This is a genomic window from Pseudomonas sp. UBA6323 (assembly GCF_002439135.1).
Lineage (GTDB): Bacteria > Pseudomonadota > Gammaproteobacteria > Pseudomonadales > Pseudomonadaceae > Aquipseudomonas.
In genome coordinates, this window is the sequence record NZ_DJSX01000066.1 from 111,783 (window position 1) to 167,833 (window position 56,051).

Annotated in this window: 49 protein-coding genes (2 of these 49 cut by a window edge); 22 read left to right on the plus strand and 27 right to left on the minus strand. The window is 63.5% G+C overall.

Annotated features, from left to right (window positions below):
* A protein-coding gene (locus B3P22_RS16265; protein WP_296271694.1) for an extensin family protein crosses the window boundary here: on the plus strand, positions 1-386 show its 3' portion. The gene continues 316 nt to the left of window position 1, outside the view; only the last 386 of its 702 coding nucleotides appear in the window; the start codon falls outside the window, past its left edge; its stop codon occupies positions 384-386.
* Positions 387-569: 183 nt separating this feature from the next.
* A complete protein-coding gene (locus tag B3P22_RS16270) occupies positions 570-1,355 on the plus strand; it encodes a class I SAM-dependent methyltransferase (RefSeq protein ID WP_296271695.1) in 786 nt (261 codons plus the stop codon).
* A gap of 9 nt (positions 1,356-1,364) precedes the next feature.
* Here the strand turns inward: B3P22_RS16270 and B3P22_RS16275 are convergent, their stop codons facing one another.
* A complete protein-coding gene (locus B3P22_RS16275) occupies positions 1,365-2,000 on the minus strand; it encodes a TetR/AcrR family transcriptional regulator (protein WP_296271696.1) in 636 nt (211 codons plus the stop codon).
* Positions 2,001-2,148: 148 nt separating this feature from the next.
* Between B3P22_RS16275 and B3P22_RS16280 the strand changes: the two genes are divergently transcribed.
* From B3P22_RS16280 to B3P22_RS16290, 3 genes are all read left to right on the plus strand, one after another.
* On the plus strand, positions 2,149-3,252 hold the full coding sequence (locus tag B3P22_RS16280; protein WP_296271697.1) for an efflux RND transporter periplasmic adaptor subunit: 1,104 nt from the start codon (positions 2,149-2,151) through the stop codon (positions 3,250-3,252).
* A gap of 6 nt (positions 3,253-3,258) precedes the next feature.
* A complete protein-coding gene (locus B3P22_RS16285) occupies positions 3,259-6,333 on the plus strand; it encodes an efflux RND transporter permease subunit (RefSeq protein ID WP_275545905.1) in 3,075 nt (1,024 codons plus the stop codon).
* A gap of 168 nt (positions 6,334-6,501) precedes the next feature.
* Positions 6,502-7,803: an MFS transporter gene (locus B3P22_RS16290; RefSeq protein WP_275545904.1), complete on the plus strand. Its 1,302-nt coding sequence runs from the start codon at positions 6,502-6,504 to the stop codon at positions 7,801-7,803.
* Positions 7,804-7,859: 56 nt separating this feature from the next.
* On the opposite strand, the gene bfr is transcribed toward B3P22_RS16290, so the two are convergent.
* From bfr to B3P22_RS16305, 3 genes are all read right to left on the minus strand, one after another.
* The gene (gene bfr, locus B3P22_RS16295) at positions 7,860-8,330 is read right to left on the minus strand and encodes a bacterioferritin (protein ID WP_197856265.1); all 471 of its coding nucleotides are present in this window, start codon (positions 8,328-8,330) and stop codon (positions 7,860-7,862) included.
* Between the two features lie 268 nt (positions 8,331-8,598).
* Entirely contained in the window at positions 8,599-10,128 is a 1,530-nt protein-coding gene (gene glpD / locus B3P22_RS16300; protein WP_275545903.1) for a glycerol-3-phosphate dehydrogenase, read from the minus strand.
* Positions 10,129-10,334: 206 nt separating this feature from the next.
* Positions 10,335-11,093 (minus strand): DeoR/GlpR family DNA-binding transcription regulator, encoded by a 759-nt coding sequence (locus B3P22_RS16305; RefSeq protein WP_275545902.1) that lies wholly within the window; start codon positions 11,091-11,093, stop codon positions 10,335-10,337.
* A gap of 98 nt (positions 11,094-11,191) precedes the next feature.
* On the opposite strand from B3P22_RS16305, the gene ybaK reads away from it, so the two are divergent.
* From ybaK to B3P22_RS16320, 3 genes are all read left to right on the plus strand, one after another.
* Positions 11,192-11,662, plus strand: a complete 471-nt coding sequence (gene ybaK, locus B3P22_RS16310; protein WP_275545901.1) for a Cys-tRNA(Pro) deacylase — start codon at positions 11,192-11,194, stop codon at positions 11,660-11,662.
* 82 nt (positions 11,663-11,744) lie between these two features.
* A complete protein-coding gene (gene glpK / locus B3P22_RS16315) occupies positions 11,745-13,232 on the plus strand; it encodes a glycerol kinase GlpK (protein WP_275545900.1) in 1,488 nt (495 codons plus the stop codon).
* A 122-nt stretch (positions 13,233-13,354) separates the two neighbouring features.
* Complete coding sequence (locus B3P22_RS16320; protein WP_275545899.1) at positions 13,355-14,161, plus strand: PhzF family phenazine biosynthesis protein; 807 nt, start codon at positions 13,355-13,357, stop codon at positions 14,159-14,161.
* Here B3P22_RS16320 and B3P22_RS16325 read toward each other — a convergent pair whose 3' ends face one another.
* Both B3P22_RS16325 and argF read right to left on the minus strand, forming a co-directional pair.
* On the minus strand, positions 14,162-15,268 hold the full coding sequence (locus B3P22_RS16325; protein ID WP_275545898.1) for an ABC transporter ATP-binding protein: 1,107 nt from the start codon (positions 15,266-15,268) through the stop codon (positions 14,162-14,164).
* Positions 15,265-16,185 carry an ornithine carbamoyltransferase gene (argF, locus tag B3P22_RS16330; RefSeq protein WP_275545897.1) on the minus strand — a complete coding sequence of 307 codons (921 nt, stop codon included), beginning with the start codon at positions 16,183-16,185 and terminating at the stop codon, positions 15,265-15,267. The genes B3P22_RS16325 and argF overlap by 4 nt, the downstream gene beginning before the upstream one ends.
* A 358-nt stretch (positions 16,186-16,543) precedes the next feature.
* On the opposite strand from argF, the gene B3P22_RS16335 reads away from it, so the two are divergent.
* Positions 16,544-18,652 (plus strand): molybdopterin oxidoreductase family protein, encoded by a 2,109-nt coding sequence (locus B3P22_RS16335; protein ID WP_275545896.1) that lies wholly within the window; start codon positions 16,544-16,546, stop codon positions 18,650-18,652.
* A gap of 129 nt (positions 18,653-18,781) precedes the next feature.
* Positions 18,782-19,108, plus strand: coding sequence for a Grx4 family monothiol glutaredoxin (grxD, locus tag B3P22_RS16340; RefSeq protein ID WP_179574230.1), 327 nt, complete (start codon positions 18,782-18,784; stop codon positions 19,106-19,108).
* Positions 19,109-19,169: 61 nt separating this feature from the next.
* Here the strand turns inward: grxD and B3P22_RS16345 are convergent, their stop codons facing one another.
* Genes B3P22_RS16345 through B3P22_RS16355 form a run of 3 tightly spaced genes read right to left on the minus strand, consistent with a single transcriptional unit; the run spans position 19,170 to position 22,271 of the window.
* Positions 19,170-19,508: a YdbL family protein gene (locus B3P22_RS16345; RefSeq protein WP_197856256.1), complete on the minus strand. Its 339-nt coding sequence runs from the start codon at positions 19,506-19,508 to the stop codon at positions 19,170-19,172.
* Between the two features lie 11 nt (positions 19,509-19,519).
* Positions 19,520-19,711: a YnbE family lipoprotein gene (locus B3P22_RS16350; RefSeq protein WP_024309303.1), complete on the minus strand. Its 192-nt coding sequence runs from the start codon at positions 19,709-19,711 to the stop codon at positions 19,520-19,522.
* A 4-nt stretch (positions 19,712-19,715) separates the two neighbouring features.
* Positions 19,716-22,271: a YdbH domain-containing protein gene (locus B3P22_RS16355; RefSeq protein ID WP_275545895.1), complete on the minus strand. Its 2,556-nt coding sequence runs from the start codon at positions 22,269-22,271 to the stop codon at positions 19,716-19,718.
* A gap of 743 nt (positions 22,272-23,014) precedes the next feature.
* On the opposite strand from B3P22_RS16355, the gene B3P22_RS16360 reads away from it, so the two are divergent.
* Entirely contained in the window at positions 23,015-23,266 is a 252-nt protein-coding gene (locus tag B3P22_RS16360) for a sel1 repeat family protein (protein WP_013716752.1), read from the plus strand.
* Between the two features lie 181 nt (positions 23,267-23,447).
* Complete coding sequence (gene rmuC, locus B3P22_RS16365; RefSeq protein ID WP_275546051.1) at positions 23,448-24,809, plus strand: DNA recombination protein RmuC; 1,362 nt, start codon at positions 23,448-23,450, stop codon at positions 24,807-24,809.
* Between the two features lie 116 nt (positions 24,810-24,925).
* Here the strand turns inward: rmuC and B3P22_RS16370 are convergent, their stop codons facing one another.
* Complete coding sequence (locus tag B3P22_RS16370; protein WP_296271698.1) at positions 24,926-28,414, minus strand: PAS domain-containing hybrid sensor histidine kinase/response regulator; 3,489 nt, start codon at positions 28,412-28,414, stop codon at positions 24,926-24,928.
* A gap of 202 nt (positions 28,415-28,616) precedes the next feature.
* Here B3P22_RS16370 and B3P22_RS16375 point away from each other — a divergent pair, with 202 nt between their 5' ends.
* Complete coding sequence (locus B3P22_RS16375) at positions 28,617-29,186, plus strand: GNAT family N-acetyltransferase (RefSeq protein ID WP_275545893.1); 570 nt, start codon at positions 28,617-28,619, stop codon at positions 29,184-29,186.
* Positions 29,187-29,191: 5 nt separating this feature from the next.
* Entirely contained in the window at positions 29,192-30,019 is an 828-nt protein-coding gene (locus B3P22_RS16380) for an AraC family transcriptional regulator (protein WP_275545892.1), read from the plus strand.
* 74 nt (positions 30,020-30,093) lie between these two features.
* On the opposite strand, the gene B3P22_RS16385 is transcribed toward B3P22_RS16380, so the two are convergent.
* Positions 30,094-31,431, minus strand: coding sequence for an imelysin family protein (locus tag B3P22_RS16385; protein WP_275545891.1), 1,338 nt, complete (start codon positions 31,429-31,431; stop codon positions 30,094-30,096).
* Between the two features lie 190 nt (positions 31,432-31,621).
* Between B3P22_RS16385 and B3P22_RS16390 the strand changes: the two genes are divergently transcribed.
* Entirely contained in the window at positions 31,622-32,194 is a 573-nt protein-coding gene (locus tag B3P22_RS16390) for a LemA family protein (RefSeq protein WP_197856250.1), read from the plus strand.
* A 10-nt stretch (positions 32,195-32,204) separates the two neighbouring features.
* Positions 32,205-33,110, plus strand: a complete 906-nt coding sequence (locus B3P22_RS16395) for a GIDE domain-containing protein (protein ID WP_275545890.1) — start codon at positions 32,205-32,207, stop codon at positions 33,108-33,110.
* A 305-nt stretch (positions 33,111-33,415) separates the two neighbouring features.
* On the opposite strand, the gene B3P22_RS16400 is transcribed toward B3P22_RS16395, so the two are convergent.
* The 9 genes from B3P22_RS16400 to B3P22_RS16440 all read right to left on the minus strand — a co-directional run bounded on the left by B3P22_RS16400 (position 33,416) and on the right by B3P22_RS16440 (position 44,390).
* Positions 33,416-35,479: a putative bifunctional diguanylate cyclase/phosphodiesterase gene (locus B3P22_RS16400; protein WP_197856248.1), complete on the minus strand. Its 2,064-nt coding sequence runs from the start codon at positions 35,477-35,479 to the stop codon at positions 33,416-33,418.
* A gap of 403 nt (positions 35,480-35,882) precedes the next feature.
* Complete coding sequence (locus B3P22_RS16405; protein WP_003462535.1) at positions 35,883-36,464, minus strand: superoxide dismutase; 582 nt, start codon at positions 36,462-36,464, stop codon at positions 35,883-35,885.
* 256 nt (positions 36,465-36,720) lie between these two features.
* Positions 36,721-38,052 (minus strand): DUF58 domain-containing protein, encoded by a 1,332-nt coding sequence (locus B3P22_RS16410; RefSeq protein WP_275545889.1) that lies wholly within the window; start codon positions 38,050-38,052, stop codon positions 36,721-36,723.
* Positions 38,049-39,056 (minus strand): AAA family ATPase, encoded by a 1,008-nt coding sequence (locus B3P22_RS16415; protein ID WP_419096442.1) that lies wholly within the window; start codon positions 39,054-39,056, stop codon positions 38,049-38,051. The genes B3P22_RS16410 and B3P22_RS16415 overlap by 4 nt, the downstream gene beginning before the upstream one ends.
* Before the next feature lie 23 nt (positions 39,057-39,079).
* Positions 39,080-40,270: a DUF4350 domain-containing protein gene (locus B3P22_RS16420; protein WP_296271699.1), complete on the minus strand. Its 1,191-nt coding sequence runs from the start codon at positions 40,268-40,270 to the stop codon at positions 39,080-39,082.
* Positions 40,267-41,853 carry a DUF4129 domain-containing protein gene (locus B3P22_RS16425; protein ID WP_296271700.1) on the minus strand — a complete coding sequence of 529 codons (1,587 nt, stop codon included), beginning with the start codon at positions 41,851-41,853 and terminating at the stop codon, positions 40,267-40,269. Before B3P22_RS16425 ends, B3P22_RS16420 begins: the two co-directional genes overlap by 4 nt.
* Positions 41,840-42,820: a stage II sporulation protein M gene (locus B3P22_RS16430; protein ID WP_296271701.1), complete on the minus strand. Its 981-nt coding sequence runs from the start codon at positions 42,818-42,820 to the stop codon at positions 41,840-41,842. The genes B3P22_RS16425 and B3P22_RS16430 overlap by 14 nt, the downstream gene beginning before the upstream one ends.
* Positions 42,817-43,542, minus strand: a complete 726-nt coding sequence (locus B3P22_RS16435; RefSeq protein ID WP_296271702.1) for an RDD family protein — start codon at positions 43,540-43,542, stop codon at positions 42,817-42,819. Before B3P22_RS16435 ends, B3P22_RS16430 begins: the two co-directional genes overlap by 4 nt.
* An 89-nt stretch (positions 43,543-43,631) precedes the next feature.
* Positions 43,632-44,390 (minus strand): hypothetical protein, encoded by a 759-nt coding sequence (locus B3P22_RS16440; protein WP_275545883.1) that lies wholly within the window; start codon positions 44,388-44,390, stop codon positions 43,632-43,634.
* Between the two features lie 181 nt (positions 44,391-44,571).
* Between B3P22_RS16440 and sbcB the strand changes: the two genes are divergently transcribed.
* Positions 44,572-46,017, plus strand: coding sequence for an exodeoxyribonuclease I (gene sbcB, locus B3P22_RS16445; RefSeq protein ID WP_296271703.1), 1,446 nt, complete (start codon positions 44,572-44,574; stop codon positions 46,015-46,017).
* A 258-nt stretch (positions 46,018-46,275) separates the two neighbouring features.
* Here sbcB and mvaT read toward each other — a convergent pair whose 3' ends face one another.
* A complete protein-coding gene (gene mvaT, locus B3P22_RS16450; protein WP_296271704.1) occupies positions 46,276-46,650 on the minus strand; it encodes a histone-like nucleoid-structuring protein MvaT in 375 nt (124 codons plus the stop codon).
* A gap of 295 nt (positions 46,651-46,945) precedes the next feature.
* Here mvaT and purU point away from each other — a divergent pair, with 295 nt between their 5' ends.
* The 4 genes from purU to B3P22_RS16470 all read left to right on the plus strand — a co-directional run bounded on the left by purU (position 46,946) and on the right by B3P22_RS16470 (position 50,150).
* Positions 46,946-47,797 (plus strand): formyltetrahydrofolate deformylase, encoded by an 852-nt coding sequence (gene purU, locus B3P22_RS16455; RefSeq protein ID WP_275545880.1) that lies wholly within the window; start codon positions 46,946-46,948, stop codon positions 47,795-47,797.
* Between the two features lie 45 nt (positions 47,798-47,842).
* Positions 47,843-48,268, plus strand: coding sequence for a CBS domain-containing protein (locus B3P22_RS16460; RefSeq protein ID WP_275545879.1), 426 nt, complete (start codon positions 47,843-47,845; stop codon positions 48,266-48,268).
* 11 nt (positions 48,269-48,279) lie between these two features.
* Positions 48,280-48,456, plus strand: coding sequence for a hypothetical protein (locus tag B3P22_RS16465; protein WP_197856236.1), 177 nt, complete (start codon positions 48,280-48,282; stop codon positions 48,454-48,456).
* A 209-nt stretch (positions 48,457-48,665) separates the two neighbouring features.
* Positions 48,666-50,150, plus strand: coding sequence for a helicase HerA-like domain-containing protein (locus B3P22_RS16470; protein ID WP_296271705.1), 1,485 nt, complete (start codon positions 48,666-48,668; stop codon positions 50,148-50,150).
* 89 nt (positions 50,151-50,239) lie between these two features.
* Here the strand turns inward: B3P22_RS16470 and B3P22_RS16475 are convergent, their stop codons facing one another.
* Positions 50,240-50,461 carry a hypothetical protein gene (locus B3P22_RS16475; RefSeq protein ID WP_197856234.1) on the minus strand — a complete coding sequence of 74 codons (222 nt, stop codon included), beginning with the start codon at positions 50,459-50,461 and terminating at the stop codon, positions 50,240-50,242.
* 245 nt (positions 50,462-50,706) lie between these two features.
* A complete protein-coding gene (locus B3P22_RS16480) occupies positions 50,707-51,582 on the minus strand; it encodes an aldose 1-epimerase (RefSeq protein WP_296271706.1) in 876 nt (291 codons plus the stop codon).
* A 100-nt stretch (positions 51,583-51,682) separates the two neighbouring features.
* On the opposite strand from B3P22_RS16480, the gene B3P22_RS16485 reads away from it, so the two are divergent.
* Entirely contained in the window at positions 51,683-52,438 is a 756-nt protein-coding gene (locus B3P22_RS16485; RefSeq protein ID WP_197856232.1) for a FadR/GntR family transcriptional regulator, read from the plus strand.
* A 117-nt stretch (positions 52,439-52,555) separates the two neighbouring features.
* On the opposite strand, the gene B3P22_RS16490 is transcribed toward B3P22_RS16485, so the two are convergent.
* The 4 genes from B3P22_RS16490 to B3P22_RS16505 form a co-directional block, all read right to left on the minus strand.
* Positions 52,556-53,461, minus strand: a complete 906-nt coding sequence (locus B3P22_RS16490; RefSeq protein ID WP_296271707.1) for an EamA family transporter — start codon at positions 53,459-53,461, stop codon at positions 52,556-52,558.
* A gap of 119 nt (positions 53,462-53,580) precedes the next feature.
* Positions 53,581-54,861: a TRAP transporter large permease gene (locus B3P22_RS16495; protein WP_197856230.1), complete on the minus strand. Its 1,281-nt coding sequence runs from the start codon at positions 54,859-54,861 to the stop codon at positions 53,581-53,583.
* The gene (locus B3P22_RS16500) at positions 54,861-55,388 is read right to left on the minus strand and encodes a TRAP transporter small permease (RefSeq protein ID WP_197856229.1); all 528 of its coding nucleotides are present in this window, start codon (positions 55,386-55,388) and stop codon (positions 54,861-54,863) included. Before B3P22_RS16500 ends, B3P22_RS16495 begins: the two co-directional genes overlap by 1 nt.
* 60 nt (positions 55,389-55,448) lie before the next feature.
* On the minus strand, positions 55,449-56,051 hold the 3' portion of the coding sequence (locus B3P22_RS16505; RefSeq protein ID WP_197856228.1) for a TRAP transporter substrate-binding protein. Its footprint extends 372 nt past the window's final position; the window shows 603 of its 975 coding nt (coding positions 373-975); its start codon lies beyond the right edge, outside the window — the gene reads right to left on this strand; it ends in the stop codon at positions 55,449-55,451.

Here is a 56,051-nt window from a genome sequence, read left to right on the forward strand (position 1 = left end):
GCTTTATGGCCACCTGCCCGTTGGCGGTGAGTTTCGCCCTGTTCGAGCGCCATGGCTTGCAGCCCGCTGCGCAGGAGGTGTTCGGCCAGCCGGTCAGCCGTATCGAACACGTTGGCAGCTTCGCCTGTCGCAGCATCGCCGGCAGCCAGCGACCCAGCCAGCATTCCTATGCCAACGCGCTGGATATGGTCGGTTTTCGCCTGCGCGACGGCCAGCGCATCAGCGTGCTGCACGACTGGCCGGGGGAAGGCGACAAGGCGCGCTTTCTGCGTCTGGTTCGGGACGCGGCGTGCGACAGCTTCAACGTCACCCTGGGGCCGGAATACAATGCCGCCCACCGTGATCACTTTCACGTAGACATGGGCATGTGGCGGATGTGCCGCTAATAGCCGGTTTGCGAGTTATGGCTTGGGTGTGATCCGCTTGCGGCTGCACTGGCTTGCTGCTTCGGCACAGAGCGGATGTTCACACTCGATGCGGCTGTCGGCGGCCGGGTCTGGCAGAATGCCGCTCCTTCGATATTGGCCGAGCGGTCGACGCTTTGAGTGATTTTTGAGCAGAACTAACCCATGACCGACGAGCGGCACAACGCCAGCATTCGCATCCAAGCCCTCCACCCTCAGTACGCCGAAGCGGCGGCCCAGTGGGCGTCGCGCCTGGGCCTGGCACTCGAGGGGGAAACCGAGTTCGCCCTGCAACTGGGGGATGACGGGCTGCAGCTGGTCGAGTTGGGCGACAAGGCACCCGGCCCGGTGCGGGTGGATTTCGTCGAGGGTGCGGCGGCGCATCGACGTCAATTCGGTGGTGGCAGCGGGCAGATGATCGCCAAGGCGGTGGGCGTGCAATCGGGGATTCGCCCGCGCATTCTCGATGCGACCGCCGGGCTGGGGCGCGATGCCTTCGTGCTGGCCAGCCTGGGCTGCGACATGACGCTGATCGAGCGCCAGCCGCTGGTCGCGGCGCTGCTGGAAGACGGTCTGCAACGTGCTGCGCTGGATCTCGACGTGGCGCCCATCGCTGCGCGCATGCGCTTGCTCACTGGCAATGCCATCGAACTGATGCGCGCCTGGCAAGGTGAGCCGCCGCAGGTGATCTACCTCGACCCTATGTTCCCGCATCGCGACAAGAGTGCGCTGGTGAAGAAGGAAATGCGTCTGTTCCGCCCCTTCGTCGGTGACGATCTTGACGCGCCGGCGTTGCTCGAGGCGGCGCTGGCGCTGACCACCCATCGTGTGGTGGTCAAACGCCCGCGCAAGGCGCCGGCCATCGAAGGTGGCAAGCCCGGCTATGTGCTGGAAGGCAAATCCAGTCGCTACGACATCTATCCGAAGAAGAAATTGGAAGCCGGTGCCTAGAGTGCGCTGTCAGGGCCGATAAGCGCGCAGAAACAACTGTACCGCGTCCTGCACATGATGTTCCGCGGCGTCGCCCTGCAGCGGCTCACCACAGCCGATTAGCAGGCGGAAATGTGCGCCGCCCTTGAGCAGGCTGAAGAAATGATCGGCGGCCTGGCGCGGATCGTCCAGGCTCAGCAGGCCACGCCTGGCGGCCTTGTGCAGTAGCACTTCCATTTCTTCCTGCACCCGTTTAGGGCCGGCCTCGTAGAACACCTGCGACAGCTTGGAACCCTGGCTGGCCAGACTCACCATCATCCGGTGCATCTCCACCGATTCTCGGCTGTTGACCAGCGCCAGGAAACCGCGCGCGATTCCCAGCAACTGGCTTTCCAGCGGCACGTTATCTGGCAGCTCGAACAGCAGTTCCGGCAGCTGTTCCTCACACTTGGCCTTGATCGCCGCGGAGAACAGCGTCTCCTTGTCGGTGAAGTGGCTGTACACGGTCAGCTTGGAAACCCCGGCCTCGGCGGCGATGGCGTCCATGCTGCTGCCGTCGTAACCGTTTCGCAGGAACAGGCCCTTGGCCGCTTCCAGAATGGCGCGGCGTTTGGCGGGATCCTTCGGGCGACCGGGACCGGGAGGTTGTAACAACTTGTCTGGCATCAGCAGATTTTAATACTGGACTGGCGAGTTTGCTATTTTTACTATACCCGCCAGTACAAATATTCCAAAGGGCAACTCCGATAGCCTTGGCGCTGGTAGCGCCGTGAGCTTAGGGCCAGCCCCAAACCTTCTTCGAAAGGTCTTACTCATGTCCCGCCACGTTCTCCCCTTGATCGCTTCTCTGGGTCTGGTCTTTGTGTTGTCTGCCTGCGGCAATGGTGAGCAGATGGAGCAGCCGGTGCGTCCGGCCATGGTGGTGCAGCCGCAGCCGGCCACCGCCCTGGTCGACAGCTATCCGGGCGAGGTGCGTGCGCGCTACGAACCTGAGCTGGCCTTCCGCATCGCCGGCAAGGTGAGCAAGCGCATGGTGGATGTCGGCGATCGGGTGAAGAAGGACCAAGCACTGGCCGAGCTGGACCCGCAGGACGTACGTCTGCAGTTGGAAGCCACGCGCGCGCAGATGACGGCGGCCGAGGCCAACCTGCAGACCGTGCGCGCCGAGCGCGAACGCTACAAGGCGCTGCTCGGGCGCAATCTGGTCAGTCGCTCGCAGTTCGACAACGTCGAGAACCAGTACCGCGCCGGTGAAGCGCGCCTGAAACAGATCAAGGCCGAGTACGACGTGGCGCGCAACCAGACCGGCTATGCCGTATTGCGCGCCTCGCAGGATGGCGTGATCGCTCGCCGTGCGGTCGAGGTCGGGCAGGTGGTGGCCGCGGGGCAAACCGTGTTTACCCTGGCCGCCGATGGCGAGCGTGAAGTGTCGATCAGTCTGCCGGAGCAGAGCTTCGGTCGCTTCGAGATCGGTCAGGCGGTCGAGGTGGAGTTGTGGTCGCAACCCGATCAGCGCTTCCCTGGGCGCATTCGCGAGATGGCACCGGCTGCCGATCCGCAATCACGTACCTTCGCCGCTCGCGTCGCCTTCAGCGAAGGCAAGGTGCCGGCGGAGCTGGGGCAGAGCGCGCGCGTCTTCATCGCCAGCAACGGCGAGGTGCCGCTGGCCGTGCCGCTGTCGGCTCTCAGCGCCGAGCAGGGGCAGGCCTTCGTCTGGGTCATCGACCCCAGGGAGCACACCGTGCAGCGCCGACCGGTCCGCGTTGGCGCTTATGGTGACGACCGCGTGCCGGTGCTGGAGGGGCTTTCCGCATCCGACTGGGTGGTGGCCGCTGGCGTGCAGATGCTGCGCGAGGGGCTGAAAGTGCGCCCTGTTGATCGCGACAATCGCAATGTCGAATTGGCAGCCAAGGAGTAAGCGGGCATGAGCTTCAACCTGTCTGCCTGGGCGTTGCGTCATCGCCAGATCGTTCTCTACATCATGCTGCTGTTCGCCGTGGTGGGGGCGTTGTCCTACACCAAGCTGGGGCAGAGCGAAGACCCGCCTTTCACCTTCAAGGCCATGGTGATTCGCACCAACTGGCCGGGCGCGAGCGCCGAAGAGGTTTCGCGCCAGGTCACCGAACGCATCGAGAAGAAGCTGATGGAGACCGGCGAGTATGACCGCATCACCAGCTTCTCCCGCCCGGGTGAGTCGCAGGTCACCTTCATGGCGCGCGATTCCATGCGCAGCTCGCAGATTCCCGAGCTGTGGTACCAGGTGCGCAAGAAGATCAGCGATATTCGTCACACCTTGCCGCCCGGCATCCAGGGGCCGTTCTTCAACGACGAGTTCGGCACCACCTTCGGCAACATCTATGCGCTGACCGGCAACGGTTTCGACTATGCGGTGCTCAAGGACTATGCCGACCGCCTGCAATTGCAACTGCAGCGAGTCAGGGACGTTGGCAAGGTCGAGCTGGTGGGGCTGCAGGACGAGAAGATCTGGATCGAGCTGTCCAATACCAAGCTGGCGACTCTGGGTCTGCCGCTCTCCGCGGTGCAGCAGGCACTGGAGGCGCAGAACGCGGTGGCGGCTGCCGGCTTCTTCGAGACGTCCAGCGAGCGCATTCAGTTGCGCGTGACCGGGCGCTTCGAGTCCGTGCAGGAGATTCGTGATTTCCCCATTCGGGTTGGTGACCGCACCTTCCGCATTGCCGATGTGGCCGAGGTCAAGCGCGGGTTCAACGATCCACCTGCACCGCGCATGCGCTTCATGGGTGAGGACGCCATCGGCATTGCCGTGTCGATGAAGGACGGCGGCGACATCCTTGTGCTGGGCAAAGCGCTTGAGGGTGAATTCGCCCGCCTGCAGCAGACCCTGCCGCTGGGCATGGAGCTGCGCAAGGTGTCGGATCAGCCGGCGGCGGTGAAGGCCGGCGTGGGCGAGTTCGTCAAGGTACTGGTCGAGGCGCTGGTGATCGTGCTCGCGGTCAGCTTCTTCTCCCTGGGCGTGCGCACCGGCCTGGTGGTGGCGCTGGTGATCCCGCTGGTGCTGGCGATGACCTTTGCCGCCATGTACTACTTAGGCATCGGCCTGCACAAGATCTCGCTCGGCGCGCTGGTGCTCGGCCTGGGCCTGCTGGTGGACGATGCGATCATCGCGGTGGAGATGATGGCGATCAAGATGGAACAGGGCTATGACCGCTTCAAGGCGGCCAGTTTCGCCTGGACCAGCACCGCGTTTCCCATGCTTACCGGCACGCTGATCACCGCCGCGGGCTTTCTGCCCATCGCCACCGCGCAGTCCGGCACGGGCGAGTACACCCGTTCCATCTTCCAGGTGGTGGCCATCTCGCTGATCGCCTCGTGGATCGCCGCGGTGATGTTTGTGCCCTATCTGGGCGACAAGCTGTTGCCGGACCTGGCCAAGCTGCACGCGGCGAAACATGGCGGCAGCGATGGGGGCCATGACCCCTATTCGACGCCGTTCTACCGCCGCGTGCGCGCCACGGTCCAGTGGTGTGTGCGCCGTCGCGGCATTGTCATCCTGCTGACCATCGGCTTGTTCATCGGCTCGGTATTGCTGTTCCGCTTCGTGCCACAACAGTTCTTCCCGGCTTCCGGCCGCCTGGAGCTGATGGTCGACATCAAGTTGGAGGAGGGCGCCTCACTGAGCGCCACGGAGGCCGAGGTGCGTCGCCTGGAGCAACTGCTCAAGGAGCAGCCGGGCATCGACAACTATGTCGCCTATGTCGGCACCGGCTCACCGCGTTTCTACCTACCGCTGGATCAGCAGTTGCCTGCGGCGAGCTTCGCCCAGTTCGTGGTGCTAGCGTCGAGCATCGAGGAGCGCGAGCGCCTGCGTACCTGGCTGATCCAGACGATGAACGACCAGTTCCCTGCGCTGCGCAGCCGCGTCAGCCGCCTTGAGAACGGCCCGCCGGTGGGCTATCCGGTGCAGTTCCGCGTCAGCGGCGAGCATATCGCCGAGGTGCGCGCTCTGGCTCGTCAGGTGGCGGACAAGGTGCGCGAGAACCCGCATGTGGTGAACGTGCACCTGGACTGGGAGGAGCCGAGCAAGGTGGTGATCCTCAATATCGATCAGGATCGCGCGCGAGCGCTGGGGGTCAACACCGCCGAGCTGTCGCGCTTTCTGCAGGGCTCGCTGTCCGGCACCAGCGTCAGCCAGTACCGCGAAGGCAATGAGCTGATCGAGATTCTCCAGCGCGGCACACCGCAGGAACGCAAGGCGCTGAGCTTGCTGCCGAGTCTCGCGGTGCCGACCGACAGTGGGCGCAGCGTGGCCCTGTCGCAGGTGGCGACGCTGGAATACGGTTTCGAGGAAGGCATCATCTGGCATCGCAACCGCCTGCCCAACGTCACCGTGCGTGCCGACGTCTACGGCAGCCAGCAGCCGGCCAGCCTGACCCAGCAGATCCTGCCGACGCTGGAACCGATCCGCGCCGAGTTGCCGGATGGTTACCTGCTGGAGGTGGGCGGTACGGTGGAGGACTCGCAGCGCGGGCAGAAATCGGTGAACGCCGGTATCCCGCTGTTCATCGTGGTGGTGCTGACGCTGCTGATGCTGCAGCTCAGGAGCTTCTCGCGTTCGGCCATGGTGTTTCTCACCGCGCCGCTGGGGCTGATCGGCGTGACGCTGTTCCTGCTGATCTTCCGCCAGCCGTTCGGTTTCGTCGCCATGCTCGGCACCATCGCCCTGGCCGGGATGATCATGCGCAACTCGGTGATTCTGGTGGATCAGATCGAGCAGGACATCAGCCATGGCCTGGATCGCTGGCATGCCATCATCGAGGCCACGGTGCGGCGCTTCCGCCCCATCGTACTGACGGCGCTGGCCGCTGTGCTGGCGATGATTCCGCTATCGCGCAGCGTGTTCTTCGGGCCGATGGCGGTGGCCATCATGGGCGGTCTGGTGGTCGCCACGGCACTGACTCTGCTGTTCCTGCCGGCGCTCTACGCGGCCTGGTTCCGGGTCAAGGAAAGCGAGGCCCGCTAGCGCTACAGACGCGTTCGCGCGTTTCGCGGCAAAGCGCCCGGCGGACATGGCGGGGCAGGTGGCGGATATGGATAATGCGCGGTTTTCGCTGGCCCCGCCCGGGGCCGACGGGACGCCATCGTCCCGTGTTCGTCGGACGGCGCTGCTGCCGTCCCGTCTGGAGTCGTCATGTTCAGCCCGCTCGTCACCTTCCCGGCCCTGTATAGCGCCACCTTACTCATGCTGGCCGGTTCGGGGCTGTTCAGCACCTACATGGGGCTGCGCCTGACCGAGGAGGGAGCGGGCGACGCCTGGGTTGGCGGCCTGATGGCGGCCTATTACTTCGGCCTGGTATGCGGCGGCAAGTTCGGCCATAAGCTGATCGCCAGCGTTGGCCATATTCGCTCCTACGTCGCCTGCGCCGGCCTCGCCACGGTGATCGTGCTGCTGCATGTGCTGGTCGAGCGCCTGGAGGTCTGGCTGCTGCTGCGTTTCGTGATGGGCGCGGTGATGATGAACCAGTACATGGTGATCGAGAGCTGGCTCAACGAGCAGTCCGAAAACCACATGCGCGGCAAAGTTTTCGCCGGCTACATGGTGGCTGTGGACCTGGGCCTGGTGGTCGGCCAGGGCCTGCTGGCGATGAGCCCGACTCTGGATTACAAGCCGCTGGTGCTGGTGGCGATGTGCTTCGCCTCCTGCCTGATCCCGCTGGCCGTGACCCGTCGCGTGCACCCGGCCAAGCTGGTGGCTGCGCCGCTGGAAATCGGTTTTTTCTGGAAGCGTGTGCCACAGGCGCTGGGCAGTATTTTCGTCGCCGGACTGATGGTCGGCGCCTTCTACGGCCTGGCGCCGGTCTACGCCAGCCGCAGCGGGCTGGACACCACGCAGGCGAGCCTATTCGTGGCCATGTGCATCATCGCCGGCTTCTGTGCGCAGTGGCCGCTGGGCTGGCTGTCCGATCGTCTGGACCGCAGCTGGTTGATTCGTGGCAACGCCATCCTGCTGTGCCTGACCGCCATTCCCATGTGGGGGCTGTTCGACCTGCCGTACTGGCTGTTGCTGGCCAACGGCTTCGTCACCGGCATGTTGCTGTTCACCCTGTACCCACTGGCCGTGGCGCTGGGTAACGACCACGTCGAGCAATCACGCCGGGTGGCGCTGTCGGCCATGCTGCTGACCACCTATGGCGTTGGCGCCTGCATCGGCCCGTTGTTGGCAGGTTTCATGATGCAGCACTTCGGACCGGGCATGTTCTACATGCTGGTATCGCTCTATGCCGTGGTGCTGATCTTCTGGGTGCAGCCCAAGCGCGTTACCGGCCAGCATCGGGTCGACGAGGCGCCGCTCAGCCACGTGCCAATGCCGGATACGGTCAGCCCCATGGCCGCAGCGCTCGACCCGCGTGTGGACGAAGTGCCGGAAGAACTGCTAGTGGAAGCGCCAGCCAGCATCGGTCGTTCCGATGGCGAGCCGGACCCACAGAAATAAGCGCACGCAACGAAAAACGGGAGCCATCGGCTCCCGTTCTTTATCCAGTGGCGGACTTATTCGTCCATCTGCGATTGCAGGTAATTCTGCAGGCCGACGGCTGCGATCAGGCTTAGTTGGGTTTCCAGCCAGTCGATATGATCTTCTTCGGAGCAGAGAATCTCTTCGAGCAACTCGCGGCTGGCATAGTCACCGATGCTTTCGCAGTAGGCGATGGCGGCCTTGAGGTCGGCATGCGCCTTGTGCTCGATCTGCAAATCGCACTGGAGCATTTCCTGGGTGTTTTCGCCGATCAGAATCTTGCCCAGGTCCTGCAGATTGGGAATGCCTTCGAGAAAGAGAATGCGCTTGATCAGCTTGTCGGCGTGCTTCATCTCGTCGATGGACTCGTGGTACTCGTGCTCGCCGAGTTTTTTCAGGCCCCAGTCTTCATACATACGCGCATGCAGGAAGTACTGGTTGATGGCGACCAGTTCGTTACCAAGAATCTTGTTCAGGTGTTGAATGACCTTCTTGTCGCCTTTCATGACCGCTCCAGCTGTTTCAATGACCGTGATGGCTTTGAATTTTCTGTCGAGTTCTTTCCGCTGTCAAACCTAAGTTCTTGAAACATAAGTAAAAATAAAACTGAATAAGAATGTTTTTATTCCGCAACTTGGCGCCAAGTTATTGAAAAGGCGTAATAAAAAAGTTGCTGGAAGTTCTACTGCGGCTAAATCGCCTAAAAAGATGAGTGTTTTTATTTTTCAGCGGCCATAAAAAAGCCCCGCAAAGCGGGGCATGAGCACGCAGAATTCAGGCGGCGTGAGCGGAGTGCGGGTCTTGGCTGTCCAGGTAGTCCTGCAGGCGGGCCTGCTGTATTGGCGTCATGAACAGCCCCAGCTTGCTGCGCCGCCAAAGGATGTCGGCGCTGCTGCGCGCCCATTCTTCGCGGCGCAGATAATCCACTTCGCGGGTATAGAGGCCGGCGCCAAGGTGTTCGCCGAGGTCGGCGAGGTTGTGCACGCCTTCGAGCAGGCGCCAGGTGCGGCTGCCGTAAGTGGTGGCCCAGCGTCTGGCCAGGCTAGAAGGCAGCCAGCCATGACGTTCGCACAGAGCCTCGACCAAGGCGCTCTGGCTTTGCAGATCTTCGCCACCCGGCAGCGGTGCACTGGCCGTCCAGCTTGGGCCCAGGTGACTGAAGTAGGGTGCCAGTTGTTGTATGGCCGACTCGGCCAGCTTGCGGTAGGTGGTCAGCTTGCCGCCGAACACCGAGAGCAACGGCGCTTCGCCCGGCGTACCGGAGAGCGACAGGGTGTAATCGCGGGTGATGGCCGACGGCTCATCGGACTCGTCATCGCACAGCGGGCGCACGCCAGCGAAGCTGTGCAGGACGTCGGCCCGGCCGAGCTGTTGTTTGAAGTGGTCATTGACCACCTTGAGCAGGTAATCGGTTTCTTCGGCGGTGATCGCCACCTGGGCGGGGTCGCCCTGATATTCGCGGTCGGTGGTACCGATCAGGGTAAAGCGCTCCAGATAGGGGATGGCGAAGACGATGCGGCGATCTTCGTTCTGCAGGATGTAGGCCTGTTCGCCGTCGTACAGGCGCGGTACGACGATATGGCTGCCCTGGATCAGGCGGATGCCATAGGGCGACTGCTGCTTGAGGTCTTCACGGATGAAGCGCGCGACCCAGGGGCCGGCTGCGTTGACCAGTGCCCGGGCGCGAATCGACAGCAGGCTGCCGTCGTTGCGCTCCAGATGAATATGCCACAGGCCTTTACTGCGTCGGGCGCTGACGCAACGCGTACGTGGGTGAATGTGCGCGCCCTTGTCCCGCGCGGCCATGGCGTTGAGTACCACCAGACGGGCATCGTCCACCCAGCAGTCGGAATATTCGAAGCCGCGGCTGATCTCGGGTTTCAGCGGGCTGCCGGCACCGAAGCGCAGGCCGCGCGAGGCGGGCAGGCGCTCACGCTTACCCAGGTGGTCGTAAAGGAACAGACCAGCACGGATCATCCAGGCCGCACGTAGGTGCGGGCGGTGCGGCAGGATGAAGCGCATCGGCTTGACGATATGCGGCGCCTTGGCCAGCAGCACCTCGCGCTCTGCCAGGGCTTCGCGTACCAGGCGGAACTCGTGGTGCTCCAGATAGCGCAGGCCGCCGTGGATCAGCTTGCTGCTGGCAGAGGAGGTGTGGCTGGCCAGGTCGTCCTTTTCGCAAAGGAACACGGACAGGCCGCGACCGGCTGCATCGGCTGCGATGCCCACGCCATTGATACCGCCGCCAACGACGGCGAGGTCATAGACTTCCGCAACGGGGCTGGTGAATGGATCGTGGGGCATAGGGCACGCTCGGCTATTGGATTCGAATGTGTTTATGTTCACTTTCGAAAATATGCTAGACGAAGATGCGCAGCTTCGCTACCCCGGCACGCGATTGCGCGCCGAGCGGTAGGGGAAGGATCGGGTTTGTTGTAGGGCGGGTGTAACCCGCCGAGACGTTGCTGTCGGGTTGCACCCGCCCTATGCGATAGTCGTCGAGAGGCCAATCAGACCAGATCGAGCTGGACCTTGTGGCTGTGCAGCAGGCGGGTGATGGCAGCGGAGGGGGCGCTGTCGGTGAAGACGCGGTCGACCAGAGCGATGGAGCCCAGGCGCACCACGGCGTTACGCCCGAACTTGCTGGAGTCGGCGGCGAGGAAAACCTGACGCGCATTGTCGATGATGGCCTGTGAAACGCGGACTTCCTGATAGTCGAAATCGAGTAGGCTGCCATCTTCGTCGATGCCGCTGATGCCGACGATGGCGTAATCGACCTTGAACTGCTGGATGAAATCCACCGCGGTCTGGCCAACGATGCCGCCGTCACTGCGCACCGTGCCGCCAGCTACCAGCACCTCGAAATCGGCTTTGGCGCTGAGCTGGGCGGCGACGTGCAGGTTATTGGTGATGATCTTCAGTCCCTTGTGATTCTGCAGTTCGCGGGCAATGGCTTCGGTGGTGGTGCCGATGTTGATGAACAGCGAGGCGTGGTCGGGTATCTGCGCCGCCACGGCCTCGGCGATACGTTGTTTCTCCTCGCGCATCTGCCCGGCGCGCATGCCGTAGGCGGTGTTCTGAATGCTCGAGGCTTCGCAGGCGGCACCGCCATGGGTGCGGCGCAACAGGCCGTGTTCGGCCAGCTGATTGATGTCGCGGCGGATGGTCTGCGGGGTGACGGCGAACGCCTGGGCCAGTTCGTCGATGCTGACGTAGCCGCGCTCGCGGGCGAGATTGAGGATGTCCTGCTGTCGGGGAGCGAGATTCATGAGCGCTTCCTGTGATGGTCAGCCATTATAGGCTGTAGATGCGGAGGATTGCGGCCTGTTAAGGTAGGACATCTTTCACAGCGTTTTCACATTCGAACATGACTCCCGCAATCGATCTGTTGAAGAAGGCCAAGGCCGAACACCGTGTGCACAGTTACCAGCACGATCCCAAGGCGCCGTCCTACGGGCTGGAAGCGGCGGAAAAGCTGGGGCTGGCGCCCGAGCGCGTGTTCAAGACCTTGCTCGCGGCCACCGAGAAAGGCGAACTGCTGGTAGCCGTGGTGCCGGTAGGTGGCAGCCTCGATCTCAAGGCGCTGGCCGCAGCGGCCGGGGCGAAAAAGGCCGACATGGCCGACCCCAATGCAGCGCAGCGCGCCACCGGTTATCTGGTCGGCGGCATCAGCCCGCTGGGACAGAAGAAGCGCCTGCGCACCTTCATCGATGAGTCGGCGCGTCTGCATTCCACCATTCATGTCAGCGGCGGGCGGCGTGGGCTGGAGCTCGAGCTCTCGGCCGACACCCTGGCCCAGCATACTCAAGGACACTTTGCCGCTATCGGCAAAGCCTGAGTCGCGCAGTATGCTGCAAGCAAAATAAGTCATCCTGCGGTCAACTGCAGCGATCGTTGGCAATAACAACAAGGAACCTTGCATGTCTCAATACCTGCTAGCCATCGACCAGGGCACCACCAGCTCCCGCGCCATCATCTTCAGTGCTCAGGGCTTGCCGGTGGCGCGTGCTCAGCAGGAGTTCAAGCAGTACTTCCCGCAGGATGGCTGGGTCGAGCACGACGGCCAGGAGATCTGGCTGTCCACGCTAAAGGTCTGCCGTGACGCCATCGCCAGCAGTGGTCTGCAGCCCGAGGCGATCGCCGCCATCGGCATCACCAACCAGCGTGAAACCACGCTGGTCTGGGATGCTGCGACCGGCACGCCGATCCATCCGGCCATCGTCTGGCAAGATCGGCGCACCGCCGACTATTGCGCCGGGCTCAAGGAAAAAGGCCACGAAGCGATGGTCTCGGCCAAGACAGGTCTGCTGATCGACCCGTATTTTTCCGCCACCAAGCTGCGCTGGATTCTGCACAACGTGCCAGGCGCACAGGAGCGGGCGGAGCGCGGCGAGCTGCGTTTCGGTACGGTCGACAGCTTCCTGCTGTGGCGCCTGACCGATGGCAAGGTGCACCGTACCGGTGCCAGCAATGCCTCGCGTACGCTGATGTTCAACATTCATACCCAGCAGTGGGACCAAGAGCTGCTCGAGCTGTTCGGCATTCCTGCCAGCCTGCTGCCGGAAGTGCTCGACTGCGCCGCCGAGTTCGGCCATACCGAACACGAATTGCTCGGCGCCAGCATCCCGGTGCTGGGCATGGCCGGCGACCAGCAGGCGGCCCTGATCGGCCAGGCCTGCTTCAAACCCGGTATGGTCAAGAGCACCTATGGCACTGGCTGCTTCATGATTCAGAACACCGGCGAGCAGCCGGTGAGTTCGAAGAACCGTCTACTGACCACGGTGGGCTATCGCCTCGATGGCAAGGTCACCTACGCGGTCGAAGGCAGTATCTTCGTTGCCGGCGCCGCCGTGCAGTGGCTGCGCGACGGCATCAAGCTGATCAGTCATGCGCGCGAAAGCGAGGCCCTGGCCGAGGCGACGGGGGAGGCCTGCGGCGTCTATCTGGTGCCGGCCTTCACCGGTCTGGGCGCGCCTTACTGGGACCCGAAGGCGCGTGGTGCCATCTTCGGCCTGACCCGCGATACCGGGATCAAGGAGATCGTCACTGCCGGGCTGCAGTCGGTGTGCTACCAGACTCGCGACCTGCTCGAGGCCATGCGCCAGGACGGGGCGGCGGCGCCCAGTGCGCTGCGTGTGGACGGCGGCATGGTGGAAAACAACTGGGTCATGCAGTTTCTCGCCGATGTTCTCGGCGTCAGTGTCGAGCGGCCCGAAGTCACCGAGACCACTGCGCTCGGCGTCGCCTATCTGGCAGGGTTGAAACTCGGGCTATATCGCGACCTCGATGCCATCGCCAGTCACTGGCATCGCCAGCAGCGTTTCGAACCGCGGATGAACGACGCTCATCGTGAGCACCTCTACGCCGGCTGGCTGGATGCAGTGAAGCGGGTACGCAGCGAGCCCTGATCCGGCCCGTAGGTGCGGCTTCTGCCGCGAAGCCTCAGGGCATCTGGAAAACAGAAACTGTATCTGTTGCAGGTTAACTGGCGCAGGCATGCTGACGCTTCTCATCTGGCCAGGAACGCATCATGCCGCTCGCTTTTCATCAAGTTGACGCTTTTACCGAGCAACCTTTCGCGGGCAATCCCGCCATGGTTTATCGCCTGGATGCCTGGCTGGACGAGCCTTTGATGCAGCGTATCGCCGCCGAGCACAACCTGGCCGAGACGGCATTCGTGGTGAAGGAGGGGGAGGCCTGGCATATCCGCTGGTTCACCCCGACCAGCGAGGTGCCGCTGTGTGGCCATGCGACCCTGGCCAGCGCCAAGGTGCTGTTCGATCTCTATCACGAGGCGGGCGACGTACTGCAGTTCACCTGCCTGTCCGGCGCGTTGCGCGTAACTCGCCGGGGGGAGCGGCTGGAGCTGGATTTCCCTGTGCGTCCAGTGGTGCCGGTGGTTGCGTCGCTGCAAGCCGAGGTCGAGCGCGCGCTGGGACAGCCCGCGCAGCAGGTGTTGGCTCTGCTCAATGCCGATGGCAGCGTGCAGGAATTGATGGTGGTGCTGGCGTCCGAGGCGCAGGTGCGCGGCTTCACTCCCGATCTGCCGGCGCTCGCGGCATTACCGGGCCTTGGCGTGCTGATCACCGGGGCGGGCGAGCGGCATGACTTCGTCTCGCGTTACTTCGCGCCTGCCATCGGCATCGACGAAGACCCGGTGACCGGTTCGACACACTGCATGCTGGTGCCGTACTGGGCCGAATGCCTGGGGCGCAGCGAGCTCAGCGCCTTTCAGTGCTCGGTACGCGGCGGTGAGTTGCTCTGCCGTCTCGACGGTAGCCGGGTGAAGATCGCGGGCCACGCGCGGCATATCGCCAGCGGCCAGCTGATGCTCTGATCAGTTGCTGCTGACCCGGCGCACACCGCCGGAATCGCTCAGTTGCAACTGCGCCGCCACGCTGCCCAGGGCCGGGAAGGCCACCAGGTGATCGGCGGCGATGCGGATGCCCACCTCGTCGCCTGGCTGGTGGTCGGCATGGCTGGGGAAGATCGATTCCAGCTGGCTGCCGGTGGGCAGTTGCAGGCGATACAGGGTCGCGGCGCCGAGGAAGGTCTTGCCGACGATGCGTGCCTTCAGATGGCTGCCTTCATCGGCGACGATGTCATCCGGGCGCAGCAGCACATCCACCGCGCTGCCTTGTGCCCAGGTGTAGGCGCGGTTGCCGCAGATCACGCCGAGCTCGGTCTGTACCGTGTCCGGGCTGAGCAACTGGCCGCGGATGAAATAGCCCTGACCGATAAAGCTGGCGACGAAGGGCGTGAGCGGCTCGTGATAGAGGTTGAAGGGCGTGTCCCATTGTTCCAGGCGGCCGCCCTGGAATACGCCGACATGATCGCTGACCGCGAAAGCCTCTTCCTGATCATGGGTGACCAGAATGGCGCTGGTGCCGCGGGTCTTGAGGATATCGCGGACCTCGTGACTCAGGCGCCGGCGCAACTCGCCATCGAGGTTGGAAAAGGGTTCGTCGAGCAGCAGCAGCTTCGGTTCCGGCGCCAGGGCGCGGGCCAGGGCGACACGTTGTTGCTGCCCACCTGAGAGTTCGTGCGGGTAGCGCTTGGCCAGGTTGCCGAGCTTGACCAGCTCCAGCAGCTCCTGGGTGACGCGCTCGGCGTTGGCTTGCTTGCGGATGCCGAAGGCGACGTTCTCCGCCACGCTGAGGTGGGGGAACAGAGCGTAATCCTGAAACACCATGCCGATCTGGCGTTTTTCCGGTGCCAGGGTGAAACCGGCGCGGGAGATGATCTCGCCGTCGAGTTCGATCTCACCTTCGAGCACCGGCTCGAAACCGGCGATGGCGCGCAGCGTGGTGGTCTTGCCGCAGCCCGATGGGCCCAGCAGGCAGCCGATATCGCCAGCGTTGAGGTGCAGGTCGAGATCCTGCACCACCTTGTGGTTCTGGTAGCCGCAGTTCAGTCCGCGTAGCTGCAGCAGCGGCTGGCTCATGCGTGGTGGTACGCCGGTTCGACCAGCAGTTCGAGCAGCGCCTTCTGCGCGTGCAGGCGGTTTTCGGCCTGATTCCAGGCAACCGAGCGCGTGTCGTCGAGCATGTCGAGGCTGATTTCCTCACCGCGGTGCGCCGGCAGGCAGTGCATGAACAGCACATCTGGTGCGGCGTTATCGAGCAGTGCGGGGGTGACCTGATAAGGGCGGAACAGTGCCATGCGTTGTTCGGCTTCGTCTTCCTGGCCCATGGAGGCCCATACGTCGGTGCTCACCAGATGGGCGCCGGCCACGGCTTCGCGTGGGTCACGCAGCACCTGCACGCGGTCACCGGCCAGCGCGAGGAAGCGCGCGTCCGGTTCGTAACCCTCGGGGCAGGCAACCTTGAGCTGGAAGTCGAACTGAATCGCCGCTTCGATATAGGAGTTGCACATGTTGTTGCCGTCGCCGATCCAGGCCACCGTCTTGCCGGCGATGCTGCCGCGATGCTCGAGGAAGGTCTGCATGTCGGCCAACAGCTGGCAGGGATGCAGATCATCGGACAGGCCGTTGATCACCGGTACTTTCGATTTGGCGGCGAATTCGGTGAGGTTGCTGTGGGCGAAGGTACGGATCATCACTGCATCGAGCATGCTCGACATGACGATGGCCGCGTCGCCGATCGGCTCGCCACGACCCAGCTGGGTGTCGCGCGGCGAGAGGAAGATGGCCTGGCCGCCGAGCTGGATCATGCCGGCTTCGAACGACAGACGGGTGCGGGTCGAGGCCTTCTCGAAGATCATGCCCAGCACGCGATTCTTCAGCGGCTCGAACAGTACGCCGCGGTTGCGCAGGTCCTTCAGCTCGATGGCTCGGCGGATCAACCCCACCAGTTCGTCCGGTGTGTAATCCATCATCGAGAGGAAGTGTCTGACGCTCATCGTTAACTACCTTTATCACTACAGTTCGCAAGCCTGTGCCCGGTGACAAAACCGACAAAAACAGCAGAGCTTGCGGCAGGAGGCCGCAGGGTGCGACGAAACAGGGGAAGGCGCGATCCTATAAGGAAATGACGAGACGGCGCAAGTTGCCGCCCGCGAGCGCGCAGAATCCTGTTTTACAAGCCTTTTTGCCAAAGCTTTGGCGCCAGCGATATCGAAGACTTCAGCGCCTGAATCGGCACCCATGATGCCTGCCGATTCACGGGACGAACGCTGCTGGCGTCGTCCCCAGGCTCGGCCCATAGTGCGAAACCTGCGACCTGACCGGTCGTCTCGGATCAGAACAAGAGGCCAGGCCATGACCAAGTCCCTCCATTACCGTGCGTGCCACCTGTGCGAAGCCATCTGCGGCCTTGCCATCGAAACCGAAACTCAGCCTGACGGCACCATGCAGATCCGCTCGATCAAGGGCGATGCGCAGGACAGCTTCAGCCGTGGCCATATCTGCCCCAAGGCGGTGGCGCTGCAGGATATCCAGAACGATCCCAATCGCATTCGCCAGCCCATGCGCCGTATCGGCGAGCAGTGGCAGGCCATCGACTGGGATGAGGCGTTCGAGCTGGTGGCGGAGCGCCTGAGCGCCATCCAGGCCGAGCACGGGCAGAACGCCGTGGCCGTTTATCAGGGCAACCCCAGCGTGCACAACTACGGGTTGCTGACTCACAGCAACTACTTCCTTGGCCAGATGAAAACCCGCAATCGCTTCTCGGCCACCTCGGTCGACCAGCTGCCGCACCACCTGACCAGTCTCCTGATGTATGGCCACGGCCTGCTGATCCCGATTCCCGATATCGATCACACCGACTTCATGCTGATCCTCGGCGGCAACCCCCTGGCCTCCAACGGCAGCATCATGACCGTGCCGGACGTGGAAAAGCGCCTGAAGGCCATCCAGGCTCGTGGCGGCAAGCTGGTGGTGGTCGACCCGCGGCGCAGTGAAACCGCGGCCATCGCCGATCAGCACCTGTTCGTGCGCCCCGGCAGCGATGCCGCGCTGCTGCTGGCGCTGCTCAACACCCTGTTCGAGGAGGGCCTGACCCGCGACAGCCATCTGCCGGTGGAAGGGCTGCAGCAGGTGCGCGCGGCGATCGCCGACTTCCACGCCGAGGCGATGAGCGCTCGCTGTGGTGTGCCGGCTGAGACCATTCGGCAACTGGCGCGTGATTTTGCCGCAGCCGACAAGGCGGTGTGCTACGGCCGTATGGGGGTGTCCACCCAGGCTTTCGGCACGATGTGCCAATGGCTGGTGCAACTGATCAATCTGGTGACCGGCAATCTGGACCGCGTCGGCGGCGTGCTTTGCACCTCGCCGGCGGTGGATCTGGTGGCGAGTACTTCCGGGGGCCATTTCAATCGCTGGCAGAGCCGCGTGGCCGGCCTGCCGGAATATGGCGGCGAGCTGCCTGTCTCGGCGCTGGCCGAAGAGATGCTCACCCCCGGTGAAGGGCAGATCCGCGCGCTGGTCACGGTAGCCGGCAACCCGGTGCTGTCGACGCCCAACGGGCGCCAATTGGAGCGGGGGCTGGACGACCTGGATTTCATGCTCTCGGTGGATTTCTACATCAACGAAACCACCCGTTACGCCGACCTGATCCTGCCGCCGACCGCGCCGCTGGAGCATGATCATTACGACACCACCTTCAATGTGTTCGCGGTGCGTAATGTCACCCGTTTCAACGAGGCTGTGCTGGCCAAGCCGGACGGCGCACTGCACGACTGGGAAATTTTCGTCGGTCTGGCCAAGGCCTTTGCCGCGCGCAACAACCTTGAACTGAAGCCGACCATGGCGCCGGAGCAGATGATCGACATGGGTCTGCGCTTCGGCGCCTATGGTGATCGCAGCGAGCACAAGCTTAGCCTGGCCAGCTTGCGCGAGCATCCCCATGGTCTCGACCTGGGACCTCTGCAACCGAACCTGGCGGCACGGCTGAAAACTCCGAGCAAGGCCGTGCAGGCGGCGCCCGAGCCGTTGCTGGCGGACCTGGCGCGCTTTGCCGGGCAGGAGCAGCCTGGCGCTAATGAACTGCTGCTGATCGGCCGCCGCCATGTGCGCAGCAACAATTCCTGGATGCACAACTATCACCGTTTGGTAAAGGGCAAGCCGCGTCATCAGTTGCTGATGAACCCGGCGGACCTGGCCAGTCGTGGCCTGGCCGATGGGCAGCGGGTACAGGTGCGTTCGCGCGTCGGCAGCATCGAAGTGGAGGTGGCGGCCAGCGACGAGGTGATGGCCGGTGTGGTCAGTTTGCCGCATGGTTGGGGCCACGCCCGGCCGGGCGTGCAGTTGGACATCGCCCGTGCCCAGCCCGGCGCCAGCGCCAATGACCTGACCGACGACCGCCGCCTCGATGCACTGTCCGGCAATGCGGTGCTCAATGGCGTGCCGGTTGAGGTGGTGGCTGCTTAGTTCGAATACGATCCGGGGTCGTATTGAGGCAATGTGGCGACGGCAAGGCCGAGCATTATGCTCGGCTTTTCGCTACAATCGCGCCACCGTGGCGACCGTCGGGTCGCGAAGTCTATGCTGAGGTGCCCCATGGATATCATCGAAACCATCAAAGAGCAGATCGCCAACAACACCGTTCTGCTGTACATGAAAGGCTCGCCCAACGCCCCGCAGTGTGGCTTCTCTGCCCGTGCTGCGCAGGTGGTGATGGGCTGCGGCGAGAAGTTCGCCTATGTCGACATCCTGCAGAACCCGGAAATCCGCGCCAACCTGCCGAAGTACGCCAACTGGCCGACCTTCCCGCAGCTGTGGGTCGGTGGTGAGCTGGTCGGCGGTAGCGACATCCTCACCGAGATGTACGAGAAGGGCGAACTGCAAACCCTGATCAAGGACGCCGTAGGCAAAGCCGAGGCCTGATCGCCGCGCTCGCAAAAAAGAACCCGCCTAGGCGGGTTCTTTCATTTCTGCCGCAGGCTTTCTACTTCTGCAGCCATTGGCCGTTCAGCTGGATGAACTGGCCCTTGGGCGTGCGCTCGATGGCCTTCTTGCCGGCGATGGCTTCTACGTCGTTCAGGCTGATGCCGTTGTCCTTGGCCACTTTCTGGTATTCGGCGCGGCGTGCCTGATTGATCAGGCGCGCGATTTCGTCGGCCTGGCCGCCGGGCTTGACCACACCCAGATAGCCGTTGGGCTGCTCGCCGAGCTGGCCGCTGGCCTTGGCGTCGCCCAGGGCACTCATGGCCTGGTTGAGGTTCAGCGCATAGGCCGGCAGGCTCAGGGTCAGCGCCAGGAGCAGGGTCGAAATATATCGGGTCATCATGCTTCTCCTTAGAACAGGCCGCTGTCTTCGTTGAAGACGTTGTCCAGCGCCTTGTCCACCTTGATGTAGATCTCGTGCTCGACCTTGACGTTGAGGTTGATGTTGATCGGCTCGTTGGGCATGGCCAACTGCACCGTCGGGGTACAGGCCTGGCACAGCAATGCCAGACTCAGGGCGGCGAGGAGGCGGTACGTGCGCATGGCGCTACTCCTTGGTTTCTTGAGGGACACGCTGGCGCATCCGTTGCTGAATCCGTTGCTGGATGATGTCGCTGACCTTGTCGGTCAGTTGCAGGCTCGCCAGCAGGGTCGGAATGTCTTCTTCAAGGTTGATGTTGAAGTGAATCGGACGGCCCTGTTCGATGGCCGGGTTCTGTCCATGTAGACGCATACCGAGGCGCAGTGTGCCGGACGGCTCGTAGTCGAGGCTACTGCTGAGCAGATCGTAGTGGAAGTCTTCCAGCGCGTCGGTGACCAGCTTCATACCCGGGTTGGCCTGGCCCATGGCACGGATGCGCGGCGATTGAAAGCGCAGGCGGCCGCCTGGAGCGCGCGCTTCGATCAATCCCTGCTCGATGCTGATCGTCTCGCTCAGGCGCAGCGGCAGGGTACCGTCGAGCAGGCCGTTGCCCTCCAGCCCCTCGGCCGGATACACGCGAAACAGCTCCTGCAGGTCCAGGCCGCTGAGCTTCAGGGGCAGCAGCTGGCTGGGTTGGTCCAATGCCCAGGTCGCCGGTTCCAGGCGCAGGTTGCCGCCAAGAATGCCCAGCTCGGCGCGCTGATGGCTGAGGCTGCCGGCCAGAGGGCGTTGCAGGCTGGCCTTATAGCTGGCCTGCAGCTGCAACGGGCCGAGGGCGATGCCTGGATCGATCTGTTTCGCGCTGAGGCTGGGCAGCTCCAGGGTGAGGCGATCGCCAGCCAGTTGCAGGCGCAGTTCGCCGTCCACACCGCTCAGCGTGCTGCGGTCGTAGATGCCGGCCAGACCCTTGCCGCTCAGGCGAGCGCTCAGCTGCAGAGGCTTGTTGGCGGGTAGGCGCAGACTGGCTTCGCCCTGCAGGCGGCCGTTGTCCAGGGTCAGCAATGGCGGCCAACTGGCCAGGGTTTGCGCCAGCGGGTTACCGGCGCGCAGAAAGAGTTCATCGAGCGTGGCCTTCAGCACCAGCCCGTCGGCGCTGTTGTTCAGGCCCAGGGCCAGGCTCAGGCCGGAGTCGACCAGCAGGGCGCCATCGAGCGCCTGGCGGACGCTGTCGGCCTGCAGCCGGCCCTGCCATTGCCAGCTCTGGGGCTGCAGTTGCGGATGCTGCAGGCTCTGCACGCGCAGCGCCAGTGGGCCGGACAGCGTAGGTGCAGTCGGCGCGCCGATGATGCCGAGGCCGGCCAGGATCAGTTGCGCCTGCTGCAGGTCCAGCTCGGCGACGCGCAGGCGCTGGATGGCCAGGCGCGAGTCGTCGGCGACCGCCAGTTGCAGTTGCTGCGCCGTGGCATTGCCGGATAGCGCCAGGTTCAGTCGCAGGCCATCGGCGCGAGTAGCACCCAGATCGACGCGTTTGCTGCGAGCTTCGAGCCGCAGCTGGCGCACGTCCAGCGCCCAATCGCGCGACTGCTGCAGGCCGAGTTCGGCGTTCGCCTGCACCTCCAGCGCGCCTTGCCCGCTGAGCGTGAGGCCTACGGCCAGTTCGTTGTCAGCGCTGCCTTGTAGCGGCACCAGCTGCATATTTAGCTGGCCTGGCTGCAAACCGCTTGGCAGGGCGGTCAGCCAGGGCGCGTCCTGCGCGTCGAGTTGCAGGTCGCCGTGCAGCTTGCGCGCCTGCCAGACGCCTGTGGTATTGCGCAGGTCTAGCTGCAGTTCACCGCTGAGCAGGCCGACGCCGGGCATTGGCCAGGGCTGCGGCAGCTGGGCGTCGACACGCAGCCATCCCGGTGCGACCAGCAACTCGCCGAACTGGCGGGTGCTCTGCGGCAGCTGCAATTGCCACTGCGCGATGATGCCGGCTTGCTGCGGCGTCGCTGGCAGGTTGGCCGTGTCTAGTGATGTCCATTCGCTCAGCCAGACGGCGACCCAGGCGATTTCCTGTAGCGGTGCCAGTAGCAGGTCGCCGTTCCATTGCAGTGCATCGCCCTGAGCGGCCAGGTCGCTGCGCAGCTCCAGTTGCTGCTGTTCATCGAGGTGCAGGGTCAGCTGCAGTTGGCGTGGGCTGTCCAAGGCGCCGTCGAGCCCCTGTAAGCGCGCCTGCAAGAGTGCGCTGTGGCTTTCGCGTAGCAGTCGCAGGCGCAGCTGCAGGGCATCGCCCAGGCGCTGCAGGTCGAGCTCGCCATCGACTGCGCACCGGCCCTTGGCGCACGGCAGTTGCGCCTGTACATCGCGCAGTTCGATCTGCCTCGGCAGCCAGGGCAGGGCGTCAAGTATCGTCTGGAGGGTAACGTCCAGGTCGCTGTCTGCCGGGTTCTGCGCTGCTGTCTCGGCCGGCAGCCAGTCCACTCGCAGACCCTGTGCAGCCAGGCGGTAGCGCGGCGTTTCGCTGGCCAGCCATTGCAGCTGCAACTGCCTGGCATGGGCATGCAGTTCGCCCTGCTGACGCTGCACCAGGCTCACCTCATGCAGTTGCAGACCGCGCCAGGTTAGGCTGAAGCCTTGCCAATCCAGCTCGACATGCTGTGCTTCCAGCAACTGCTTAACGCGATAGCCGGCGTAGCCGGCCAGTAGCGACAACAGCGCCAGAATCGCTACGCAGATGCTCAGCCAGAAACGCCGGCGGCTCATGAGTTCTCCTTGCCAAGGCCTGTTGCGCGACGGTACCCCATGCTCCGGAGGGTGCCAAGCCGCTCCATGGCGTTGTGTATGGCGCTGGCACGACCATGCGCCCTGGCTGTGCACAACCTCAAACGCAAGCATGCGCTGATTGTGTTCGGCGAGGGGAAAGCTGGCGTTTTTATGGCGCGTTCAGCCTTCTCCCTCAGTCGAGTGGGTGAGAGGAAGCCAAGCGCCTGCTGTCTTGGGTGAACAGATCGCTGCCGTTTCGCTGTGCGCCGTTTCTGCTGCGGGAGCCGTTAGCGCAGCCCGCATGAACACTGCATTGGCCGTTTGCATGCCCCGAAACAGAGCGCTGCGCGGATATGTCGCAGCGAGTTGTGCACAATGCTGAAGCAGGCTGTCACATCACTGTCAGAAACGCCGCTAAGCGTTTGATTTTTCGTGGTTGATTTTTAAGTCAATGAAAAATATGAATTTTTCCCATTGGCGAAAAAATCGACAGTTTGTCTCAAAGCCCCTAACCATCGGGCCTTGCACCTCTTTCGAGCAAGTTGTTCACGGACTTATCCACAGCTTCTGTGGATTGTGACGGAACTCTTTTTAGCAGTGGCAATCGATTCGTCCGGCGAGACTTTACCTTCGGGAAAAAAAGAGTAGAGTGGCGCGCCCCGGCAGTCACCCCTCCGTTATTTATGCCTCGCGCTTTACCTTCGTCATCCTCCGCAGCTCGTTCCGGTTCTTCACGTCTGCCCATGCGCGTTGCGCTATGGCTGCTCGACAGCCCGCGCCTGGGACAAACGCCCAGCGTAAAGCGCATCGCCGGCAACCTGCTCAAGCAGCCCGCGCGCAAAGGTTGCGTGCAGGCGCAAAGCCGCCTGGGCCAGCTGCTCTGCCGCGACTGCGGCAACACTCGCGACCGTCGTATCGGTTATGAACTACTGCGCCAGGCCGCTCGTGCCGGCGACCGTGGTGCCCAGCTGGAGCTGGAGCGCCTGTCACGCTGAGTGCGTGCTAGCCCCCGTGTGAATCGCCGGCTGGGTATACTGCTCGGCGGTCCAACATGGAGCGTCTATGCCAATCGATCCTCTTTCTCTTGCCATCGGTGCGGTCGTCGCGCTGGTCCCGCTGTTGGCGGCGCTCTGGTCATTGCAACGCCGGCTGACGCGCGAACAAGGCGAGCAGGCGCTGCTGCAGGAACGGCTGGAGCATGCCCAGCTGAGCCAGGCCGGTCTGCTGGCGCAACTCGATGCCTGCCGTGCAGAACTGGCCGAGGTCAGCGAGATCAAGGTGGACCAGCAGACCGAGCTGGCCGGCCTGCGCCGTGAAAACGAACTGCTGCAGCAGGAACGGCAGATCGCCCGCGAGGCCGCGCAATCCTGGAACCAGCAGCGCGAGCGCCACGAAGCCGAGCTACGCCGTCTGACCGCAGAATGTGCGGCGCTGGCAGCTGAGCTGCAGGAAAACCGCGATAACCAGCAGCAGCGTCTCGATGACCTGCAGGGCGCGCGCAATGAGCTGCGCGCGCAGTTCTCCGAATTGGCGACGAAGATTTTCGACGAGCGCGAGCAGCGTTTCGCCGAGACCAGTCAGCAGCGCCTCGGTCAGTTGCTCGACCCGCTCAAGGAGCGTATCCAGGCGTTCGAGAAGCGCGTCGACGAAAGTTATCAACAAGAGGCGCGTGAACGCTTTTCCCTGAGCAAGGAGCTGGAGCGCCTGCAGCAGCTCAACCAGCGCCTGGGCGACGAGGCGACCAACCTCACGCTTGCTCTCAAGGGGCAGAAGACCCAAGGCAACTGGGGCGAGCTGGTGCTGGAGCGTGTGCTGGAGCATGCCGGCCTGGAGAAGGGACGCGAATACCAGACCCAGGTCAGCCTCAAGGGCGCTGGCGGTGAGCGCTTCCAGCCTGACGTGCTGATCCGTCTGCCAGGCGACAAGCAGGTGATCGTCGACGCCAAGGTCAGCCTCAGTGCCTACCAGCAGTACGTCTCGGCGGTGGACGAGCCGATTCGCCAGCAGGCGCTCAAGCAACACCTGATTTCCCTGCGCAGCCACCTCAAGGGCCTGTCCGGCAAGGACTACCAGCGCCTCGAAGGCTTGCACAGCCTGGATTTCGTCCTGCTCTTCGTGCCCATCGAAGCCGCGTTCGCCACGGCGCTGCAGGCCGAACCGGACCTGTTCCAGGAAGCCTTCGCGCAGCAGGTGGTGATCGTCAGCCCGACCACCTTGCTGGCGACCCTGCGGGTGATCGACAGCCTCTGGCGCCAGGAGCGCCAGGGGCAGAACGCGCGCGAGATCGCCGAGCGCGCCGGCCAGCTGTACGACAAGTTCGTGGCCTTCGTCGCCGATCTGGATGAGATGGGCAGTCGCCTGCAGCAGTTGGACAAGGCCTACGCCAGCGCGCGCAACAAACTGGTCGACGGCCGCGGCAATCTCGTTGGCCGTGTGGAAAACCTCAAGTTGCTCGGCGCCCGCGCGAGCAAGAGTTTGCCTGCCGATCTGCTCGAACGTTCTTCCGATTTGCCGGCGCTGGACGAGTTGGGCGAGTAAGCCACAGCCAGTCGTAAAGAGTAGGGCGGGTGCAACCCGCCGTTAATGTGCTGGCGGGCTGCATTCGCCTTACAAGCGCAAAGGGCCGGCGACCTTGTAAAAACGGCGGGTGCTTGCTAACCGCGCAACACCAGATGACGACTGAGCAGGGCGCGCAGCGCAGCCGGCTTGACCGGCTTGGGCAGGTAGTCGAGGCCGGCGGCATGCACCTCGGCGACCAGCTCCGGGCGGCCGTCGGCGCTGATCACCACGCCGGGCACGGGCTCGCCCAGGCGGGTGCGTAGCCAGGCCATCAGCTCGGTGCCGGTCTCGCCTTCGTCCAGGTGGTAGTCGACCAGGGCCAACTGCGGGTGCACGTCCTCGCTGAGCAGGTGTTCGCACTCCAGACGGTTGCGCGCTGTCCACACCTGGCAGCCCCAGCGCGACAGCAGGCTGTGCATGCCGGTGAGGATGCTGTCCTCGTTGTCGATGCAGATCACCTGGGTGCCTTGCAGCGGCTGGCCGTCAACAGCGGATACGGCCGGGCCTTGCGGCTTCGGCGCCGGTTTCCTCGCCAGCGGCACGCTGACGCTGAACACGCTGCCCTTGCCTGGCCAGGAGCGCACCTCCAGGCGATGGCCGAGCACGCGGCACAGGCCGTCGGCAATCGCCAGACCCAGCCCCAGGCCTTTCTCGGCGCGGGTCTGGTGGCTGTCCAGGCGTTTGAATTCCTCGAAGATCACCTTGCGCTTGTCCTCGGGGATGCCCATGCCGCGGTCCCACACTTCCAGACGCAATTGCTCGCCCTCGCGGCGTACGCCCAGCACCACGCGGCCCTTGGCGTAGCGAAACGCGTTGGTCAGGAAGTTCTGCAACACCCGGCGCAGCAGCTTGATGTCGCTGTCGATCCAGTGCCGACTGCCATGCACGCGCAGGTCGATGCCCTGTTCCGCAGCCAGCACACCGAACTCGGCGGCTAGGGTGTCGAACAGGTTGGAGAGGGCGAAGGGGTGGCGATCCGGCGTGATCCGCCCGTTCTCCAGACGTGAGATATCCAGCAGGTCGGTGATCAGGTCTTCCGCTGAGCGCAGCGAGCTGTCCAGGTGCCGGACCAGCTCTTGCGCTTCGCTGGGCAACGCATCGTTCTGATGGGCCAGCGCTGCGGAGAACAGGCGCGCAGCATTGAGGGGCTGCATCAGGTCATGGCTGACCGCCGCCAGGAAGCGCGTCTTCGACTGGTTGGCGGCCTCGGCGTGGGCCTTGGCCTCGGTCAGCGCCTGGTTCAGTTTCGACAGCTCAAAGGTACGCTCGGCCACCCGCCGCTCCAGGCTCTCGTTGGCATCCTTGAGGGCGCGCTCGGCTTCGCGGAATTCGGTGATGTCGGTGAAGCTCATGACGAAGCCGCCGCCCGGCATGGGATTGCCGATCAGCTCGATCACCCGGCCGTTGGGGAATACCCGTTCATAGCTGTGCGCAGTGCCCTGGCGCATCCAGTACAGGCGCTTGGCGACGTTCTCTTCGACGTTGCCGCCACCGAGCATGCCACGCTCGGCGTTGAAGCGGATGATCTCGGCAATCGGCCGCCCCACGTAAATCAGGCCTTCGGGATACTCGAACAATTCCAGGTAGCGATGGTTCCAGGCCACCAGGCGCAGGTTCTGGTCGACCACGCTGATGCCCTGGGTAATGTTCTCGATCGCGCCCTGCAGCAGGGCACGGTTGAACTGCAGCACCTCGCTGGCCTCGTCGACGATGCGCACCACATCCTCGACCTGCATCTCGCGGCCTTCGATGGCGGCCTTGACCACCGCACGGGTGCTCGAGGCGCCTAGCACGCCGGCGAGCAGGCGCTCGGTGTGGGCGATCCATTCGCTGTTGGCCGGCTGGTTGGGATCGAAGGCCTTGTTCTTGCCTTGGCGCAGGGCGAAGCGGGTGAAACTCTGGCGCGCACGCTCCTCGCCAACGAAGCGGCTGGAGAGCATCAGCAGGTCACCGACCTGCACCGCCAGCAGGCTGCGGCCGCTGGGCTTGGTGCCCAGATCGTGGCCGATGAAGCGCCCGGCCTGCCAGTGCTCGGAAACGCGGGTTCGGGAGAACCAGGACACCCAGGCGAACAACAGCATGTTGCCGGCCAGCGACAGCACCACGCCGCGCGTCAGCGGGTCGACCTGCAGGCCGATGGGGGCGTAGAGCAGGGCGGTGAGGCCGGGGAAGCTGTCCAGCGACCAGCCCATGCCGCGTGCCGCCAGCGGCAGCACCAGGGTGTAGAACCAGAGCATGGCGCCGACGATCAGGCCGGCGAACACGCCGCGGCGATTGGCCTGCTTCCACACCAGGGCGCCGAACATGGCCGGCGCCAGCTGGCCGATGGCGGCGAACGACACCTGGCCGATGGTCGCCAGGCTGGTGCCCTCGCCAAGCAGGCGATAGCAGACGTAGGCCAGCAGCAGAATCAGCACGATGCTGACCCGGCGGGCGGTGAGCATCCAATGGCGAAACGCCTCGAACGGCCGCTCGGTGCTCTGCCGGCGCAGCAGCCAGGGCAGCAGCATGTCGTTGGAAATCATGGTCGATAGCGCCACCGAGGCGACGATCACCATGCCAGTGGCCGCCGAGGCGCCGCCGATGAAGGCCAGTACCGCCAGCCCCGGATGGGCCTCGGCCAGCGGCAGGCTGATGACGAAGGAGTCCGGCGTGATGCCGGCCGGCAGCAGCATCTGCCCGGCCAGGGCGATGGGCACGACGAACAGCACGGCCAGCACCAGGTAGGCGGGAAACACCCAACGTGCCAGGCGCAGGTCCTTGGGCTCGATATTCTCCACCACGGTGACGTGGAACTGCCGTGGCAGGCAGACGATGGCGATCATGGCCATGCCGGTCTGCACCAGCATCGCCGGCCAGTTCACCGCCTCGTTCCAGAAGTCGTCCAGCTCGGCAGTATTGTGTGCCTGCTGCAGCAGGTCGTTGAAACCGTTGTACAGGCCGAAGGTGACGAAGGCGCCGACGGCAAGGAAGGCCAGCAGCTTGACCAGCGATTCGAAGGCGATGGCCAGCACCATGCCGCGGTGGTGCTCGGTGACATCGAGGTTGCGCGTGCCGAACAGGATGGTGAACAGCGCCAGTGCCAGCGACACGATCAGAGCGGTGTCCTGGGCGCTGGTGCCGGTGTCCTGGGCGTGTTCGCCAATCAACAGGTTGACTCCGAGTACGATGCCCTTGAGCTGCAGGGCGATGTAGGGCAGCACGCCGACCAGGCAGATCAGTGCGACGACGATGGCCAGCGACTGCGACTTGCCGTAGCGCGCGGCGATGAAGTCGGCGATCGAGGTGATGTTCTCCTGTTTGCTGATCATCACCATCTTCTGCAGCACCCAGGGCATGGTCAGCAGCAGGATGATCGGGCCGAGGTAGATCGGCAGGAACGACCACAGTTGTTCGGCAGCCTGGCCGACGGCACCGAAGAAGGTCCAACTGGTGCAATACACCGCCAGCGACAGCGAATATACCCACGCGCGGACTTTCGGCGGCATGGGCGCACTGCGGCGGTCGCCATAGAAGGCGATGGCGAAAAGGATGGCCATGTAGATCAGGGCGACCGCGGCGATCAGCCCGGGGGACAGCGACATGCAGACTCCGAAACACGCAGTGGAACGAAACAGGACGAAACGATGTTGATCAGTGTTGCACAAAGCCGGACGCTGTCGGCTGCGACCAAGGTCGCAGCCAGGCAGCTGTGCTTTGCGACGGGACTCGATTGTGCAGCAGCGCAGGGGCTGATAGCGTGGTCGGTTTGCGATTCTGCCCAAGGACGGACCCGAGGAAGCCCCTATGTTCAAGCCGCAACTGGTGACGTTGCAACGTGGCGCTTTGCGCCTGGAACCGCTCTCCGATGCGGACATCCCCGCCCTGGTAGCACTGGCTGAGGCCAATCGCGAGGAGCTGCTGTACATGAGCGGTACCCAGCGCCTGGACTGGTACCGCAGCGCCCTGGCCGATCTGCGCGAGCAGCGCGCGCTACCTTTCGTTATTCGCCTGGGTGACGAGCTGGTGGGCACCACCCGCTTCGCCGATTTCATGAACGCCCTGCCGGCCTGCGAAATCGGCTGGACCTGGCTCGATCGCAATCAGCATGGCAGCGGCCTGAACACCACCATCAAGTACCTTATGCTCAGGCATGCCTTCGACAACTGGGGCATGGTCCGCGTACAGCTGAAAACCGCCGCCAGCAACCAGCGTTCGCAACGCGCCATCGAGAAACTGGGCGCCGTCCGTGAAGGTCTGCTGCGCAACCATCGTCGGCTGGCCGATGGCCGTCTCGACGATACCGTGCTGTACAGCATCACCGATCAGGAATGGCCGGCGCTGCGAGAGGCGATGGAGGCGGGCTTCGGCGCCTGAGCTGCATGCAAATTCGCGAGCAGACCCGCTTCTGGCAAGCTCCCGCATTGAGCGGAGTCGAGCTGTTGCAGGCGCGCTACCTGGAACAACGCTTCGCGCCTCATGTGCATGAGGGCTTCGTTTTCACCGTGATCGAGCACGGTGCCCAGCGCTTTCATCACCGTGGCAGCGACCACCTGGCACCGCAGGGCAGCATGGTGCTGATCAACCCGGACGAAGTGCACACCGGCTCCAAGGCGCATGACGACGGCTGGCGCTATCGCGGCTTCTATCCGGGTAATGATCAGGTGCTGGGTGCGCTGCAGGAGCTGGGCCTGGCCAGGGCGGGCATGCCGTCGTTTTCCTTCAGCGTGCTGCATGATCCGCAGTTGCACAGCGCCTTCCTGCAACTGCATCGCCTGCTCGAGGACGGCGCTGAAGCACTGCAGCAGCAACTAGCCTGGCGTGAGGCGATTCTGCTGCTGTTCCAGCGTCATGCACGGCTGGCCGAACCGCCTGCGCCCGGGCGCGAGCCCTGGGCCGTGGCCTGTGCCAAGCAGATGCTCGCCGACCGCCTGATCGAGCCACCTTCCCTGGAAGAGCTGGCGGCTGCGGTCAATCTCTCACCCTTTCATTTCGCCCGGGTGTTTCGCCGTGCGACCGGGCTGCCGCCGCATGCCTGGCTCAAGCAACGTCGTCTGGAACAGGCGCGTGCGTTGCTCAGGACCGGCTGCACGGCGGTCGCCGTGGCCATGCAGCTGGGCTTTGCCGACCAGAGCCACCTGTCGCGACAGTTCAAGCAGGCCTACGGCGTCAGCCCTGGCGAGTATCGCAGCGCCGTGGCGCGCAACTGACAGCAGCGAAAACCAGACGTAAAAAAGCCGGCGCTCCTTACGGAGGCGCCGGCTTTTTCAGCCCGCTGCGTCGATCAGAATTCGTGATCGGCGGTGTCCGGGTTCAGGTCGCCGATGCCCAGCTTGCCCGCGGCCTGCTCGATGGCGCCAGTCTGCTTGACCAGGGCGGCGATGGCGTCACGCACCAGTTGCTGGCCTTCGGCGTTATCGGCCGCGATCAGCTGATCGAAGTGCACGTTGTTCTTCTCGGCGCTGTCGACCAGTGCCTGCAGCTTGGCTTCGGTTTCCTGCAGGTCGGCCTTGAGCGTGGCATCGGCCTGGGAGTCGGCCTTGGCGACCAGCTCGGACAGGCTCGGACCGGTCAGGGTAGTGCCGTCGGCTTTCTTGTATTCGCCCAGGTAAACGTTGCGAATGCCTTTGCCGTTGTAGAAGTGCGAGTTGTGGGTGTTGTCGCTGAAGCAGTCATGCTCGTCTTCGGTGGAGTTGGCCTCCAGCGCCACCTTCATGCGCTCGCCAGCCAGCTCGCCGAGCGACAGGCTGCCCATGCCGAACAGCATCTTGCGCAGGCCGTTCTCGCCCGAATCGGCGACCAGTTCGCTGCGGTAGTTGCCTTCCACGCCGTCCTTCCACTGCTCGACCATTTCCTCCAGATCGCTGACCAGCAGGTCGGTGGCGGCTTTCAGGTAGGTGCGGCGACGCTCGTTGTGGCCACCGGTGGCGCCTTCGCCGACCAGGTAGTCGGTGTAGGGGCGTTCGCCAGCACCTGGCTCGGTACCGTTCAGGTCCTGGCCCCAGAGCAGAAACTCGATCGCGTGGTAGCCGGTGGCGACGTTGGCTTCGGAGCCGCCCAGTTCGTTCAGGCTGGCCAGCAGCTCGCCGTTGATCTCGCTGACGTCGATCTTGTCTTCGCCGACCTGGATCTCGGTGTTGGCGATGATGTTGGCCTGCGCGCCCGGGTTGCCCAGTGCGTGCTGGTAATCTTCGGCGACGTAGTCGATCAGGCCTTCATCCAGCGGCCAGGCATTGAGCTGACCTTCCCACTCGTCGACCACCGGGTTGCCGAAACGGAACACTTCGGTCTGCATGTACGGCACGCGCGCAGCCAGCCAGGCTTCGCGGGCGGCTTTCAGGGTCGCCTCGCTGGGGGCGGCGAGCAGCGCATCGACTGCAGCCTGCAGGTCTTTGCCAGTGCTGGCGGCGTCGCTGAACACGGCCAGGGCCAGATCGGCGTAGTGATTGACCACGGCCTTTGCCGCTGCTTCGTCGACCTTCGCGGCAGTGGCCGGAGCCGCGCTCTCGGTGGCGGCGGCAGGCGCTGCAGCCTGGGTGGCGGGAGCTTTGTCTTCGCCGCAGCCAGCGAGGGAAATGGCGATGGCCAGCAGGCTGGCCGAAGCCAGGGGCATACGAATCATGGCGGGGTCCTTTGCATGTACGAATGTGGACGGTACGCAGGCGTACCTGAAAAAGCCGCGACATAATGCAAATGTTTCGCATTATGTGTAAAGGCCATTATTTGCCCTTGTGCGGGATATCGCTGCCACATGTCGTTCCTGTCGCTAGAATGCCGACACCTGATTCGCAGTTCTGCATGGAGAAAACTGCATGAGCCTGACCGCCGTGATCGTTATCGTCGTCCTCGTCCTGCTCGGCGCCTACGCGGTGTCCCTGTATAACGGCCTGGTGCGCCTCAAGCATGGCGTGAGCAAGGCCTGGTCGAACATCGACGTGCTGCTCAAGCAGCGCCACGACGAACTGCCTAAGCTGGTGGAGACCTGCAAGCAGTACATGCAATACGAAGGCTCGACCCTGGAGCGCGTGATCGCCGCGCGTAGCGCCGTAGCCAGCGCCCGCGAGCAGCAGGACGTCAGCGCCCTGGGCAAGGCCGAGAGTGGCCTGCGTGCCGGCCTCGGCCAGCTGTTCGCCCTGGCCGAGAACTACCCGGAGCTCAAAGCCAACGACAGCTTCCAGCACCTGCAGCAGCGCATCAGCGGCCTGGAGAACGGCATCGCCGATCGCCGCGAGCTGTACAACGAGGCGGTCAACCTCAACAACGTGCGCATCGAGCAGTTCCCCGATGTGATCGTTGCGCGCATGTTCAACTTCCAGGCTGCCGACTTGCTGGTGTTCAGCGAGGCGGAGAAGGCAGACGTAGATCTGAAATCGTTATTCAACTGAGCGCCTGCCGATGTTGCAAGCCGACCCTATTGGCTTCTTCACGACACTGGCCTTTACCCTTGGCGCCTGCCTCGGCGGCGCCTGGTGGTTCTTGCGGCGTTGGTCGCAGGCGCGTCATCTGCTCGATACGCCCACCTCGAAGATCCGCTCGGCGGCGCAGGGTTATGTCGAACTCTATGGTGTGCTCGAAGCGCTGCCGGACATGCCGGTTCGCGGGCCGCTGACCGGCAAACCGTGCCTGTGGTGGCGCTTTCGTATCGAGGAATACCGCTCCAGCGGCAAGAAGCGCAGCTGGCGGGTGATCGAGAGTGGTGCCAGTGACGCCTGGCTGCGCCTGGTCGACGGCACCGGCGAATGCCTGATCGACCCGCGCGGTGCCGAGATCAAAGCGGCGGTGCGCGAGGTGTGGGAGGGCAATCTGCGCCACCCGCTGGGCCCGGCCAAGACCGGGCTGTTCGGCTTTCTTACCAGTGGCCAGCGTTATCGCTACAGCGAGGAGCGCTTTCACGTTGGCCAGCCGCTGTATGCCATTGGCGATTTTCGCACCCTCGGCGCTGCGCAGCAGGGATTCGACAGGCATGCCGCTCAGGGTGAAGTGATCCGCGAATGGAAGGGCGACTACGCAGGCCTGCTGCGGCGCTTCGACAGCGACGGCAACGGTGAGCTCGATGAGCAGGAATGGAATCGCGTACGCCTGGCTGCGCAGCTGGAGGCCGAGGATCGCCACCGGCAGAAAGCCTCCGAGCCGGCGCGGCACCAGATGGCCAAGCCCGGTGAACGTCAGCCGTTCATCCTCTCCAACAGCGGGGAGGACGAACTGGCGCGCAATTTCTATTGGCAGGCTGCCGGTGGTGCCGTGTTGTGCCTGGCAGGCGCCTTGGCCACGGCCTGGTTATTGGGTGTGCAGCACTTCTAGAAAGACGCAACCTGAGCGCTCAATGCTCGTCCATCGTCTTCCGTTTAGTGGTGAGGGGTCAGGGGAACTTGCGAACACGCGCCGCCGGGTTTCTGGAACGCTGCAGGCAGATAGGGTGTTCTTGGGAGCGACTTGTCCGCGAATTGGACTGGCTCTGTAGAAAGGCTTCGCGGACAAGTCCGCTCCCACCGTCGGGCAGGCGCTGTTGCCGGAAACGCCCCCAGCCCCTTGAACGAACAAGCCCGCCGATATGGCGTAATTCCGTTCACACAAGAAGCGCTCGAAGGCGGTCAGTGTAGTACGCCTCAGAGCGTGGCCGGGTTGGCGGCCGAGCTCAGGCGTCTTGCCTGCTTGAGGAACAGGGTCAGCTCGCGCGCCGGTAGCGGCTTGCTGTACAGATAGCCCTGACCCTCGTGGCAGCCCTGGGCGATGATGTAGGCCTCCTGTTCGGCGGTTTCCACGCCCTCGGCGATGACCTGCATGCCCAGGCTCTTGCCCAGCTGGATGATGGCGCGAACGATGGTTGCGTCGTCCTCGTCTTCGAGCAGGTCCTGCACGAAGCTCTTGTCGATCTTGATCTTGTCCAGCGGCAAACTCTTCAGGTAGCTCAGCGAGGAATAGCCGGTACCGAAGTCATCGATGGCGATCAGTGCACCGGAGCGACGCAGGCTGAGCAGGTGCTGGGCGGCAGTGCTGATGTCTTCCATCAGGCCGGTCTCGGTGACTTCCAGTTCGAGGCTCCTGGGCGGCAGGCGGTAGACCTGCATCAGGTTGTTGACCACGCGCGGCAGCTCGGCATGGTGCAGCTGCACGGTGGACAGGTTGATGGCCATGCGCAGGTCGCTGAAGCCTTGGTCGTGCCATTCGCGCAGCTGGCGGCAGGTCTGATCGAGAATCCACTCGCCGATAGGGATGATGGTGCCGTTCTGCTCGGCCAGAGGGATGAACAGGTCCGGCGCGACGAAGCCATGCTGCGGATGCTGCCAGCGCAGCAGCGCTTCGACGCCAACCACGCGGTGGTCGCGATAATCCACCTGCGGCTGGTAGACCAGGTGCAGCTGGTTCTGCGCCAGGGCATCGCGCAGATCCTTCTCCAGCTCGCGGCGGCGGCGCATCTCGCTGTCGACGCTGGCGATGTAGAACTGGTAGCGGTTGCGCGAGCGGCTCTTGGCCAGGGTCATGGTCTGTTCGGCTTTTTGCAGTAGCTTCTCGGTGCTGTCGCCGTCTTCCGGGAACAGGGTGATGCCGATGGTGGCGCGCAGGCGCACTTCGTGCTGATCGAGCAAAAAGGGCAGTTCCAGATCGTCGAGCACGCTCTGCGCCAGTTCGGCGGCTTCGTAAGGCTGCTCGATGTCGGCCTGAACCAGGGCGAACTGGTCGCCGCCCAGGCGGGCCAGCGCGCCGAGACGCCCGCTGTGGCTGCGCAGGCGATCGGAGAGGGCGAGCAGCAACTGATCGCCGCTCTGGTAGCTGAACTGTTCGTTGATGCCCTTGAAGTCGTCGAGGCCGACGCACAGGACGGCGACGCGGCGCTGCAGGCGGCCGGCGTCTTCGAGAATCTGGTCGAGCTGCTGCTGCAGTTGCTGGCGGTTGGGCAGCCCGGTGAGGAAATCGTACTGGGCCATGCGCAGCAGGCTATTCTCGGCTTCGCGACGCAGGTGGGTGTTGCGTTCGATCGAGGCCAGCAACTGGTTGGCGGTGTTGATCCACAGGCCCAGCTCGTTCTTCTCGTTGCCCTTGAGCATCGGCAGCTTGTGTTCGCTGGGTCGGTCGGGATTGATGCTGGTGAGGTGTTCGATGATCTTCGACAGCGGCTTGGTCAGCAGCCAGTGGTAGACCAGATAGAGCACCAGGCCCATGGCCATGGCGCGCAGCACGCCGGAGATGAAGATGATCACCGAGTTGGTGACGAAACTCTCGCCGTAGGGCGCCGTGTCGAGGGTGATGTTGAGGTCGCCGTAGTATTCGCTGTAAGGACCGCGGCCGACCAGCTTGGTAGCGAACTGCTGTTCCTGACCGAGGATCGGGTCGGTCAGCCAGCGCGTGGGCATTTGTGCCAGCTCGCGCGAGCGCTCGGCGAGCATCGGCTCGTTGGGGTGACCAATGGAGGCGTAGCGCACCGACTCGTGCTGGAACAGGCCCTCGATCACCTGCATGCCCATTTCACGGTCCAGGCTGTACACGGCCTGGGTCGATGGATCGCGAAACATGCCGAGAATGCGGTGAGCATCGTTCGCGACCGCCTGGCGTGTCTTGTAGGCATCGAAGACGATTTGCGCGCAGCTCAATACCACTCCGACCACCAGCGCGGAAAGCAGCACCACGCGGAGCAACTTGAGTGACAAGCTGTTCTTTAATTCCAGCTTCAAAGGCAATTCCTTGTGTCGATGCGTGCAGCGTCATTCAGACGAGAGTATTGGCAATCTAGCCCTAGCCGTCAAAGGGCCATCATGTCTGGTGGCACTTTTTATTCTATAAGGAATGTTCATGATGAGAGTCGGCGCTTCCAGGTCGATGCGTTGCCCTATGTCGGTGCGATTGCGCGAGACTTGAGCACCCTTTGTCGGATTGATGGAGCGCGGTGGCTGCTTTTGCGCCTGCTGCGGCCCGGCATGGACCGGCACTGGTTCATGGCTGAATCTACATCACTGGTGTGTCGAACGCACAGATCTGGCGGAGCCCGGCGCATCGCTTGCCCGAGACGCCGACCCAGGTACCAGACACGAAAAACCCGGCCATATGGGCCGGGTTTTTGCGTTACGGGGCTTGGACTCAGGCCGCGTAGTTCTGGGCGACGAAGTCCCAGTTGACCAGGTTCCAGAACGCCTCGACGTACTTCGGACGCAGGTTGCGGTAGTCGATGTAGTAGGCGTGTTCCCAGACGTCGCAGGTCAGCAGCGGGGTGTCGCCGCTGGTCAGCGGGCAGCCGGCGCCGATGGTGCTGGCCAGGGCCAGGGAACCGTCAGCTTTCTTCACCAGCCAGCCCCAGCCGGAACCGAAGGTGCCGATGGAGACCTTGCTGAACTCTTCCTTGAACTTGTCGAAGGAACCGAAGGCAGCGTTGATGGCGTCAGCCAGGGCGCCAGTGGGCTGGCCACCGCCGTTCGGCGACAGGCAATTCCAGTAGAAGGTGTGGTTCCACACCTGAGCGGCGTTGTTGAAGATGCCGCCCGAGGAAGTCTTGACGATCTCTTCCAGGCTCTTGCCTTCGAACTCGGTGCCCGGCACCAGGTTGTTCAGGTTCACGACGTAGGTGTTGTGGTGCTTGTCGTGGTGGAATTCGAGGGTCTCGGCGGAAATGTGCGGCTCGAGAGCATTCTTTTCGTAAGGCAGCGGCGGCAATTCAAAAGCCATGGTCTATCTCCTACTCAGGTCGTGTGCGGTATGCGCCAGGCCGATCACGGGCGGCCCGTGGAGGGCGTTCACAACTGCTGCGCTAGCGGCTTTGCAAACACCACTCGAAGCGGCGTCGAGTTTGTACTCTTTGCGCCGCAGACTCGGGATCATAGCACCCGGCCACGGCCATAACCACGCAACATCTGTGTGGGAAAGCCGGTGCCAGGGCCTCTGCGACAGTGGCTTCGACCATCGTGCGCGCCAGCAGTTGCCTTTACAGGGCGCCGGCTTTTTTCCAGGCCAGATAACTGCTGACCAGCTCCGGGCCCAGTTCGCCCGGGCGGGCGTCGAGCACCGGCACCTCATGGGCAGCCAGGCGTTCGTGCAATTCGGCGCGGGCGTTGAGGTAGTCGAGCGTGCCGCAGTAGGCGAGGGCCTGGTCGAATTGCTCTACCGGCGTCTGGCGCAGGCGGTCCAGCGCTTCCTCGCGCAGGCTGGCGATCAGCACGCGGTGTTGGCGCGACAGGCGGCGTACGGCGGCGAGCAGATCCTGGTCATCCTCGTCGCGCAGGTTGGTCACCAGTACCACCAGCGAGCGGCGGCGCTGACGCGCCAGCAGCAAGTCGGCAGCGGCGCTGAAGTCGGCCGGTTGCTGGCTGGTGTCGAGGTCGTAGACGGCGTTGAGCAGCACGTTCAGTTGCGCGGGGCCCTTGACCGGGGCCAGGTAGCGTGACTGGTTGCCGGCGAAGGTCGCCAGGCCCACGGCATCGCCCTGGCGCAGCGCCACGTAGCTGAGCAGCAGGCAGGCATTGAGGGCATGGTCGAAGTGCGACAGCTCGTCGTCCTGGCTGCGCATGCGGCGGCCGCAGTCGAGTAGGAAGACGATCTGCTGATCGCGCTCGTCCTGATACTCGCGGGCGATGGGCATGCGCTTGCGGGCGGTGGCCTTCCAATCGATCTGACGCAGCGTGTCGCCATCACGAAATTCGCGTAGTTGGTGAAACTCCAGGCCCAGGCCGCGGCGTGGGCGCTGGCGCACGCCCAGCTGGCTCAGCCAGTCGTCCACGGCTTTGAGCTGCGCGCCGTAGAGACGCGCGAAATCCGGGTAGACGCGGCTTTCGTCGGCGAGCGGCAGCAGGCGTTTGGCCTGCCACAGGCGCAGTGGACTGGGCAGCTTCAGCTCGCACCGGGCGAAATGGAAGTGCCCGCGGATCAGCGGCTTGAGGCGATAGCTGACTCGCGTCTGCTGGCCGGGGTGCAGGGTGATGCGTTGTGGCAGGAACTCGAAGGCCATGCCTTCGGGCACATGATCGAAGACTTCGATTTCCTGTGTTTGGGTGAAATCGTGATGGGCGATCAGTTGCACCTCGCTCCAGCGTCCCAGCGGCAGGTTGCCGGGCAGCACGCGCTCCAGGCGTGGCGAACCCTGGCGGCGCAGCCACAGCCCATCGACGGAGGCGATCAGCAGCAAGGCCAGCAATAGCCCCCAGGCCAGCGGCATCAGGCTGTCTGCCAGGCGAATGCCGAGCAGTGGCAGGGCACCGAGCAGCACGGCAGCGGCGAACAGGCCGCCAAGCAGCCCAAGGAGCAGGCGCGAAGGTTTCATAGGCGCGGTGCCGGTACCTGATCGAGCAGTTGCTGCAGAACCTGATCCACTGACAGGCCTTCGATATCCAGCTCAGGTGCCAGGCGCACGCGATGACGCAGCACGGCCAGCGCGCAGCTCTTGATGTCATCCGGCAGAACGAAGTCGCCGCCACGCAGCAGTGCGCGTGCACGGGCACCGCGCACCAGGGCAATGGAGGCACGCGGCCCGGCACCCATCGCCAGGCCCGGCCAGCTGCGGGTGGCGCGGGCCAGGCGTACGGCGTAATCGAGCACCTGATCATCCAGGGGCAGGTCGCTGGCGATCTTCTGCAGCGCCAACACGTCCTTGGCTTGCAGCAGGGTACGCAGCGGGCTGACTTCGAGCATGTCGGCCTTGGCCGACCGGGTCACCTGGCGCACCATGTTCAATTCTTCGTCCTGCTGCGGATAATCCATGCGCAGCTTGAGCATGAAGCGGTCCAGCTCGGCTTCCGGCAGAGGGTAGGTGCCTTCCTGCTCGATCGGGTTCATGGTCGCCAGCACCATGAACGGCAGCTGTACCGGCAGAGCGCGACCTTCCAGGGTCACCTGGCGTTCCTGCATCACTTCCAGCAGGGCAGCCTGGGTCTTGGCCGGTGCGCGGTTGATCTCGTCGGCCAGCAGCAGGTTGGTGAATACCGGGCCCTTGCGCAGCTTGAACTGCTCGCTCTGCATGTCATACACGGCGTGGCCGGTGACATCGCTGGGCATCAGGTCCGGGGTGAACTGAATGCGTGCGAACTCGCCGCCGAAGCAGCGCGCCAGGGCGCGTACCAGGAGGGTCTTGCCCAGGCCCGGTACCCCCTCGACCAGCACGTGGCCGCCGGCGAGCAATGCGGTGAGCACGTCATCGATCACCGCGCTCTGGCCAATCACGGCCTTGCGCAGTTCGGCGCGCAGGGCCTGGGCCAACTGGCTGGCACGCTGGCGTTGCTGCACCTGCGGATTGCTCGGCGCGGCGGCCGGGGTTTCCTGCTCCGGCAGGTTGTCGTTCTCGGGGATCTCGCTCATAGGGCATTCCTGAGGGTTTGCAGGTGGGCGACCTGGCGGGTGAAATCACTGGCAGACAGGCGTTGTGGCGGCAAGGGGCGCATGGCCTGGCTGATGTCCTTGGCGGGCAGGCGGGTCAGGCGACCGAGCACCTGCCACTGATCGGCTACGGCGAGCTTCTCGAAGCCTGGGTAGCGGCGCCGCGCACGGCGATTGATGTCCTGCTGCAGGCCTTTGAGCAGGCTGTGCTGGCCACTGCGGCGAAGGAGGAAGTCGGCGCTGCCGCGCAGGTGTTCCTCGAGCTGGCGGCGTGCCCGGCTGGCCGGTGCCTGCAGCGGGCCGTGACGCACGCCAACGTGCCACAGGGCGGCGATGATCAGCAGGGCCAGGACCAGCAAGGCCAGCGGGAAATGGCGCAGCAGCAGGCGCGCCAGGCCTTCGCTGTCGGCGTGGTAGAGCAAGGTCACGGCGCTGTCCTGGCTCAGATACCAGAGCAGCCAGGCGTGGTCGTATTCGTTGATGTTGCGGTTCTGCCAGATCCACGGGTCACTGAGCACGGTGATCAGGCCATCGCCGTGGTACAGCTGCAACAGGTGCGTGGCGGCCTCGCTGTTGGCCCAGGCATGCGCGCGATTCTGCGCGTCGTACAGGTGGAAGTCGGTGTCGAAGGCGATATAGGCCGGCGCCTGCTCGTTCTCCAGGTAAAGCTTGGTCAGTTGCGGGTAGGCCTCGCGCGCTTCGTCCTGCTGGTTTTCCACTTGCGCCTCGCTGGCCTCTTCATCGTCCAGTTCGTCGCTCATGTACTGCTGGATGCCGAGCAGGTCGAGCAACAGGTCGCCGCTCTCGCCGTCCTCTTCGTCCCACAGTCGTTCGGCGATGAACAGCAGATGACCGCCATTGGCCGTCCATTGCAGTACGCGCTCGACCTGGCGCGGCGTCATGTTGCCGCGGTCGGCCAGCAGCATCAGGGTCTGGCCTTCGCTGGGCAGATCGTCGAGCACTTCCAGGCCTTCTGCGCGGCGCGCGGCGATGCCCTGCTTGCGCAGAAAATGTTCGGCGGCCAGGTAGGGGCTGCTGGCAACCTCGGGGGCAGGGCCGTGCTCGATCACGTCTTCATACGGTTCGAGCTTGCCCAGAACGTAGCTGGCGATCAGCCCCACAACCAGCAGCAGGGCCATGGCGAGGATGAATCCGCTGCGCCGACTCATGCCGCACGCTCCTGGCCGAACAAGCTACGCCAGCCCTGACACAGGCCCTGACGTAGGGACTCGGCGGGCACGCGGTGACCATAAGCCAGCGCCTGCCAGTGCTGGGTGAGCAGCCGACTGTAGTTCTCCAGGTTCTGCTGCCCAAGGCCTGCGACCAGGTGCAGCACTTCCCCTTCGGTGTGCGACTGCTTCAGCGGTAGACGGTGTTCGTGCAGCAGACGGCTGAGCAGGGCGCGGTAGAGCAGGCCTAGCGCAGCGCGCGGTTGTTCGGCCCAGAGCCGCTCGGCTTCGCTGGCGACGTCGTCGGGCAGGCTCTCCGGGGCCAGCTCAAGGCCAAAGAGCTGTTGCGGTGCTACCGGTCGGCGCCGCGTCGGCAGGCCAATGCGTTCGCCAAAGGCCTGCAGCCACTCGCGATAGCGCCAGAAGATGAAGGCCAGCAACGCGGCCAGCGCCGCCCACAGCAGCACTTCGAAAATTTGCGCGACGACATCCAGGCTCTTCCACCATTCGCCCAGCTTGAGCAGGTTCTTGAGCATGTCGAGGAAGGCTTCGACATCTTCCGGTTTCGGTTCTTCTGCGGGCTTCTCTTCGCCCAGACGCCAGCGCGTGACGGTTTCGCGATGCTGGAAGGGCGGCTCGTCGAGCAGCGCTTCGATGCTTTCACGTGCGGCCTGGCTGGTCAGCGGCTGCTTGAGCATGCGCGGGGCATCGGGGGCTTGCGGGTCGGTCTGCTCAACCTCTTCGCTGACGATCGGCGGCGTGTCGGCCCAGACATCGCCTGGCAACTGCGCCAGCAGCACGGTGCAACCGAGCAACAGGGCGTAGGCACTGCCGGTCAGGCGCTGGCGCAGACGGCGGAAGGTCAGCTCGATATCCCAGGCTTCCAGGGCGGTACGGCGGTTGAGGTAGAGGGTGAAACCGCAGGCGACGTAGACCGGTTCCCAGAGGATCAGCAGCAGCACGTAGAGCAGGTTGGACAGGTGCTCCAGCCACAGCCACTGGCCGCTGCTGGCGGCGATCAGGCTTTCCCAGGTCCAGTCCAGCTCCACCTGCTGCGGCAGCATCAGGTAAAACAGGGCGATCAGGCCCATCCACAACGCGATTTCCAGGTGCACACCCACCAGCGTCAGCCAGGTAGCGGCGGCGCTGTCACGCTGGCCGAGCACTACCAGGCGCTGGCTACGCGCCTGACCGGACAGGCCTTCGAGCTGCAGCACGGGCAGATCGAAGCTGCGCGTCGGGCTCAGACGGCGCCAGGTCAGGCTGGCCAGCAACTGTGGCCACAGCAGTTTCGGCAGTGCACGCAGAGATTGCTTCAGCGAGGGCGTATTGCCGAACAGCGCCTGCGAAAGAATGTACAGCGGCAGCCGCTCATAGGCGGGTTTGAGCCACCAGAACAGGAACACGGCCCAACCCGGATACTGCCAGAGCAGGGCGCAGAGCAGGGCGAACAGCGGCAGGGTGACCAGCGCCCAGCTGGCCATCAGCAGGCCGGCGTGACGACGGGCCAGCAGCACGCCGAGGTCGATGGCTTCCCAGGCGCTGCGAGGGCGGATGGCGACGCTGGCTTCAGTCAGGCGCATGCTGCCTCCGCCCGGCCAGTAGCAGATAGCTCAGTACCAGCACCCAGAGACCCGCACCGACGATGTACTTGATGTTCGGGCGGGCGAAGGTGGTGGACGACCAGAACGCTTCGATGAATGCGGCCAGCAGCAGGAACAGGATCACCCCGCAGACCAGCTGGATCGCCTTGCCGGCTGCCAGGCGCAGCGCTTCGCCGCGGGGCAGACGGCCGGGGGCAAGCAGCGCCCAGCCGAGCTTGAAGCCTGCCGCGCCGGCCAGAGCGATGGCGGTCAGCTCGAAGGCGCCATGGCCGATGACGAATGACCAGAACGGCTCGCCATAGCCGATGCGCGTCAGGTGACCGGCCACGGCGCCGATCATCAGGCCGTTGAACAACAGGAAGAACAGGCTGCCAAGGCCCAGCAGCAGGCCGCTGGCGAAGGTCTGAAAGGCGATGCCGATGTTGTTCATGATGTAGAAGCCGAACATCACCCAGTCATCACCGGAGCCACGTTCGCTGAAGCGGCCGAGGCGGCGCGCGTCGGGATCGTACATACGCTCCATTTCGCTGACCTGATCGGGGCTGACCAGGCTGAAGATCAGTTCGGGATAGAGGTATGTCAGCAGCCCCATCAGGGCCAGGCTGCCGAAGAACAGCAGGCTGGCGACGCAGACGCTGCGCCATTCGCTACGAACCAGGCGCGGAAAACCACCGAACAGAAAGCGGATCATCTGCGCGCCAAGGTGGCTGCGATGACGGTAGAACTGCTGGTGGCCACGCATGGCCAACTGCTGCAGTTGATCGATCAGGTGGCTGCTGTAGCCGCGCGCCTGGGCCAGAGCCAGGTGCTGGCAGAGTTGTCGATAGCGCGCGGCGAAGCTCTGGCAGGTTTGCGCTTCGGCCTTGCCGCGCTCGAGTGCCTCGAGCTGGCTGTTGAAGGCATCCCAGTCCGGCTGATGGCGACTTTCGAACAGACTCTGCTTCACGGAGCGCTCCCCAGCAGGCCACGGGCGATGCCGTTGAGGCGCGGTTCTGCCTGCTCTACAGGCACCTGCAGCGGTTCGGCCAGTAGCGCCGCCAGCTCCGCTCTGCGGGCTGCGGACAACTGACTGCCACGTTCGGCGAAACCGAGGATGGCGCGTTGCTCGCCGAGGCTGAGCGGGAAGGGCGCTGACAGCGGTTCGGCGTCGGCGAGTTGCGGTTTGCTCAGCGGCGCGTCGCGGTAGACCACCAGCGTGCCGGCGGCGATATCGCCGAGACGCTTGAACGCCGGATGGTTCAGGCAACTGATGATGCCCAGGGTGTAGCCGAACGGCAGGATGTCGACGAAGCGCAGCAGGTTGCGGGTCAGCGAGGCAGCCCAGCCGATGGGCGTGCCGTCATCGTGCACCACGCGCAGGCCAAGCATCTGCTTGCCGGGGGAGCGACCCTGGTTGAGTACCTCGAACAGCACCATGTACCACCAGGTCACGAGAAACAGCAGAATGGTGCCCAGACCCATGCCGAACTGGCCGAGCAGGCCGAGGACGATGAACATCAGGGCGAGAATCAGGCCGCGAATGGCCAGGTCGATGGCGAACGCCAGGGCGCGCGGGACCAGCCCGGCCGGTCGCAGATGCAGATCGATGCCTTCCGGCGTTTCGACCTGATAGCGGGTATCCAGGGGCGGCAGGGGGGATGAAAAGCTGGCGCTTGAGCGTGAGGGCATCGGCGGACTGCATCAAGGAAAGCCCGATGCTAGCGAGCAGCGGGCCACGAACGCAACCGGGCCAGCGAGCTGGCCCGAGTGACGTCGGTTTATTGAGCGGCCGGCAGCACGCCGAAGATGGTGCGATACAGCACGCCCATGGCCACGACCATCAGCGGAATGCTCCACACCAGACCGATGCCCAGCGGAATGGCGCTGACCATGACGATCAGACCGAGCACGATGAACAGGCCGAAGACCTTGAACCAGTGCTGGGTGATGGCCTTGCGCGAGGCTTCCAGCGCCTGCCAGGGCGACAGGCCGCGCTCGACCACCAGCGGGATGGCCAGCAGATAGGCGACGCCCAGGTAGATGCCGGGGATCAGCAGCAGGATCATGCCGAGGTAGATCAGCAGCATCATCACCACGGCGGTGATGATCAGCGGTACGGTGCGGCCAAAGTGGCTGAAGATCTCGTTGAAGCTCAGCGGCTGGTCGGCGGCACGGCGAATGCCGACCATGTTGATGCCGGCCATGAAGGGGTAGGCCAGTGCCGAGGCCAGCAGCGAAATCAGGATCTCGCCGACGAATACCAGAAACAGGTTCTCGCTCAGCGCGCCGAAGATGCCCACTACGCCGCCGAGGATGAAAGTGGCTGCCAGAAGCACCACGTAGAACACCAGGAAGCCACCGATGATGATGCCTTTGGTGCCTTTGACCTTGCTCCAGGACTCACTCAGCAGTTCGCCGATGCTGAAGTCATAACCGCGTGCCAGGGCCTCTTCGATGCTCGGCGCGTGGCCCAGAGACGACTGTTGCAGGTCGCTGGTGGGGGCTGCATAGGGATTGGGGGTGATCGCGTCACTCATGGCTGCGTCCTTGTACAGAGTGGAAGAGGAGCGCCAATGCTAATGGTTACAGTATTTTTCTCAAGTGCAGTGCGTCCGTTCATGCGGCACCTGTGCGTTGGTTCATGCTTTTGCCGGCGGCAGCGAGGCCGGAGGTGAATGATAGACTGGCGGCAATTTTGCCTTGGGTACGGAGCCGCCAATGACTTCCAGCATCTTCTGGTACGACTACGAGACCACCGGGATCAATCCGCGTTGCGATCGCCCGCTGCAGGTGGCGGGCATCCGTACCGACGAGGCGCTGAACGAGATCGGCGAGCCGCTGAACATCTATTGCCGGCTCAGCGACGATATCCTGCCGCACCCGGCTGCCTGCCTGGTGACCGGTATCGAGCCGCAGCGCCTGCAGCAGCTGGGCCTGGACGAGGGCGAGTTCATCACCCGGGTGCATGCCGCGCTGTCGGCGCCGGGCACCTGCGGCGCCGGATACAACAGCTTGCGCTTCGATGACGAGGTGACGCGCTACAGTCTCTACCGCAATTTCTTCGACCCGTATGCCCGAGAATGGCAGGGCGGCAACAGCCGTTGGGACCTGATCGATCTGGTCCGTACCGCCTACGCGCTGCGCCCTGAGGGCATCGAGTGGCCCGAGGAAGACGGGCGTGTATCGCTCAAGTTGGAGCGGCTGACCCAGGCCAACGGCATCGATCACGGCCAGGCGCACGATGCGCTGTCCGACGTGCGCGCCACCATCGGCCTGGCGCGCCTGCTGCGTGAGCGGCAGCCTCGGCTCTACGACTTCCTCTATCAGCTGCGCAGCAAGCAGCGGGTCATGGATCAGATTCGCCTGCTGCAGCCGGTGCTGCATATTTCCGGACGTTTCTCTGCGGCGCGTCACTATCTGGCGCCGGTGCTGCCGTTGGCATGGCATCCGCGCAATCGTAACGCGCTGATCGTCTGCGACCTGCAGGCCGATCCATCGCCCTTGCTGGATCTGGATGCCGAAGTCCTGCGCAGTCGCCTCTACACGCGCCGCGAAGACCTGGCCGAGGGCGAAGCGCCGGTACCGTTGAAGTTGCTGCATATCAACCGCTGTCCGGTGGTCGCGCCCTTGTCCGTGCTGCGTGAGACGGATCGTCAGCGGCTGCAGCTGGACTGGTCGCTCTGCGAGCGCAACGTCGAGGCCCTGAAGAACGCGCAGTCGCTGTGGCAGGACAAACTGGCCGCCATCTACCGCGAGGAGCCCTTCACCGGCAGCAGCGATCCTGAGCAGCAGCTCTACGACGGTTTTATCGGCGACCGTGATCGTCGCCTGTGCGAACAGGTGCGTAGTGCTCAGCCTCAGTCGTTGGCCAACGACAAATGGCCATTCGATGATGCGCGACTGCCGGAGTTGTTGTTTCGTTATCGCGCGCGCAACTTTCCCGACAGCTTGTCGCCCGACGAAGGTCAGCGTTGGGTGGATTTCTGCCGGCAGCGATTGAGCGATCCGCAGTTCGGCGCTCCCAATACTCTGGGGCAATTTCGCGCAGCGCTGGAGCAATCGCGGCTTGGCTGCAGCCCCCGGCAACTGCAACTTCTGCAACAGTGGCAGGCCTATGCAGAAGAACTGCAGGCGCGTTTTGCTGTGGATGGGATCGTGGTCTGATTTCGTCCAGGACTGCTATACCAACGGGATGATAACGCTCGCGCTCGTCAGCTGTTTCCAAGAAAAAGTCTAGGCGTTGGGAACTTTCTCGGGTGCAGGATCACGCCTGCTGACGGCACAGTAAAACTACTGCTAATTGAGCGTGCCAACTCGCTACTCAAAAACATTGCCTAAAACTGCTTTTCTGTTGGGCGCATGAAAAAATACCGGCAATAAAAAACGCCAGCATGGCTGGCGTTTTGCGGTGTTGCTCTGGTGTTAGCCCAGCAGCGTGGCCCAGCCCTCGACGGCGTCGGCGCCCCACTTGGCTTTCCACTCTTTCAGCGTCTTGTGGTTGCCGCCCTTGGTTTCGATCACTTCACCACTGTGCGGGTTCTTGTATTGCTTGACCTTGCGCGCGCGCTTGGTGGCAGCAGGCTTGGCGGAACGGATGCCTTTGCCGCTTTTGGCTTCAGGATCGAGCAGAGCAATGATGTCGCGCAGCGACTTCTGATATTCGCCCATCAGGGTGCGCAGCTTGCCTTCGAATTCCAGCTCTTTCTTCAGCTTGTCGTCTTGCGACAGGTTCTTCAGGCGTTCTTGCAGTTCTTTGATGGCTTCTTCTGTAGCGCGGTATTCATTGATCAGCGACATGGGCGTTACCTTGGCGTGAATAAGTCTGTGGTAGTCAACAGTGGCCTAATAATAGTCAGGCACTAATAACAAGTAAACAGCGGCACATAAAATTGCTGCAGTGCAATGCAACCCTTTGTGTCGACTAGGCCTAAATTAAATCGACTATTACAAATAGCGCTGGGAAGTTTTCCAGGCTCCACGCTAATGGGGTAGCCGGGCGTCTTAAGCCGAGCGCCCGTCGTCGCCCTACTGCAGTTTTGCCGGCTTATCGTTAGAATGGCCGGCTTTATGCGCCGCCATTGGGATCTTAGTTATGCGCACGTTCAGATTGGTGATTTCCTGCCCCGACCGCGTCGGCATCGTTGCCAAAGTCAGTAATTTTCTCGCCACCTATAACGGCTGGATCACCGAAGCCAGTCACCACTCCGATACGCAGAGTGGCTGGTTCTTCATGCGTCACGAAATTCGTGCCGACTCACTGCCATTCGATCTGGAGGGTTTCAAGCAGGCGTTCTCGCCTATCGCTCGCGAGTTCTCCATGGAGTGGCGCGTCACCGACTCGGCGCAGAAGAAGCGCGTGGTGCTGATGGCCAGTCGCGAATCGCACTGCCTGGCCGACTTGCTGCACCGTTGGCACAGCAATGAACTCGATTGTGAGATCCCCTGCGTGATCGCCAACCATGACGACCTGCGCAGCATGGTCGAATGGCATGGCATTCCCTATTTCCATGTACCGGTCGATCCTGCGGACAAGGCACCGGCCTTCGCCGAGGTGGAGCGTCTGGTCAAGGAGCATGGGGCCGATGTCATCGTTCTGGCGCGCTACATGCAGATTCTGCCGCCAGCGCTGTGTGCCGAATTCGCCCAGCGCGTGATCAATATCCATCACAGCTTCCTGCCGTCCTTCGTCGGTGCCAAGCCTTACCACCAGGCCTCTCTGCGTGGCGTGAAGCTGATCGGTGCAACATCTCATTACGTTACCGAAGAACTGGATGCTGGTCCGATCATCGAACAGGATGTAGTCCGCGTGACGCATCGCGACGATATCGAGGAAATGGTGCGCCTGGGCAAGGACGTGGAGAAGATGGTTCTGGCACGTGGGCTACGCTATCACTTGGAAGACCGAGTGCTGGTGCACGACAACAAGACGGTGGTGTTCGACTGATCTTGCTGCGTGGGCCGGCCCGGCGTACGTCAGAGGAGAAAGCCCATGCTCAAGTCCATCAAGGTGCGCGATTACATGACTCGCCATCTGGTGACGTTCCGATCGGATACGGATCTGTTCACTGCCATCAATCGACTGCTGGAGCACCGGATTTCCGGTGCGCCGGTGGTCGACTCCCAAGGCCACCTGATTGGCCTGCTGTCGGAAGGGGACTGCTTGCGTGGCATTCTCTCCGGTGCCTACTACGAAGCTATCGGCGGCACTGTCAGCACCTATATGACCACTGCGGTGGAGACGGTCAGCCCGGAGGCGGACATCATCGAACTATCGGAGCGTTTCCTGCGTGGCCGACGCCGGCGCATGCCGGTGATCGAGAACGGCCGTCTGGTCGGACAGATCAGCCGCCATGATGTGCTTCGGGCGGTCAAGGAGTTCGCCCAGCACGAGCAGGGCGAGCTGAGCATCGGTTGAGGGCAGGGGCGATGAGCGATCCACTGGACAAGGCGACCTCCAAGGCGCCGCCGACATTGGGCGAGGGCTGTGTGCGGCGTTACGACCCCGATGCACTCAGCGAAGAAGATGGCACTGAATTCGCCGAAGCCGCCGAGCTGTGGCGACAGCTGCAGGAGCGACAGGGGCCTAAGACCGAGCAGGAGTGACGAGCGAAAAGGGCGTTGTGGCGCCCTTCGTCATGTCCAGCAGGTACTACCAATCGATACATGAAGCACTCGGCCTGCCGTGATCATCGAGATGGCAGGTTTTTGCTCATGTGATCTTGCGTGCGCATCGCTCTGCAACCAGTCTTGTGTACCACGGCTGCGCTTGAAAGTGCTTTCGCGGCCGCTCACGGCTTCCAGGGGATGGCAAGATGCCTTTGAATTCGCAGTTCGTATTGGGTGCAGGCAGTGACGGGCAGGCGGTGGGGCAGCCGCTGCGACTGGGCAATCGTCACGGCCTGATCGCCGGCGCCACAGGTACCGGCAAGACGGTAACCCTGCAACGCTTGATCGAGACTTTCAGCGATGCTGGGGTGGCGGTATTCGCCGCCGATGTCAAAGGCGATCTGTGTGGCCTCGGTGCAGCCGGTGCGCCTCAGGGCAAGATCGCCGAACGCATCGCCAGCATGCCCTGGCTCGATCACCAGCCACAGGCCTACCCGGTGACCCTGTGGGACGTGCATGGGCATAGCGGTCACCCTTTGCGCACCACGCTCAGCGAGATGGGGCCATTGTTGCTCGGCGCACTGCTGGAGCTGACCGACAGCCAGCAGGCCGCGCTCTACGCGGCATTCAAGGTGGCTGATCGCGAAGGTCTGCTGCTGCTCGATCTGAAGGACCTGAAGGCGCTGCTCGGCTACCTCAAGGACAATCCACAAGTGCTCGGGGAAGACGCTGCACTGTTCACCAGCACCTCCGCGCAGGCGTTGCTGCGGCGTCTGGCAGGCCTGGAACAGCAGGGCGCCGAGGCGCTGTTCGGCGAGCCGGCGTTGCAGCTCGAAGATCTGTTGCACCCGGACCGCGATGGCCGTGGCCGCGTGCACCTGCTCGATGCCACGCACCTGGTCCACGAAGCGCCCAAGGTGTATGCGACTTTTCTGCTGTGGCTGCTGGCCGAACTGTTCGAGCAGTTGCCGGAGCGTGGCGATGCCGACAAACCGGTACTGGCGCTGTTCTTCGATGAGGCGCACCTGCTTTTTCAGGGCACGCCCAAGGCCCTGCAGGATCGCCTGGAGCAGGTGGTGCGGTTGATTCGCTCCAAGGGCGTCGGGGTGTATTTCGTCACCCAGTCGCCGGGAGACCTGCCGGATGATGTGCTGGCCCAGCTCGGCCTGCGCATCCAGCATGGCCTGCGCGCCTTCACCGCCAAGGAGCAGAAAGCCTTGCGCGCCGTGGCCAACGGCTTTCGTCCGAATCCGACGCTCAACACGCTTAGCGTGTTGACGGAGCTGGGTATAGGTGAGGCCTTGGTCGGAACCCTGGAAGAGAAGGGCACACCGGCGATGGTCCAGCGCGTGGCCATCGCCCCACCGCAGTCGCGTATCGGCCCGCTGAGCGATTTGGAGCGTGCGGCGCTGGTACGCCAGTCATCGCTCGCGGGGCGCTACGACAAGCCTGTCGACCGGGAATCGGCCTATGAGCTGCTTACTGCGCGCGCCGCCCAGGCGGCCGCCGAGGCGCCGGCACAGCCGACTACGAAGACCAAGGCCGCTACGCAGGAGCAAGGGCTGGGGCAGATGGCGGGAGAGTTGATTGGCGGGGCGATGAAAAGTGCTTTGCGCCAAGCGGCCAACCAACTGGGCCGGCAACTGGTGCGAGGGTTGATGGGGTCGCTGATGGGCGGCAAGAAGCGCTAGGGAAACGCTGAAATAACAGTAGGGCGGGCAAAACCGGCGATTGCAGTTTTGGCGGGTTTCACACGCCCTACTTAGGTTTGAAGTTGGGCCTAGCTGGCAACTTCGTCGGCGGCGTCGCGTTTTTCCTGGCGTTCTTTCTCGATTTTTTCGATTTCTTTGTCGAAGGCCTGGTCGAGCAGGCTGGGTTTCTTGCGCCAGGGTTTGCGATCCGGGTCCGGCTGAGCGGCGTAGGTGATGACTTCTCCGCCGTATACATCCTTGTAACGCTGCGCCTGGCGCTCGAGTTCGGCGCGCAGTTCGTCTTTCGTCACTGGTTTTACCTGTATGTAGTTATGATCGGCCCACGACGCGTGAAGCGCCTGGCTTCACTGTTGCGGTCGGGAGTCGATCTAAAGGGTCGTACGCCTTGGGGGCGTGGAAGAGGGGGTTGCAAAGTTCGCGCTTTGCATCGCTCTCCGTCTCTGCGGTTACTTATCTATTTGTAAGTTTTTCGCGAGAAAAGTTGCACAGTGCAACTGGCGTGTATTATCGCCGACGTCTCATGAATGTCCAGTAATCAGCCGGACAGCGCCTGATAATGCAGGCTGAAACTCAGCCGACAGCTTTGCCCCGGAGCCAGTAACTGCAGGCCTGGACGCTGTGCCAGATGATGCGCATTGACCGGGTGGGTGACGGGCTCGAAACAGAAGAAGTTCTGCGCTTGCGGGCAAAACAATAGAAATACATCGCTGCCCTGTGCTGTGCAGACGAGTTGATAACCGGCGTCCTGCTGGATGATGCGAGCCTCGCCGGGCCATTGGGTAAAGGCATTATCGACAAGTTGCTGCGGCAGCAGTGTTGGCTCCTCGAAGTTCCAGGCCTGGGGCAACTCGACCCACTGACTGGAAAGTTTGTCTTCGCCACATAACCAGACGCCTGCGGCTTTGGCCTGTATCCGAGTGTGCTCATTGCGTGGCAGATAAGGATGCAGGCCGAGGCCGTACCAGGTGGACTGCTTGCCAAGATGAGTGGCTTGTAATGTCAGGCGCAGGCAGCCGTCGGTTAATTGAACATGCAATGTGGCGCGGTAGGGGAACGGCGTGTGGCTGTCGAGTTGCAGGCTTACGCTGTCGGATGTCACGTCGACTACTTGCCAGGGCTGTTGCCAGGCGCTGCCATGAATCGGCAGCGGCTCATGGTCGGTATTGGCGCTCAGTGCCTGCCAGCCGGCAGGCGTATCGAAGCCGCCGCCACCGATGCGATTGGACCAGGGCAGCAACGGGTAGCAGGCCAGACGCCGCGGGTTGGCGGCAGTTAGCGCCTGTTCGTCACTGTGCCGAAGCAGCGCTCGGCCATCGCTCAGGCGAACCCAGTTGACCAGACTTGCGCCCAGGTCCGGAGCCAGGGTCAGTTGTGTCAGGCTATCGCGCAGGGTCAGCAGAGTAGTTGGCATTTGGCGCTCCAGTGGCGGTAAATGTCGGGAATTCATAGTGTCATCGTACAACTGCTGGGCTATCATTACGGCAAAGCCTCAAGTCGAGTATTCGTCCACCATGGAAATGCAAAACGCTCAACCACGTGCTCGTCGCAAGCACCGCAGCCTGGCCCAGGAGTTGGTGGCCGAGCTGTCGCAACGCATTCGCGATGGACATATCAAGCGCGGTGAGAAGTTGCCGACGGAGTCGGCGATCATGGAAGAGCAGGGCGTCAGCCGTACCGTGGTGCGCGAGGCGTTGTCGCGTTTGCAGGCGGCCGGCCTGGTGGAGACCCGTCACGGCATCGGCACCTTCGTGCTGGATACACCCAGTGCCAGCGGTTTTCGCATCGACCCGGCGACCATCGTCACCTTGCGCGACGTGCTGGCCATCCTCGAGTTGCGCATCAGTCTCGAGGTGGAGTCGGCCGGCATGGCGGCTGCTCGGCGCAGCGACGTTCAGCTCAAAGCCATTCGCGAGGCACTGGACGCGATCAACGATGGCGCCGCGCATGCCAGTGATGCGGTGTCCTCGGACTTTCATTTCCACCTGCGCATTGCCGAGGCCACCGGCAACCGCTATTTCACCGATATCCTCAGTCATCTGGGCACCAGCATCATCCCGCGTACCCGGGTCAACTCCGCCGGCCTGGCGCGTGACGATCACACCCATTACATGGCGCGCCTGGAGCGTGAGCACGAGCAGATCTTCGAGGCCATCGCGCGCCAGGACGCCGAGGCGGCGCGAGCGGCCATGCGCTTGCACCTGACCAACAGTCGCGAGCGCCTGCGTCAGGCGCACGAAGCGGCCGAGGCCGAAGCGCTGCACGGCTGAAACTGGATGAACGAACTCGGCGGCCCAAGGCCGCCGAGTTCGTTTCTGCAGTGAGAAAAGGCGGGCGTGCATGGCTTCTCAGCAGCCTTTTTGATACGCAGGTAGTTTCAAGGGCCGCTAGCGACGATAGGCGAGGGCGACGATACCGCCTACCACGATCAGGCCGCCGATCACCTGCAGAATCCCCAATACCTGACCCAGGATCAGCCAGCCCAGCACCATGCCGGCCACCGGCTCCATGTTCATCACCGGTGCGTTACGCGCGATGTTCAGGCGCGGCATGCAGATGAACAGGGTGGAGAAGGCGGCGCCATAGAGCAGCACCAGACAGCCCAGCGCGATCCAGCCAACGCTGGCATTGGGCAGGCTCAAGCCGCCCGGGATCAGGCCGCTGGCGCCGAGCAAGGTAGAGGCACTGAACACCACGGCCAAAGTCAGCATGCTGCGTACCGAACCGGCCAGGCTGGAAAGGCGGTTTTCGGTGATCCACAGGGCGACGGCGAATACCCCGGCAGCGGTCAGGCTGAAGAGAATTCCCGCGATCCATTCGCCATCCAGCGTGGCACTGCCAGTCAGGCGTCCGGGAACATCGAGCACCAGCACCAGGCCGAACAGGATCACGCCCATGATCGCCAGCGCCTGGCGCGTCGGTGCCGGGCCGCCGAGCGCCCAGGTGAGCAGAGCCAGGAGAATCGGCGACAGGTTCACCACCAGCAATGCCAGCGCCACTGGAATCCGCGCTACGGCCGAGTAGATGCAGAAGCTCTGGATGGCGATCAGCAGGCCCAGCAGAATCTGCCAGCCCCAGGTGGCGCGGCCCAGTTTCAACGACTCGCGTCGCCACAGCACCAGCGCCACCAGCACCAGTAGGGTCACGCCGGCACGCGCGAGCATCGCCAGGAGCAGGCCGGTGTCGTGATCGAAGGCGATTCGCGCGGCGATATGGTTGCCGGCGAACGAGCAGGCCAGCGACGCGAGAATCAGGACGGCGATGTGACGGGGAAACGGGGTGGAACCTTGCATGACGTAAATCCTGTTGGTCATGGTCTTGTGCAGCGCTTGTCGGCGACTGCGGTGTCTCGGCCCTAAAGCAAAACGCCGCCCGGTTGGGCGGCGTTTCGTTCAATGCCCTGGGTTGGCGCTCAGAGCACCACGCTCGGCAGCCACAGCGAGATGGCGGGGATGTAGGTAACGGCCATCAGCACGGCGAACAGTGCGATGTAGAACGGCAGCAGCGCCTTCACGGTGCTCTCGATGCTGACCTTGCCGATGGCGGCGCCGACGAAGAGTACCGCACCTACCGGTGGCGTGATCAGACCGATACCGAGATTGACCAGCATGATCATGCCGAAATGCACAGGATCGACGCCGAACGAGGTCACCACCGGCAGCAGGATCGGGGTGAGGATCAGGATCAGCGGCGCCATGTCCATCAGCGTGCCCAGCACCAGCAGCATGAAGTTGACGCACATCAGGATCACGTAGCGGTTGTCCGACAGGGTCAGGAACGCGGTGGTGATCTTCGACGGAATCTGCATCAGGGTCATGATGTAGCCGAAGCTGGCGGCGAAGGCGATCAGGATCATCACGATCGACAGCGTGCGCACGGTGCGGTGCAGCATCTTCGGCAGTTCATTCCACTTGTAGTCGCGGTAGATGAACATGGTCACGAAGAAGGCCCAGACCACGGCAACGGCCGCCGACTCGGTGGCGGTGAACACGCCGCTGAGGATGCCGCCGAGGATGATGACCATGGTCATCAGGCCCCACAGGGCTTCGACGCAGATCTTCAGTGCCTGGCGCAGCGGAATCACCTCACCCTTTGGGTAGTTGCGCTTCTTGGCGAACATCAGGCACAGCGTCGCCATGGTGAAGCTCAGCAGCAGGCCCGGGCCGATGCCGGCGACGAACAGCGCGGCGATGGACACCGTACCGCCAGCGGCCAGCGAGTAGATCACCGAGTTGTGGCTGGGCGGGGTGAGCAGCGCCTGTACCGAGCCGGAGACGGTGACCGCAGTGGAAAACTCGCGCGGGTAGCCTTTCTTTTCCATTTCCGGAATCAGCACCGAACCGACCGAGGCGGTATCGGCCAGGGAGGAACCGGAGATGGCGCCGAAGAAGGTCGAGGCGGTGATGTTGACCAGCGACAGGCCACCGCGGACGAAGCCCACCAGCACCCCGGCGAAGGCCACCAGGCGCCGCGCCATGCCGCCTTCGGCCATGATCGCGCCGGCCAGGACGAAGAACGGAATGGCCAGCAGGGAGAATTTGTTCACGCCGCCGGCGATCTGAATCATCACCGCGTGCAGCGGGATGTCGATGTACCAGGCGCCGATCAGGGTGGCCAGGCCAAGGGCATAGGCGACCGGGACGCGCAGCAGAATCAGGACAATGAAGCTGCCCAGCAGGATGGCGGCATCCATTACACGGACTCCTTGGAATCTTCGCAGTTCTCGTAATCGACGACGCGGCGTTTATGCTGGTCGCCGTAGAGCAGTTGTTCGATGACGAACAGCAGGGTGATCAGGCCGCCCAGCGGAATCGGCGCGTAGCTGATACCGACGCGCATCCAGGTCAGCGTGCTGAGGTACTGGTTCCAGGTGGCGACGCACAGCTTGTAGCCCCAGATCAGCATGAACAGGGCGATGGCGCCCATGGCCAGGCGTACGAACAGGGTAAGAAAGGGTTGCGCCGCTTCGGGCAGGCGGTCGCTCAGCACCTGCACGGCCATGTGCGCACCGGCGCGGTAGCTGGCAGCGGCGCCGACGAAGGTGAACAGCACCATCAGCAGGATGGCGATGGGTTCGGGCCAGCCCAGGCCCTGACCGAGTGCGTAACGGCTGAACACGCCCCAGGGGATGATCAGGGCCATGACCACGATCGCCAGGCCGGCGGTCGCGATACAGGCGCGGTAGATGACGTCATTGACGCCCAGAACCAGGTTTTTCATGTGACTTTCACCGGTAGCGCGGCGCAGGCAGGGAGCCGGCGCCGCGCGCTTGCGCGTGGATTACTGAACGGCTTCGATGCGCTTGATCAGATCGGCGAACTGGGCGCCGTACTTCTCACGTACCGGGGCGGTAGCGTCGTAGAAGGGCTTGGTGTCGACTTCGATGAACTCGACGCCTTCAGCCTTGAGCTTCTCGTCGCTGGCCTTTTCCTTGGCAACCCACAGGTCGCGCTCTTCCAACTGGGCCTCTTTGGCCAGCTTCTTGACCAGCTCCTGCTGCTCGGGGGTGAGCTTCTCCCAGGTGGTCTTGGACATCAGCAGCGGCTCGGGGAGGATCAGGTGATGCGTCTGGGTGTAGTACTTGGCGGCACGGAAGTGGTTGTGCTCGAGCAGGGTCGGCGAGTTGTTCTCGGCGCCGTCGATCACACCGCTTTGCAGGGCGCTGAAGATTTCACCGGTGTCCATGGCGATGCCGTTGGCACCCATGGCGTTGAGGGTATCGATGAACAGCGGGTTGCCGATCACGCGGATCTTCATGCCCTTGAGGTCTTCCAGCTTGCGTACCGGTTTCTTGGTGTAGAGGCTGCGGCTGCCGGCTTCCATCCACGCCAGGCCGACCATGTTGAAGTCGGAGTTGGTGATGGCGTCGAGGATTTCCTGACC

What these genes read in the sequence shown, in the direction of transcription:
- B3P22_RS16270 (WP_296271695.1), top strand. Translation starts at nt 570, where the DNA reads ATGACCGACGAGCGGCACAACGCCAGCATTCGCATCCAAGCCCTCCAC.
- B3P22_RS16275 (WP_296271696.1), bottom strand. Translation starts at nt 2,000, where the DNA reads ATGCCAGACAAGTTGTTACAACCTCCCGGTCCCGGTCGCCCGAAGGAT.
- B3P22_RS16280 (WP_296271697.1), top strand. Translation starts at nt 2,149, where the DNA reads ATGTCCCGCCACGTTCTCCCCTTGATCGCTTCTCTGGGTCTGGTCTTT.
- B3P22_RS16285 (WP_275545905.1), top strand. Translation starts at nt 3,259, where the DNA reads ATGAGCTTCAACCTGTCTGCCTGGGCGTTGCGTCATCGCCAGATCGTT.
- B3P22_RS16290 (WP_275545904.1), top strand. Translation starts at nt 6,502, where the DNA reads ATGTTCAGCCCGCTCGTCACCTTCCCGGCCCTGTATAGCGCCACCTTA.
- bfr (WP_197856265.1), bottom strand. Translation starts at nt 8,330, where the DNA reads ATGAAAGGCGACAAGAAGGTCATTCAACACCTGAACAAGATTCTTGGT.
- glpD (WP_275545903.1), bottom strand. Translation starts at nt 10,128, where the DNA reads ATGCCCCACGATCCATTCACCAGCCCCGTTGCGGAAGTCTATGACCTC.
- B3P22_RS16305 (WP_275545902.1), bottom strand. Translation starts at nt 11,093, where the DNA reads ATGAATCTCGCTCCCCGACAGCAGGACATCCTCAATCTCGCCCGCGAG.
- ybaK (WP_275545901.1), top strand. Translation starts at nt 11,192, where the DNA reads ATGACTCCCGCAATCGATCTGTTGAAGAAGGCCAAGGCCGAACACCGT.
- glpK (WP_275545900.1), top strand. Translation starts at nt 11,745, where the DNA reads ATGTCTCAATACCTGCTAGCCATCGACCAGGGCACCACCAGCTCCCGC.
- B3P22_RS16320 (WP_275545899.1), top strand. Translation starts at nt 13,355, where the DNA reads ATGCCGCTCGCTTTTCATCAAGTTGACGCTTTTACCGAGCAACCTTTC.
- B3P22_RS16325 (WP_275545898.1), bottom strand. Translation starts at nt 15,268, where the DNA reads ATGAGCCAGCCGCTGCTGCAGCTACGCGGACTGAACTGCGGCTACCAG.
- argF (WP_275545897.1), bottom strand. Translation starts at nt 16,185, where the DNA reads ATGAGCGTCAGACACTTCCTCTCGATGATGGATTACACACCGGACGAA.
- B3P22_RS16335 (WP_275545896.1), top strand. Translation starts at nt 16,544, where the DNA reads ATGACCAAGTCCCTCCATTACCGTGCGTGCCACCTGTGCGAAGCCATC.
- grxD (WP_179574230.1), top strand. Translation starts at nt 18,782, where the DNA reads ATGGATATCATCGAAACCATCAAAGAGCAGATCGCCAACAACACCGTT.
- B3P22_RS16345 (WP_197856256.1), bottom strand. Translation starts at nt 19,508, where the DNA reads ATGACCCGATATATTTCGACCCTGCTCCTGGCGCTGACCCTGAGCCTG.
- B3P22_RS16350 (WP_024309303.1), bottom strand. Translation starts at nt 19,711, where the DNA reads ATGCGCACGTACCGCCTCCTCGCCGCCCTGAGTCTGGCATTGCTGTGC.
- B3P22_RS16355 (WP_275545895.1), bottom strand. Translation starts at nt 22,271, where the DNA reads ATGAGCCGCCGGCGTTTCTGGCTGAGCATCTGCGTAGCGATTCTGGCG.
- B3P22_RS16360 (WP_013716752.1), top strand. Translation starts at nt 23,015, where the DNA reads ATGCGCGTTGCGCTATGGCTGCTCGACAGCCCGCGCCTGGGACAAACG.
- B3P22_RS16370 (WP_296271698.1), bottom strand. Translation starts at nt 28,414, where the DNA reads ATGTCGCTGTCCCCCGGGCTGATCGCCGCGGTCGCCCTGATCTACATG.
- B3P22_RS16375 (WP_275545893.1), top strand. Translation starts at nt 28,617, where the DNA reads ATGTTCAAGCCGCAACTGGTGACGTTGCAACGTGGCGCTTTGCGCCTG.
- B3P22_RS16380 (WP_275545892.1), top strand. Translation starts at nt 29,192, where the DNA reads ATGCAAATTCGCGAGCAGACCCGCTTCTGGCAAGCTCCCGCATTGAGC.
- B3P22_RS16385 (WP_275545891.1), bottom strand. Translation starts at nt 31,431, where the DNA reads ATGATTCGTATGCCCCTGGCTTCGGCCAGCCTGCTGGCCATCGCCATT.
- B3P22_RS16390 (WP_197856250.1), top strand. Translation starts at nt 31,622, where the DNA reads ATGAGCCTGACCGCCGTGATCGTTATCGTCGTCCTCGTCCTGCTCGGC.
- B3P22_RS16395 (WP_275545890.1), top strand. Translation starts at nt 32,205, where the DNA reads ATGTTGCAAGCCGACCCTATTGGCTTCTTCACGACACTGGCCTTTACC.
- B3P22_RS16405 (WP_003462535.1), bottom strand. Translation starts at nt 36,464, where the DNA reads ATGGCTTTTGAATTGCCGCCGCTGCCTTACGAAAAGAATGCTCTCGAG.
- B3P22_RS16410 (WP_275545889.1), bottom strand. Translation starts at nt 38,052, where the DNA reads ATGAAACCTTCGCGCCTGCTCCTTGGGCTGCTTGGCGGCCTGTTCGCC.
- B3P22_RS16420 (WP_296271699.1), bottom strand. Translation starts at nt 40,270, where the DNA reads ATGAGTCGGCGCAGCGGATTCATCCTCGCCATGGCCCTGCTGCTGGTT.
- B3P22_RS16425 (WP_296271700.1), bottom strand. Translation starts at nt 41,853, where the DNA reads ATGCGCCTGACTGAAGCCAGCGTCGCCATCCGCCCTCGCAGCGCCTGG.
- B3P22_RS16435 (WP_296271702.1), bottom strand. Translation starts at nt 43,542, where the DNA reads ATGCCCTCACGCTCAAGCGCCAGCTTTTCATCCCCCCTGCCGCCCCTG.
- B3P22_RS16440 (WP_275545883.1), bottom strand. Translation starts at nt 44,390, where the DNA reads ATGAGTGACGCGATCACCCCCAATCCCTATGCAGCCCCCACCAGCGAC.
- sbcB (WP_296271703.1), top strand. Translation starts at nt 44,572, where the DNA reads ATGACTTCCAGCATCTTCTGGTACGACTACGAGACCACCGGGATCAAT.
- mvaT (WP_296271704.1), bottom strand. Translation starts at nt 46,650, where the DNA reads ATGTCGCTGATCAATGAATACCGCGCTACAGAAGAAGCCATCAAAGAA.
- purU (WP_275545880.1), top strand. Translation starts at nt 46,946, where the DNA reads ATGCGCACGTTCAGATTGGTGATTTCCTGCCCCGACCGCGTCGGCATC.
- B3P22_RS16460 (WP_275545879.1), top strand. Translation starts at nt 47,843, where the DNA reads ATGCTCAAGTCCATCAAGGTGCGCGATTACATGACTCGCCATCTGGTG.
- B3P22_RS16465 (WP_197856236.1), top strand. Translation starts at nt 48,280, where the DNA reads ATGAGCGATCCACTGGACAAGGCGACCTCCAAGGCGCCGCCGACATTG.
- B3P22_RS16470 (WP_296271705.1), top strand. Translation starts at nt 48,666, where the DNA reads ATGCCTTTGAATTCGCAGTTCGTATTGGGTGCAGGCAGTGACGGGCAG.
- B3P22_RS16480 (WP_296271706.1), bottom strand. Translation starts at nt 51,582, where the DNA reads ATGCCAACTACTCTGCTGACCCTGCGCGATAGCCTGACACAACTGACC.
- B3P22_RS16485 (WP_197856232.1), top strand. Translation starts at nt 51,683, where the DNA reads ATGGAAATGCAAAACGCTCAACCACGTGCTCGTCGCAAGCACCGCAGC.
- B3P22_RS16490 (WP_296271707.1), bottom strand. Translation starts at nt 53,461, where the DNA reads ATGCAAGGTTCCACCCCGTTTCCCCGTCACATCGCCGTCCTGATTCTC.
- B3P22_RS16495 (WP_197856230.1), bottom strand. Translation starts at nt 54,861, where the DNA reads ATGGATGCCGCCATCCTGCTGGGCAGCTTCATTGTCCTGATTCTGCTG.
- B3P22_RS16500 (WP_197856229.1), bottom strand. Translation starts at nt 55,388, where the DNA reads ATGAAAAACCTGGTTCTGGGCGTCAATGACGTCATCTACCGCGCCTGT.